The sequence below is a fragment of the Capnocytophaga sp. oral taxon 864 genome (genome assembly GCF_002998835.1).
In the GTDB taxonomy this organism is placed as follows: Bacteria; Bacteroidota; Bacteroidia; order Flavobacteriales; family Flavobacteriaceae; genus Capnocytophaga; species Capnocytophaga ochracea.
This window is the reverse complement of sequence record NZ_CP027232.1, coordinates 2555858-2613528: the sequence shown is the minus strand read 5'-3', so window position 1 is coordinate 2613528 and position 57671 is coordinate 2555858. Positions and strand designations below refer to the sequence as shown.

47 protein-coding genes and 2 pseudogenes (2 of these 49 running past the window's edge) are annotated in these 57671 nt (G+C 40.8%); 22 read left to right on the top strand and 27 right to left on the bottom strand.

Going from position 1 to position 57671, the window contains the following annotated elements:
- The 3 genes in view from C3V44_RS11690 to C3V44_RS11680 are tightly spaced (at most 37 nt apart) and all read right to left on the bottom strand, a layout consistent with a single transcriptional unit that may run on beyond the window.
- On the bottom strand, positions 1-295 hold the 5' end (the start) of the coding sequence (locus tag C3V44_RS11690; RefSeq protein WP_106096580.1) for a DUF4960 domain-containing protein. 1085 nt of this gene lie to the left of the window's left edge; the window shows 295 of its 1380 coding nt (coding positions 1-295); its start codon is at positions 293-295; its stop codon lies off the left edge, out of view.
- Positions 282-1952: a RagB/SusD family nutrient uptake outer membrane protein gene (locus C3V44_RS11685; protein ID WP_009422056.1), complete on the bottom strand. Its 1671-nt coding sequence runs from the start codon at positions 1950-1952 to the stop codon at positions 282-284. The genes C3V44_RS11690 and C3V44_RS11685 overlap by 14 nt, the downstream gene beginning before the upstream one ends.
- A 37-nt stretch (positions 1953-1989) precedes the next feature.
- Positions 1990-5133, bottom strand: coding sequence for a TonB-dependent receptor (locus tag C3V44_RS11680; protein WP_106096579.1), 3144 nt, complete (start codon positions 5131-5133; stop codon positions 1990-1992).
- Between the two features lie 392 nt (positions 5134-5525).
- Here C3V44_RS11680 and C3V44_RS12090 point away from each other — a divergent pair, with 392 nt between their 5' ends.
- The 11 genes from C3V44_RS12090 to C3V44_RS11630 all read left to right on the top strand — a co-directional run bounded on the left by C3V44_RS12090 (position 5526) and on the right by C3V44_RS11630 (position 20906).
- Positions 5526-5759, top strand: coding sequence for a dihydrolipoyllysine-residue succinyltransferase (locus C3V44_RS12090; protein ID WP_164996590.1), 234 nt, complete (start codon positions 5526-5528; stop codon positions 5757-5759).
- A gap of 329 nt (positions 5760-6088) precedes the next feature.
- Positions 6089-7177, top strand: coding sequence for a bifunctional 3-deoxy-7-phosphoheptulonate synthase/chorismate mutase type II (locus C3V44_RS11675; RefSeq protein WP_106096578.1), 1089 nt, complete (start codon positions 6089-6091; stop codon positions 7175-7177).
- 88 nt (positions 7178-7265) lie between these two features.
- Complete coding sequence (locus C3V44_RS11670; protein WP_106096577.1) at positions 7266-9578, top strand: TonB-dependent receptor domain-containing protein; 2313 nt, start codon at positions 7266-7268, stop codon at positions 9576-9578.
- Between the two features lie 2 nt (positions 9579-9580).
- Positions 9581-12934, top strand: a complete 3354-nt coding sequence (locus C3V44_RS11665) for a SusC/RagA family TonB-linked outer membrane protein (protein WP_106096576.1) — start codon at positions 9581-9583, stop codon at positions 12932-12934.
- Between the two features lie 43 nt (positions 12935-12977).
- Complete coding sequence (locus C3V44_RS11660; protein WP_106096575.1) at positions 12978-14411, top strand: RagB/SusD family nutrient uptake outer membrane protein; 1434 nt, start codon at positions 12978-12980, stop codon at positions 14409-14411.
- Positions 14412-14561: 150 nt separating this feature from the next.
- Entirely contained in the window at positions 14562-15641 is a 1080-nt protein-coding gene (locus C3V44_RS11655) for a putative zinc-binding metallopeptidase (RefSeq protein ID WP_106096574.1), read from the top strand.
- Positions 15642-15674: 33 nt separating this feature from the next.
- On the top strand, positions 15675-16655 hold the full coding sequence (locus tag C3V44_RS11650; protein WP_106096573.1) for a DUF4302 domain-containing protein: 981 nt from the start codon (positions 15675-15677) through the stop codon (positions 16653-16655).
- Positions 16656-16853: 198 nt separating this feature from the next.
- Positions 16854-17396 (top strand): hypothetical protein, encoded by a 543-nt coding sequence (locus C3V44_RS11645; protein WP_106096572.1) that lies wholly within the window; start codon positions 16854-16856, stop codon positions 17394-17396.
- A 127-nt stretch (positions 17397-17523) separates the two neighbouring features.
- Complete coding sequence (locus C3V44_RS11640; protein ID WP_174683118.1) at positions 17524-18633, top strand: DUF4856 domain-containing protein; 1110 nt, start codon at positions 17524-17526, stop codon at positions 18631-18633.
- Positions 18630-19538, top strand: a complete 909-nt coding sequence (locus tag C3V44_RS11635) for a hypothetical protein (RefSeq protein WP_106096570.1) — start codon at positions 18630-18632, stop codon at positions 19536-19538. The genes C3V44_RS11640 and C3V44_RS11635 overlap by 4 nt, the downstream gene beginning before the upstream one ends.
- Before the next feature lie 48 nt (positions 19539-19586).
- Positions 19587-20906, top strand: coding sequence for a leucine-rich repeat protein (locus tag C3V44_RS11630; protein ID WP_106096569.1), 1320 nt, complete (start codon positions 19587-19589; stop codon positions 20904-20906).
- Between the two features lie 105 nt (positions 20907-21011).
- Here the strand turns inward: C3V44_RS11630 and C3V44_RS11625 are convergent, their stop codons facing one another.
- Positions 21012-21326: a hypothetical protein gene (locus C3V44_RS11625; RefSeq protein ID WP_009410871.1), complete on the bottom strand. Its 315-nt coding sequence runs from the start codon at positions 21324-21326 to the stop codon at positions 21012-21014.
- 147 nt (positions 21327-21473) lie between these two features.
- Between C3V44_RS11625 and C3V44_RS11620 the strand changes: the two genes are divergently transcribed.
- A complete protein-coding gene (locus C3V44_RS11620; RefSeq protein ID WP_106096671.1) occupies positions 21474-22832 on the top strand; it encodes a suppressor of fused domain protein in 1359 nt (452 codons plus the stop codon).
- A 35-nt stretch (positions 22833-22867) separates the two neighbouring features.
- Here C3V44_RS11620 and C3V44_RS11615 read toward each other — a convergent pair whose 3' ends face one another.
- From C3V44_RS11615 to C3V44_RS11575, 9 genes and pseudogenes are all read right to left on the bottom strand, one after another.
- A complete protein-coding gene (locus C3V44_RS11615; RefSeq protein WP_002673201.1) occupies positions 22868-23419 on the bottom strand; it encodes an RNA polymerase sigma factor in 552 nt (183 codons plus the stop codon).
- Entirely contained in the window at positions 23419-23610 is a 192-nt protein-coding gene (locus tag C3V44_RS11610; RefSeq protein ID WP_002673203.1) for a hypothetical protein, read from the bottom strand. The genes C3V44_RS11615 and C3V44_RS11610 overlap by 1 nt, the downstream gene beginning before the upstream one ends.
- Before the next feature lie 7 nt (positions 23611-23617).
- Positions 23618-24334: a bacillithiol biosynthesis deacetylase BshB1 gene (bshB1, locus tag C3V44_RS11605; protein ID WP_106096568.1), complete on the bottom strand. Its 717-nt coding sequence runs from the start codon at positions 24332-24334 to the stop codon at positions 23618-23620.
- Positions 24335-24338: 4 nt separating this feature from the next.
- Positions 24339-25259, bottom strand: a complete 921-nt coding sequence (locus C3V44_RS11600; protein ID WP_106096567.1) for a DUF535 family protein — start codon at positions 25257-25259, stop codon at positions 24339-24341.
- Positions 25259-26026, bottom strand: a pseudogene (locus C3V44_RS11595) (polysaccharide deacetylase family protein). The gene C3V44_RS11600 and the pseudogene C3V44_RS11595 overlap by 1 nt, the downstream one beginning before the upstream one ends.
- An 11-nt stretch (positions 26027-26037) precedes the next feature.
- A complete protein-coding gene (gene uraH / locus C3V44_RS11590) occupies positions 26038-26442 on the bottom strand; it encodes a hydroxyisourate hydrolase (protein ID WP_009410877.1) in 405 nt (134 codons plus the stop codon).
- Positions 26443-26458: 16 nt separating this feature from the next.
- Positions 26459-27385: a glycosyltransferase family 2 protein gene (locus tag C3V44_RS11585; RefSeq protein WP_106096566.1), complete on the bottom strand. Its 927-nt coding sequence runs from the start codon at positions 27383-27385 to the stop codon at positions 26459-26461.
- Positions 27386-27404: 19 nt separating this feature from the next.
- Positions 27405-28541, bottom strand: coding sequence for a glycosyltransferase family 87 protein (locus C3V44_RS11580; protein ID WP_106096565.1), 1137 nt, complete (start codon positions 28539-28541; stop codon positions 27405-27407).
- A gap of 11 nt (positions 28542-28552) precedes the next feature.
- Positions 28553-29107, bottom strand: a complete 555-nt coding sequence (locus tag C3V44_RS11575) for a glutathione peroxidase (RefSeq protein ID WP_106096564.1) — start codon at positions 29105-29107, stop codon at positions 28553-28555.
- Positions 29108-29192: 85 nt separating this feature from the next.
- On the opposite strand from C3V44_RS11575, the gene C3V44_RS11570 reads away from it, so the two are divergent.
- Positions 29193-29798 (top strand): DUF4254 domain-containing protein, encoded by a 606-nt coding sequence (locus C3V44_RS11570; protein WP_106096670.1) that lies wholly within the window; start codon positions 29193-29195, stop codon positions 29796-29798.
- A 68-nt stretch (positions 29799-29866) separates the two neighbouring features.
- Here the strand turns inward: C3V44_RS11570 and C3V44_RS11565 are convergent, their stop codons facing one another.
- From C3V44_RS11565 to C3V44_RS11540, 6 genes are all read right to left on the bottom strand, one after another.
- Positions 29867-30619 (bottom strand): succinate dehydrogenase/fumarate reductase iron-sulfur subunit, encoded by a 753-nt coding sequence (locus tag C3V44_RS11565; RefSeq protein WP_002677206.1) that lies wholly within the window; start codon positions 30617-30619, stop codon positions 29867-29869.
- A gap of 6 nt (positions 30620-30625) precedes the next feature.
- Positions 30626-32653, bottom strand: a complete 2028-nt coding sequence (locus C3V44_RS11560) for a fumarate reductase/succinate dehydrogenase flavoprotein subunit (RefSeq protein ID WP_106096563.1) — start codon at positions 32651-32653, stop codon at positions 30626-30628.
- Between the two features lie 4 nt (positions 32654-32657).
- A complete protein-coding gene (locus C3V44_RS11555; protein ID WP_016479113.1) occupies positions 32658-33332 on the bottom strand; it encodes a succinate dehydrogenase cytochrome b subunit in 675 nt (224 codons plus the stop codon).
- Between the two features lie 192 nt (positions 33333-33524).
- Complete coding sequence (locus C3V44_RS11550; RefSeq protein WP_106096562.1) at positions 33525-35918, bottom strand: heavy metal translocating P-type ATPase; 2394 nt, start codon at positions 35916-35918, stop codon at positions 33525-33527.
- A 12-nt stretch (positions 35919-35930) separates the two neighbouring features.
- The gene (locus C3V44_RS11545; RefSeq protein WP_106096561.1) at positions 35931-36713 is read right to left on the bottom strand and encodes a porin family protein; all 783 of its coding nucleotides are present in this window, start codon (positions 36711-36713) and stop codon (positions 35931-35933) included.
- Positions 36706-37779 carry a PCMD domain-containing protein gene (locus C3V44_RS11540; protein WP_106096560.1) on the bottom strand — a complete coding sequence of 358 codons (1074 nt, stop codon included), beginning with the start codon at positions 37777-37779 and terminating at the stop codon, positions 36706-36708. The genes C3V44_RS11545 and C3V44_RS11540 overlap by 8 nt, the downstream gene beginning before the upstream one ends.
- A gap of 656 nt (positions 37780-38435) precedes the next feature.
- Here C3V44_RS11540 and C3V44_RS11530 point away from each other — a divergent pair.
- The 7 genes from C3V44_RS11530 (at position 38436) to C3V44_RS11495 (ending at position 47245) form a co-directional block, all read left to right on the top strand.
- Positions 38436-38933 (top strand): Fur family transcriptional regulator, encoded by a 498-nt coding sequence (locus C3V44_RS11530; RefSeq protein ID WP_106096559.1) that lies wholly within the window; start codon positions 38436-38438, stop codon positions 38931-38933.
- 11 nt (positions 38934-38944) lie between these two features.
- Positions 38945-40216: an adenylosuccinate synthase gene (locus C3V44_RS11525; protein WP_106096558.1), complete on the top strand. Its 1272-nt coding sequence runs from the start codon at positions 38945-38947 to the stop codon at positions 40214-40216.
- 271 nt (positions 40217-40487) lie between these two features.
- Positions 40488-41414 (top strand): Dyp-type peroxidase, encoded by a 927-nt coding sequence (locus tag C3V44_RS11515; RefSeq protein ID WP_106096557.1) that lies wholly within the window; start codon positions 40488-40490, stop codon positions 41412-41414.
- A gap of 46 nt (positions 41415-41460) precedes the next feature.
- Entirely contained in the window at positions 41461-41676 is a 216-nt protein-coding gene (locus C3V44_RS11510) for a hypothetical protein (protein WP_016479107.1), read from the top strand.
- Positions 41664-41975, top strand: coding sequence for a type II toxin-antitoxin system RelE/ParE family toxin (locus tag C3V44_RS11505; protein ID WP_009418832.1), 312 nt, complete (start codon positions 41664-41666; stop codon positions 41973-41975). Before C3V44_RS11510 ends, C3V44_RS11505 begins: the two co-directional genes overlap by 13 nt.
- Positions 41972-44050, top strand: coding sequence for a TonB-dependent siderophore receptor (locus C3V44_RS11500; protein ID WP_106096556.1), 2079 nt, complete (start codon positions 41972-41974; stop codon positions 44048-44050). Before C3V44_RS11505 ends, C3V44_RS11500 begins: the two co-directional genes overlap by 4 nt.
- 15 nt (positions 44051-44065) lie before the next feature.
- Positions 44066-47245: an exodeoxyribonuclease V subunit beta gene (locus C3V44_RS11495; protein ID WP_106096555.1), complete on the top strand. Its 3180-nt coding sequence runs from the start codon at positions 44066-44068 to the stop codon at positions 47243-47245.
- Positions 47246-47323: 78 nt separating this feature from the next.
- Here C3V44_RS11495 and C3V44_RS11490 read toward each other — a convergent pair whose 3' ends face one another.
- From C3V44_RS11490 to C3V44_RS11465, 6 genes are all read right to left on the bottom strand, one after another.
- A complete protein-coding gene (locus C3V44_RS11490) occupies positions 47324-47755 on the bottom strand; it encodes a hypothetical protein (protein ID WP_254425439.1) in 432 nt (143 codons plus the stop codon).
- Between the two features lie 137 nt (positions 47756-47892).
- Complete coding sequence (gene drt3b / locus C3V44_RS11485) at positions 47893-50067, bottom strand: antiviral reverse transcriptase Drt3b (RefSeq protein ID WP_217351578.1); 2175 nt, start codon at positions 50065-50067, stop codon at positions 47893-47895.
- Entirely contained in the window at positions 50064-51452 is a 1389-nt protein-coding gene (drt3a, locus tag C3V44_RS11480; protein ID WP_217351577.1) for an antiviral reverse transcriptase Drt3a, read from the bottom strand. The genes drt3b and drt3a overlap by 4 nt, the downstream gene beginning before the upstream one ends.
- 167 nt (positions 51453-51619) lie before the next feature.
- Entirely contained in the window at positions 51620-52402 is a 783-nt protein-coding gene (locus C3V44_RS11475) for a hypothetical protein (protein ID WP_106096552.1), read from the bottom strand.
- On the bottom strand, positions 52392-52907 hold the full coding sequence (locus C3V44_RS11470; RefSeq protein ID WP_106096551.1) for a hypothetical protein: 516 nt from the start codon (positions 52905-52907) through the stop codon (positions 52392-52394). The genes C3V44_RS11475 and C3V44_RS11470 overlap by 11 nt, the downstream gene beginning before the upstream one ends.
- A 106-nt stretch (positions 52908-53013) precedes the next feature.
- Positions 53014-53925, bottom strand: a complete 912-nt coding sequence (locus tag C3V44_RS11465; protein WP_106096550.1) for a YafY family protein — start codon at positions 53923-53925, stop codon at positions 53014-53016.
- A 173-nt stretch (positions 53926-54098) separates the two neighbouring features.
- Between C3V44_RS11465 and C3V44_RS11460 the strand changes: the two genes are divergently transcribed.
- Positions 54099-55145 (top strand): hypothetical protein, encoded by a 1047-nt coding sequence (locus C3V44_RS11460; RefSeq protein WP_106096549.1) that lies wholly within the window; start codon positions 54099-54101, stop codon positions 55143-55145.
- Positions 55142-55810, top strand: coding sequence for a hypothetical protein (locus C3V44_RS11455; protein WP_106096548.1), 669 nt, complete (start codon positions 55142-55144; stop codon positions 55808-55810). Before C3V44_RS11460 ends, C3V44_RS11455 begins: the two co-directional genes overlap by 4 nt.
- A 6-nt stretch (positions 55811-55816) precedes the next feature.
- On the opposite strand, the gene C3V44_RS11450 is transcribed toward C3V44_RS11455, so the two are convergent.
- Both C3V44_RS11450 and C3V44_RS11445 read right to left on the bottom strand, forming a co-directional pair.
- A complete protein-coding gene (locus tag C3V44_RS11450) occupies positions 55817-56902 on the bottom strand; it encodes an AAA family ATPase (protein ID WP_106096547.1) in 1086 nt (361 codons plus the stop codon).
- 114 nt (positions 56903-57016) lie between these two features.
- Positions 57017-57671, bottom strand: a pseudogene (locus C3V44_RS11445) (Gfo/Idh/MocA family protein) (it continues 769 nt past the right edge of the window).

The window sequence follows — 57671 nt, the reverse complement described above, 5'->3', positions numbered from 1 at the left end:
CTTTGCTCAAATCGACATTCGTTCCCGCAGTAGGCACTGAGGTAGCTCCCTCGGGCAATGAGAGAGAGGTGGTCATTTTGGTAAGATCGGTATTCCAAGGAGCGTACACCGTGATAGTTTGTTTCTCCTCGTCTATAATCCCATCGATACCATCGGCTTGAAAGGCATTAATTTTTGCCTCTTTGTCGTTAATAAGTTCGCCTTCGTGCTTTTCGTCACAGCTGAGTAAGCCAAGCAAAGCTACTACACTGAGGGCGAGTTTGTGTACTATTGTTTTCATATTAGAATCCTGCATTTTGTTTGTAAATACCTTTTACATACCCTATTTGGTTTTGTGGAATAGGGATATACTCATTTTTATTTTTAGTGAAATAAGCACTGCTGAATATCGCTGGACGACGTGTTTTCTCTTTAGTGAAATAGTCGTTGAGTACTTGGTCGGCGATACCCCAGCGTACAAGGTCGAAGAAACGAGAGCCTTCCATAGCAAACTCTAAACGGCGTTCCCAACGGAGTGCTTTGCGAGCAAATTCTTGATTCCAAGTACAGTTTACACCATTTTGATATACAGCTATATCAGTATTGGTAGCGTAAGGAATCATAGAAGTACTTTGTTTAGCGCGTTGGCGCACTTGGTTAATAAGTGACAAGGCTTCATTGCTACGGTTGAGTTCGATAAGAGCTTCGGCACGCATTAGGAGTACATCGGCGTAACGGATAAGAATACGATTCTTAGAGTTACCGCGGAAAGGGTTGATATTGCGGAAGCAAGAGCAAGAAGGGTCTACGTTCTCTTTGAGTGATGCATAGAAACCGTACACATTGCTATTGCGATTCCAATCATTCTTATAAATCAACTCGGCATTGTACTTATAAGGCAAACCAGGTAAGGCAACAGTGTGGAACAAACGAGGGTCGGCTTTATCACTAGTAGCGTTGTAATCGTTGTTGTTGAAGTTATCGAAATCGGGCAAGCCATTCACTGTTTTGAAGGCATTTACCAAATTCTGACTTGGTTTATGGAAATCACAGCAACCTAACTTTTGTGGAGCAGAGAGTTGATCACCCCAGTTGAGGCGTCCGTACTGAGTACCATCGTCCACTGAGTATTGTACCGCAAACATAGATTCTTTACCATTTTCATAGCCACCGGGGAGGAAGTTAAACGCAAAGTCATCTTCCAAACCATAAGAAGAACCTAATGCAAAACTTGTATAAGTAAGTACCTCTTGCAAATCTTGGCTATTGATACCTGTTACACTATTGTTTTCTGATTGGCGATACGCTTTGTACAAATAGGCTTTAGCTAAATAAGCTGCTGCTGCATATTTATCAGCTCTACCTTTTTGAGGTTGGGTATTAGGCAATAAATCGTAAGCTTTTTTGAAATCGGCTACTATTTTTTGCCATTGTTCATCATTAGGCAAAGTGTTAGGGGTGGTTTCGTAAGCACTATCAGGTGTATTCTCATCTACAAAAGGAATATGCCCAAAGATAGTTTTCAACACGAAATAGAAATGACCTCGCAAGAAATACATTTCGCCCATACGCGATTGACGATTTGCTACTTCAGCATCGGAAGCCTGTTGCAAGGCTTTCAGAGCGGTATTGGTACGCGAAATAGCCATATAACACATAAACCAAAAGCGGTCAGCTTCACCAAAAGTAGGGTCGATATTCTGAGCGATTTCATAGAAATGGAAATGCTGGATATCGCTCACGTCTTGTCCGCCTTTATAAGCGTCATCGGCACGTACGTTACCGTAAATCCAAAGACTAAAAGGTACATCGTAGTGGTCGTTACCCAAAGACGAATAAGCGGTAGTTACCAACTCATCGGCTTTAGAGATAGCTTCTTTCTCGGTCATAATCCCTTGTGGATTATCGTCTAAGAAGTTGCAACCTGTAAGTAGAGTTGCAAATATTGTGGTGGTATATATTATCTTTTTCATTTTATTATTATTTATCAGACGTCAGACTATTGATAATTTAAAAGCTAGCATTCAATCCCATAGTGAATGTTATTGGGATAGGATAGCCATAATTAGGGTTTTCAGGGTCTTTACCTGTAAACGATTTGCTCTTGATAGTAAAGAGATTCTGACCGCTTACATACAAGCGCAACTTGCTGAGCTTAATTCTTTCGGATACTTCTTTAGGTAAAGTATAGCCTAACTGTACGTTACGAAGTTTTAGGTAAGAGCCATTCTCTACATAGTAAGTAGACATACGCCCTTCGTTATTATCATCGGTGTAAGCTACACTTGGAATATCGGAATCAGGATTGGTAACGGGGTCGAAAGCATCGAGCAAACGGCGACCTTTATTGGAGTAGGTATCCACCACACTCCAAAAGTCAGTATGTTTTTTCACATCGTTGATAATATCGACATTCTGTACGCCTTGCAAGAAGAGGGTAAAATCGAAGTTTTTGTACTCTAAGTTGAGATTGAGACCGTAGATAAAATCAGGGTAAGGAGACCCAATCCAAGTGCGGTCGTCTTCGTTTACTACTCCATCGTTATTCAAATCGCGGTAGCGGATACGACCAATATCTTTACCGTTTTGTATAGGGTGCTGATCGAGTTCTTCTTGGGTTTTGAAGATACCATCAGCTACATAACCGTAATAAGATTGATAAGGACGACCTAAGATATTATCCCATTTACCATTTCCGCCGTAAGCATTGACTACAGATTCTGGTAATTCAGTAACTTTATTTTTATTGGTTGAAACGTTGGCATTGATATCGTATTTGAGTCCGCCTTTGGTCTCGTTACGATAACCTACTGATACTTCCCAACCTTTATTTTCCATACCAGCACCATTTACCCATTGGGTAGCACCTTCACCCTTGATACCTGCATAAGGAGGTTCTACCAAGATGTCTTTGGTCTTTTTGATATAGTATTCTACTGAACCGTAGAGATTGTTATTAAAGAAACCGAAGTCTAACCCGAAGTTGGTTTGTGTGGTAGTTTCCCATTTGAGATTTTTGTTACCGAGACGACTGCGACGGAAACCAGAAGCTAACTGACCAGAGCCTTTTCCTTCGATATCGTAAGAGGTATTCCAAATACCTGTTCCAGACCAAATATAGTCGCCTGTTACCCCATAGTAAGGATCGTAAATATCGTAAATAGAGTAGTTGCCGATTTCTTGGTTACCGTTTTGCCCCCAACCGAAGCGCAATTTGATTTCAGAAACGGTATTGCGAATATTCTCCATAAAGGCTTCTTGAGAAAGACGCCAACCCAAGTTGAAAGCAGGGAAAGTACCCCAGCGGTTATCTTTGGCAAAGCGAGAAGAACCATCGTGACGAAGGGTAGCTGAAGCAAGGTATTTGTTATCAAAAGCATAGTTGATTTTTCCGAAGAAAGAAAGCAACTTATAACCGGTAGCTCCACCACCTCCTGTAATACCTCCTGTAGCGAGATTAGGCCACATATATTCAGGAGTTTCTAAGGCAAGAGTAGTTCCTTTTACAGAGAAGTTTATATCATCTTGTGAGAACATTTCCATACCTGCTAAGGTTTCAAATCGACTCTTGCCAAGCTCGAAGTCGTAGGTAGCTGTATTTGCCCAGTTCCATTTTGTCCAGTGAGATTGTTCGAGTTGAGAGAAGGTTTTTTCTTTGCCTTCTTCCATAAAACCGGAAATATACGAATGGTTGAGTGTACGTTTATAGAAATTACCGTAATCTACCCCAAAGTTAGAACGGATATTGAGCTTATCAATAGGTTTAATGTTTACAAAAGCATTCCCGAACATACGCCAGTAGTTATAACGATTATTCTTATTGTCGTTTACTAAGCGAGCAGGGTTCTGACGGTCGGGTAAACCATTTACAGGACCTCCCCAGTGCTTACCGTCTTGAGTACGTACCGGAATGAAAGGTACGGCTATCATTGCTGCTTCGGTAATTTGGTAAGGTTGCTCTACCTCGCTGGTACGGTTTACAGTGAAGTTTTCACCTATGGTTACTACATCGCCAAAGAGTTTGTAATCGGTATTGATACGAGCAGAGAGGCGAGAGAAATCGGTATTCTTTACCAAACCATCGTTGTTATAATAGCCTAACGAAAGGAAGTAGTTACCTTTATCAGTACCATTGGTAACCGAAAGGTTATAAGATTCAGTTACCCCCATACGAGTGATTTCCTTGAACCAATCGGTATTAGAAGGGAGCATAGGGCTTCCTGTTTTATCAAAATACTGACGTGGATAGTACAAATTATTAAGGGTGCTGTGACCATTGGCATCGGTAGTATAATCGTAGTGAATACCTAAAGCGTTTTGGTTAGGGTCGTTACCACGGTTTACAGCTGCTTTCCAAAGCACTTGTGCATACTCATTAGCATTGAGCATCTTCATACGAGAGTGAAACATCGAAACGGTAGTATAATGGTCGAAATCTACCTTTAACACTCCGTTTCTACCTTTTTTGGTAGTAATAACGATAACCCCATTGGCAGCACGTGACCCATAGATACTTGCTGCCGAAGCGTCACGCAACACTTGTATACTCTCGATATCGTTAGAGTTCAGCTCGTGCATACCGCCCTGAGTAGGTACTCCATCGATGATATAAAGAGGGTCGTTGTTATTAAGTGTACCGATACCGCGAATGCGAATGGTAGCTTTACCAGCGGGACCACCGTTATCGGTTACTTGCATACCAGCTACACGACCTTGGAGGGCTTTCATAGGGTTGTTTTCGGCAGTAGACATCATCTCGTTTACCTTTACTACTGATACTGCACCGGTAAGGTCGGTTTTACGTTCGGTACGATACCCTACAGAAACGGTAACTCCTTCGAGAGTCGTCACCTCTTCTTCTAAACTTACGTTTATTTCCTTGCGTCCTTTCACGGCTACGGTTTGGGATTTGTAGCCTATATAAGAAAAGACCAAACTATCGGTGGCTGCAACGGGTTGAAGGGTATATTTCCCGTCGAAATCAGTAGAAGCACCTACTGTTTTGTGCTTTACCACCACACTTACACCCATCATAGGGCTGTTGTCGGATTTTGCTTTCACCACCCCTTTTACTTGTTGGGCGAAAAGAGCGCCCGAACAATTGCAGAGCAAAAGCGATAGTAAAATGCGCTTGTTTATCTTTCTACTCATCATATTGGTATTTGTTTTTTAACAATTGGTTTAATTTTCTTCGCATTGATGAAAATGCGATGTTTTTTCGGAGGCAAAGGTAAGGCAAAAGAAAGCATAGTACTATCAAAAATCGGTCAAACACTATCAAAATTGTGGCTAATTTTTGATAATGAAGAAAAATATATAAAAGTTAATTGCTTAACTATTATATATTTAAATATTTTTGATAGCAGATGAGTAAAAAGTGATAGGAGGAAATTTCTATTATTTTCGTTTGTGTATTTAAAAATTATAGTAATCTTAAAGAAAATGATTAATGAACAAAGGGAACCTACCCTCCTTATCACCTCTCGCTGAGGAGAAACTACAACGACGGTAATACGAACAAAGGGTGGCTCTACAGTGGCTCTACAGTGGCTCTACAGTGGCTCTACAGTGGCTCTACAGTGGCTCTACAGTGGCTCTACAGTGGCTCTACAGAGGCTCTACAGTGGCTCTACAGTGGCTCTACAATGAACAAAAGACGAAGAATGAACGAAGGAATAACGAACCTAAGTAGAAGGAAAGTTGAAGCTAAGGTAGAGATAAAAAGAAGGTTATTAGTGGATTTCAACTTTGCCAAAGGTGCGAGCCACACGGGCAGATAGTGCGAGCCGCACGGGCAGATGGTGTGAGCCACACGGGCAGATGGTGTGAGCCACACAGACAAATGAAAAAATTAGCAAATTAGCGAATTTGGGAATTAGTAAATGAGAGTGCGAGTGGCACGGGCAAATCAAGAATGAACGAAGGTAAGAAAAAACTAAGGTAAAGGTAAGTGATTATAAAGATAATTGTTAAAGATTTGAAAATGGGTATGTTTTACTTTTTCGCTGATTTATCAGTTGATAATGTAGAGTTTTTTGGTTTTTCATTACTTATTCTTTAGTTTTTTGTATCTTTGCCCTTTGACAACTAAAAGAATAAGACCCATAGAATGGAAATAACCAAAGAAAATAGACAGTGGCTCGATGATTTACACCTTAACCACCCCGTAGTAATTGCTGGACCTTGCAGTGCTGAGACTGAAGAACAAGTGCTGAAAATAGCACATAGCCTAAAAGATACTGATGTATCTTTCTTCCGTGCAGGTATTTGGAAACCTCGTACCCGCCCAGGTATGTTTGAAGGTGTAGGAGCGTTAGGGCTCAAATGGCTACAACGGGTAAAAGAAGAAACGGGACTCAAAACGGCTACCGAAGTAGCCAATAAAGACCACGTGAAGCTTGCCTTGGAGCACGATATTGATATGTTGTGGATAGGAGCGCGCTCTACTGTGAGTCCGTTTATTATTCAAGAAATAGCCGATGAGCTAGAAGGCACTGATAAGATTATCTTGGTAAAAAATCCTGTAAATCCCGATCTTCCGTTATGGATAGGAGCTTTGGAACGATTACAACGCGCAGGCATCAAAAACTTGGGGGTGATACATCGCGGATTTTCTACTTACGAAAAGACCAAATACCGCAATATTCCTGAATGGCAATTGGTAATTGAACTGCAAAACAAGTTCCCTGACTTGCCACTTATTTGCGACCCTTCGCATATCACCGGCAAACGCGATATGATTTTTGATGTATCGCAAACGGCTCTCGACTTGAACTTCGATGGCTTAATGATTGAAACGCACTGTACCCCTGATGCTGCGTGGAGTGATGCAGCACAACAGATTACCCCTGAACGCCTCATACAAATAATGAGAGATTTGCGCATTCGCGAGGCTTCGGTAGCTGAGGAAGACTATGTGAGTCAGTTAAGTAATTTACGTTCGCGCATTGATATACTGGACAACAAATTATTGGATTTACTCAAAAGACGTATGGAGGTAGCCGATGAGATAGGAATGCTGAAAAAAGCGAATAATGTAGCGATTTTGCAAAACCAACGTTGGCACGAAATTCTTGGCAAAATGATATCAGAAGGCGAACAACGCAACCTAAGTGAGGATTTAGTGATTCAGGTATTTAAGGCAATTCACCAAGAATCTATCAACCGCCAGGAGAGAGTGGTAAAGAGTGAAAAGTGAAGATGATTCCAAAAAGTAAATTATCTATCTTTTTTATTTGGTTTGTTTATAAATAATATATACCTTTGCACCGATTTTTTGATACCTTATGAAAAAAATAAGTATTTTTATACTTTTACTCTTATTCTTTACCTCCTTTGCTGTAGCACAACAAGGAACCCAAGAAAAAGATTCTGTACACTACTTAGAAGAGGTTACCGTATCGGCGCAGCAAATATTGGGTAGCAAGTTTCAGGCACGCAACCGCACGGGCTCGGCGTATTACATCTCTCCTCAAGAAATTCAGAAAATGGGCTATACTGATGTCAACCGTATGCTCAAAGCAGTCCCTGGTGTGAATGTGTACGAAGAAGATGGCTATGGCTTGCGTCCTAATATCAGCTTGCGAGGCACTAAGGCAGAACGAAGTGAGAAAATCACCCTAATGGAGGATGGTATTTTGGCTGCCCCTGCTCCCTATGCTGCCCCTGCGGCTTACTATTTTCCTAATGCCGCGCGTATGCAAGCAGTAGAGGTGGTGAAAGGCAGTAGCCAAGTGCAATACGGTCCGTTTACTACCGGTGGGGCTATCAATATGGTGTCTACGGCTATCCCAACTAAATTTTCTGCAAAACTAAACGCTACTTGCGGCACGAATAATACCCTTAAAACGCATATCAACGCTGGTGACAGCAAAAAACACTTCGGCTATATGGTGGAATACCTCCGCTACCAGTCCGATGGTTTTAAACATTTTGAAAACAAACAAAATGCAGGCTTCAAACGCAACGATTGGGTCGCTAAATTCAAAGTGAATACGGCTAAAACCGAAGGGGCTAACCACTCTTTTGAGCTGAAAGCGGGCTATGCCGATGAGGATTCTAATGAAACTTATGTAGGTCTTACGCAATCCGATTTTGCCCGAACGCCTTTCCTGCGCTATGTAGGTTCTCAAAAAGACCACCTCACAACTCGCCACACTCAGTGGGTGGGCACTTACTTACTTCAGTTTTCTAACCGACTAAAATTTACTACTCACTTCTATTACAATACCTTCTTCCGCAATTGGTACAAACTTGAATCGGTGAAATACGGCACTTCAGCCAACGAAAAACGCACCATTGGGCAAATTCTGTCCGACCCCGAAACTAATGCTCCTTATTTTGATATACTTTCAGGTAAAACCGATAGCCGCGTGTTCTACAACGACTACGAGCGCCTTAAAAACAACCCTGGACTCTTTGTGCGCGCCAACTACCGTAACTATTTCTCTCGTGGTGTGCAAACCAAAGCTGAATACAAAGCGATATGGGGCAATTGTTATTTAGACAACGAGTGGGGGCTGCGTTACCACACCGATGAGGAAGACCGCAACCAGTGGGACGATATCTATGCAATGAAAAACCAGCAAATGCAATTGCTCTGGAAAGGGCTGCAGGGCAGTCAGGCGAATAAAATTACTCGTGCCAATGCCTTAGCGGCTTATTGGCTTTCTAAACTGACTTACAAACGGCTTACCGTAACTGTGGGCTTGCGTTTTGAGCATATAGAATTGTTAGAAAAAGATTACACTACTGCTGATACCCGCCGTACAGGGCAAAAACGCATAGAAACCACCAATGTAGCCAATGCCGTGATACCCAGTTTGGGGTTGCACTACAATCTTTCCGATGGGTTGTCTGCTTTTGCTGGTGTACACAAGGGTTTTTCACCCCCAGGGGTAAGTAAAGAAAAGCGTGTGATGGACAGAAATGGCAATATTACCCTACTCACCGAAAACCAAAAACCCGAAAGCAGTATCAACTTTGAGGCGGGCTTGCGTGTGAATTACAAACAACTAAAAACTGAATTGATAGGTTTTTACAATAACTACAGCAATATGTTGGGCAGTGACCTTGCGGCTATGGGCGGTACAGGTACCCTCGAACAATTCAATGTGGGGGAAGCTGTCGTGAAAGGAGCTGAGTTTATCGCACAATATCAGCCATTCCCTGAGGAATCTCCTATAAAAACCCCCTTACAACTCTCCTACACTTTTACCGATACCGAGATGAAAAACTCTTTCGAGAGCAACTCTTGGGGGCGAGTGATTGCAGGCGACGAAATCCCTTATATCAATCGCCATAGTCTCAACTTGAGTATAGGAGCTGAGTACAAAAAATACGAACTGAATATAGGTATTCGTTATAATGGCGCTGTGCGCACTGAACCAGGGCAAGGACTTATCGCCGAACGCCATAAAATTCCTGCCTATACCATTATCGATGTTGCTGCTAAAGCGCATTTTGCACGCCATTTTACCCTCACCCTAAATGCTATCAACCTTACCAATCGCACTTATTTGGTATCCCGTCACCCTTCAGGATTGCGCCCAGGGCATCCTTTAGGTATTTTTGGCGGTATCATTTACAAAGTAAATTAACGATGAACAAACTGTCATACATATTCCTTTTTCTCCTCGTAAGCCTATCTGCTAGCGCTCAAACCTTTACCCTCAAAGGAACGGTAAAAGAAACCAATGGCACTCCGCTGTTGGGCGCGACGATAGTGGTGAAAGAATCACATATAGGCACCAGTACCGATATGGAGGGGCATTTTAGCATCAAAGCGCAGATAGGGCAAACTCTTGAAGTGAGTTATGTGGGAATGAAAACCCAACGCTTCAAAATCAAAGGAGAGAGCCTGCAAATCGTACTCCAAGAAGAAGCCCAAGCCTTAGAGGGAGTAGTACTTACGGGCTACCAGAAAATACAAAACCGCGTATTTACAGGGGCAGCTGCTTCGGTGAAGATGGACAATATCAAAATGGAAGGTGTTGCCGATATATCGCGTATGCTTGAAGGGCGTGTAGCAGGGCTTTCTATCCAAAATGTAACGGGGTCTTTTGGCTCAGCACCGCGCATCAATATTCGCGGGGGGGCTTCTATCATAGGTAATGTACAACCGCTTTGGGTAATCGATGGGGCGATTTATGAAGATTTGGTGTCCCTCAGTCTTGACCAGTTGATTTCTGGTGATGCGATTACCTTAGTGAGCTCGGCTATTGCCGGACTCAACGCTACCGATATAGAGGATATACAAGTGCTGAAAGATGCATCGGCTACTTCTATGTATGGAGCGCGCGCCCTCAATGGGGTGATTGTTATTACAACCAAATCAGGCAAACGCGATACGCCTAACCACATTACGTATAGCTACGAACAGAGCTTCCGCACCATTCCGTCATATAAAGATTTTGACTTGCTGAACTCGCAAGAAACGATGTCGCTCTTGCAAGAGATGAACAGCAAAGGCTATTTCAATTTGCAAAACACCCTTTACGGCAGGCGCAGCGGCATTTACTACCAGTGGTATAAGGACGTGAGTACCATCAACCCTAATACCGGCAATTACTACTACCCCAATACGCCAGCAGCTCAGGCTGCCTTTATGAAAGAACGCGAATACGCCAATACCGATTGGTTCAAACATCTTTTTTCTATCAACCCTATACGCAGCCACACTATTACTTTCAGCGGTGGCGGCAAGAATAGTACGAGTTATGCTTCGTTAGGTTATTATCACGACAGTGGCTGGACGATTACTGATAATGTGAAACGCATCACTGCCAACCTCAAAAATACTTTTTATATCAACGACCAACTGAAAGCTACCTTTACTGCCGTGGGGAATTTACGCAGTCAGAAAGCCCCTGGCACTTTTGCACAGCGTAAAAACACAGCTGTAGGTGCTTTCGAGCGTGATTTTGATATCAATCCTTTTTCGTATGCTTTAGGTACGTCGCGCACCTTGCGACCTAAAGATGCGCAGGGTAATTTAGAGTACTATCGCAACAATTGGGCGCCTTTCAATATTTTGGAGGAATATCGCAACAACTATATGAAAATCGATGTGCTCGACTTCAAAATACAAGCTGAAGCCTCTTACAAGGTCAATCCACATTTAGAAGTTACTGCCTTAGTATCAGCGCGCCAAGCGCAAACACAATCATCGCATTACATCACCGAAAATTCTAATGTTATCAAGGCGTTTCGTGCTAATGAAACCCCTCAGGTAGCCAATGATAATATCTATTTGCTCAAAAATAAGGACAATCCTTTAGCGCCTCCGCAAATAGCGCTCACCAATGGCGGTATTTTCAATAAAACCGAAACTTCTCTCAAAAGCTATATGGGGCGCTTGGCGGTTGATTACCACCGCACCTTGCACGAAGACCACGATCTTAAAGCCTTTGGTTTTGCCGAAATTCGCTATGCCGACCGCACTGTTACGCCTTTCCAAGGTTACGGCATTCAGTATGATCGCGGTAATCAGGTATTTACCAATCCGCTTATCTTTCAAAAGCTCCTCAACGAGGGCAACAACTATTTCGCACTTACCGAGAAGTACGACCGTGGCATCACCTTTTCTGCCAGTGGTACGTATGGCTATAAAGGCAAGTATATTGCCAATGCCGTGCTGAACTACGAAGGTTCTAACACTGCTGGTCGCGGTACGCGCTCTCGCTGGTTGCCTACGTGGAATGTGGGTGCGAAGTGGAATATAGACCGTGAACCTTTTTTCAACAGCAAAAATATTAGTACCCTTGCCCTGAGAGCCAGTTATGGGCTTACTGCTAAAATGAACGAGCAAGCGATAAATTCTTATAGTGTATTCCAAAACTATGTGCAAAACCGCTACCGCTTTAGCGATAGAGAGAACGCTTTGCGCTTGCTGCACTTAGAGAACCGCGACCTCACTTGGGAGAAGATGTATGAGCTGAACCTCGGTGTCGATGCAGGATTTTTTGATAATCGCATCAGTATGTCGGTAGATATTTATCAGCGTAATTCATTCGACCTCATCGACCTGATTCGCACCTCGGGCATAGGCGGTGAATACTATAAGTATGCCAATTTTGGCGATATGCGCACCCGCGGCATAGAGTTATCTCTGAATACCAAAAACATACAGCAGAAAGATTTCCAATGGGCAACTACTATCTCGTTCAGCTATATGAACCAAAAGATTACCCGTTTGCTCAACACCCCTAACACTTTTGATATGGTATCGGGTACAGGGCGCGGCAATATAGTGGGCTACCCTAAAGGCTCATTGTTTTCGTTTAACTATCAAGGAGTGAACCACCAAGGCTTACCTACTTTCGATTTCGGATTGTATCCGCTCAACAACCGCCCGAATGCTAATGTAGTAGGTGCTGATTTTCTTGATACAAAGTACTCAAAATCCTACCTTATCTATCACGGATCGGTAGAACCCAATGTGATTGCAGGGCTCTCTAATACTTTTACCTATAAAAATTGGGAAGCCTCTTTCTTTATCTCGGCTCAAGCGGGGAATAAAATCCGTTTGAACCCTACTTTCGATCCCGCTTTCGGCGATTTAAATGTCTTTTCTAAGGAATATTACAACCGCTGGTTGCATCCTTACGACGAGCTCCGTACCAAGGTACCCTCATTGCCTTCACAGAGTCTTATTGATCTCATTGGCAAGGAGAATATAGAGCGCGCTTATAATACATACAACTATTCTCAAAACCGTGTTGCCGATGGTAGCTTTGTGCGTATGAAAAGTATATCATTGGGCTACCGCGTACCTAAAAAGGCTTTGGAACGCTATGGTATGAGCAGCCTTACTGTGCGAGCACAAGCTACTAATCCATTCCTTATTTATTCCGATAGCAAACTCAACGGTCAAGACCCTGAGTATTACAAGTCTGGCGGTGTGTCATTACCTACCCCTAAACAATATACCTTGTCATTCCAAATAGGATTTTAATTAATTAACAATTAACAATTGACAATTAATAGTTTAAAACTGAATGAGATATTTAATTTACATATTTTCTTTGTTATTGCTAAGTTGCAACTATTTAGACAAAGACCCTGATGCCTCTCTAAATGTTCCCCTCGATTCGGAAGAGAAAATAGCTGAACTCCTTACTGGCGCTTACCCCGATGCGAGCTATTTCCCTTTCCTCGAAACGCGTACCGACAATGTAGCCGAACGCGAAAATGGCGTACATACCCGTTTGAACGAAGCAATGTACCGCTGGGAAGATGAAGACCAAGAAGACCTTGATGCACCTTTGTTTTATTGGAATAGTTGCTACCGAGGCATCGCACAAGCTAATAAAGCCTTAGAACTTTTAGCCCGCTACCCCAAAACCGAACGTGTAAAAGCGCTTTATGGCGAGGCTTTCTTGCTCAGAGCTTACCTGCACTTTATGCTCGTGAATATTTGGGCAGAGCCCTACAAAGGCGAAGCCTCTAAAAACGATATGGGGATTCCTTATCTCACTACACCCGAGAAAAACGCTTTGGTGGAGTACAATAGAGGCACTGTGTATGAGGTCTATCAGAAGATAGAAACAGATCTCAAGTTGGGTATTTCTTTAGTGAGTGATGCCTATTACGCCAAACCTAAGTTTCATTTCAACAAGCGTGCTGCTTATGCTTTTGCCTCTCGTTTCTATCTGTTTAAAGGCGAATGGCAAACCGTGATAGATTATGCTAACTATGTACTTACGCAACCTAAAACGCAGTTGCGCCACTGGAAAAAGGACTATTACGATGTGTATGGTTTTAACAACCGTCCGTATCTCTACCAGCGTTATACCCAGCCAGAGGAAGAAGCTAACCTACTCATCACCACTGTGCAATCGCGTTGGGCAAGAGAGCTCCCTACGGCTAAGTACGGCTTTACCACCCAACTGATGAACAATAACGCTGCCTACTACACGCCAGCGACCTCACCCACTCCCGTGTACAATGGGATGTATATCGCCAAGTTTGATGAGTTGTCGCTCTTTGGCAGTACTGGTAGCAAACCTACTGATTTGTACGTATCGAATGTACTACTTACTACCGATGAGGTGATACTCAACCGTATGGAAGCATACGCAATGCTTAAAAACTACAACCAACTGCTCTTAGAATATCGCGAATTTCAGAAAATAAAGTTCGATAATCCTCGCAATATCACCGTGGAAGACCTTATTGCCTCTACCGATGATGATTATCGCAACTACTCGCCTTTCTATGGGCTTAGCATTCGTCAGTTAGGGGCTATCAAGAATATCGCTTTTTTGCGCCAATGGGAATTTATGCACGAGGGAATGCGTTGGTTAGACATCAGGCGTTTTTACACCCCCGTAAATCGCACCAGTGAACCCCTACAAAAAGAGGATTTGCGCAAAGTGATACAACTCCCCATAGAAGCCATCAACCGCGGTTTGCCTGCAAACCCGAGGTAAGTTAAAAGTGAATAGTTAAAAGTGAATAGTTAAAAGTGAATAGTGAATAGTGCTACATTGTTTTTAGAGTATGTTGTGTAGGGGCGTTTTGCAAACGCCCTCTCAAGAAAAACTTTTGGGACAGCCTCATACGAAAAATACCCCCTTTATATGAAAAGCCTTTTAAAAATAACACTCATTACGGTATTAATCCTCACAGTGAGCTGTCAGCGTGAAAAACTTTCTACACAGAGCGTTGTAGATACCGAAACCGCTCAGCGAGCCTATACCGATTTAGACAAGTGGATAGAAACCAATATCACCTTGCCTTATGGCATTGCTGTGGAATACCGTTGGGACAAAAATACTGCCCCTAAAGGTACCTATACCTATCCACCCGAAGTAAGCAAAGTAAAACCAGTACTCGAGACGATTAAATACCTATGGCTCGAACTTTATAGTGAGCCCTCTTTAGGGGGGGCTAATTTCTGGAAAGGGAAAGCTCCTTTAAAAATATACCTCTACGGTGGTAAAAATATCGATGGCAACGGACAAGAGCTCATCAATAGCAGTGCGGTAGGGCGTGAATTTCATTTGTATAACATCAATAATTTCGACCCCCGCGACAAGAATAAAGTATATGTGCTAATGCGCATTGTACATCACCAATTCGCCCGCTTATTAGGCGATGAGCTATACCCTTACGACCGTCAGGCGTTTTTGAATATCAGTCAGAAGGATTATCGCGCTAGCTCTAACAAACAGCTATACGGCTTTCCTAATGATGATACTGCCCTTTATGCCTTGCAGTATTACCCCAAAAAGCGCGATAGGAATATCTGTACCAGTGCCTTACCTTTTCAGTATTTTGCATCGCTTACCCAATGCCAAAATGCACACAGCCAAGCAGGTATAGATGAGGAATGCTACTATTGTAATTTTACCCAAAGCACGCCCAATCACAACGGATTTATCACCTTTCAAGCAATGCTTTCAGCCGAAAATGACTTTGCCGAGATGATAAGCGTTCCCCTCACCAATCTCAACACCCAGATAGAGATAGCCAAAAATATTGCTAAGACCCCTACCGATAGCAGTGATGAAGAAGCACAACGCGCAGTACTATCATATAACAACCTACTGAAAAAAGAAGCCTTCATCGCCGATTATTTCAATAAAAAAGTAGGGTTCAGCTTGAAGCGTTTACAACTCTTAAGCCTTCAACGCCTCAATCGTTTTAATAATAGGTAAAAGTGAAGAGTTTATAAAATAAATGAATCATATATGAAATATCTTTTAACAACAGCATTTATTGCGCTTCTTTTGGCATCTTGCCAAAAAGACTACAATATTTTTGAGCAATCGCCCTCAGAGCGAATGCTTCAGCAGCGCATTGCCTTGCAAAAAGAACTTACCGAAGCGCCCTACGGCTGGAAAGTGCTCTACTTCCCCCGCACCGATTCATTGCTGTTTGCTACCCCCACTAAAGCAGAAAAACGAAGTGATTCGCGCTATGTAGAAAAACTCTTAAACCAAGGTTTTGGTGGCTTCTATTTCCTGATGACTTTTCACAAAGACAATACAGTAGCTATACAAGTCGATACCCATAGCGAAACGCTGCAAACCGTCAAAACAAGTGAATACACCCTTAGCCAAGAAGCGCAGTTACAGCTCTCGTTCACTACCTATAACTACGTTCACCAATTGGTAAACAACCGTTTTCGCGCGGCTGCCGATTGGCTCTATGTAGGCAAAGACACCTTGCAGAATATGGTCTTCAAAACAGCCTCGTATGCCGACCCTGCCCGCGAGTACATTGTGTTTGAAAAACTCAAAACAGCCAGCGATAAACAACAGTTCTTGCAAAAAGCCTATGACAACCGACTCTTTTTCGAGCAGATGCAAAACCCTCAAATAGTCATTAAGCGAGGTAGCAAAATCTACTACCAAAGTGATGTATACTTAAAAGGCAATAGCTTTGGACTCAACACACCTTTCTTAGAGGGATTTGTTGCCAATAGGTATTACGTGTTTGAGTACCGCACCAATCCGCAGGAAGACCCCTCCACAGGCAGGTATAAAAGTCAGTTTATAGGCTCGGGCTATGTAGGCACTGAAAGCGGACTCACCTTTAGAGCAGGCTTGCGCTACAACAAGTCGATTATATTCTACGACTTTGTAAGAGAAGGCAACCGCTTTGTAGCTCATCATCGTGATAGCAAAGGAATTACCACTGGCTACACTGCTGAAATATTTGAAAATTAAAAAATTAGCAGATTAGTAAATTAGCTAATGAGTGTAGATTGTCCTCTTTCAGGAAAGTCTGCGACAGCAGAGTATGCTTGTATCTAATCGCCAAATTAGAACCATTTTTGAGGATTGTCCCCCTTCGGGGGTTCGGGGGCAAATTAGCAAATAAAAGCTCGTGCGGCTCGCACCAAATTGACAAATTAATTAATTGGAATGAAACATATAAACAGTATCATTGCGCTTTTGCTGCTCATAGCCTGCAATAGCAAAGAAGAAGATCCTACTCCAGAGGATTACCAAAAGTTATTTCCTTTCAAAGGAATTGAAAAACCTACCATCAACTACGAAGACCTCGTGCATAAACAATGCGATATCGCTCATTATGTGTACCCAGGGGTTGATGCCTCCCAAGAAGCACGTGAGTATACTGTAACCCTCACTTATCAATGCCAGCGAGGAGAAGGCAATGTTCGTGACCCACGTTATTATGTGTGTTATGTAAATGCCAATAAAGAGCGTGTGGTACTCAGTGCCACCACTACGGCACAAACGCTTACCTTTACCCTCCCTTCAGGTTATCCGCTGTATCTCGGCGTGTATGGAGGAGGAGAAAGAGAATCGCGCGTGAGTGCCCAGCTCACTGCGGTAGATACCCAAGGAGTGGTGAATATCCCCACCTTGCAGTACATCGCAGCCCAAAACACCGATGGTACCGATAATATAACCCCTTATTGCGAATATATAGTATTGCCTTAAAGTGTGATAAAGAAATATTAAATTACTTATTATAATGACTTTTGTATCATAAAAAGTTACTTTTTGCGGATTGTCCCCCTTCGGGGGAACGGGGGCTATCTTACAATTGCCTATTTAATCTATTAAAATGAAACACATACTATCATATTTTTCACTGCTGTTGATTGCCATAGCTTGCCAAAAAGGCGAAGGCGAGACTGTGGAGACTGCTAATATCTTGCGTCCGCAAGCTGATATCCCCTACACTTTCAGCCGCAATGGGCAGTCGAGTGTTGATGAACATAGCGTGAGCTTGTTGCGCGAACCTTTGGATATTATCGAAAGGCGTTTGCTCAACGGTGCTATTTCTAATTTCACTTACGACGAAATTTTGCGTTATTACAATGAGGGGACTTCATACGTAAAACCCGCTGATGAAGTAGCCTCCTCACCTTTGGCAGCTACTGCTCAAGTGAGAGAAGATGTAAAAAATCTCTTTCTCGTAGCCAAAAATATTCCGCTACGCGAAGCCCAACAAGGCGTTTCTGGTGATGCAGGTCGTAGAATAGGCGATGCCGATCGTGTGTATGTAGATGAAAAGGGCATTGCCCCTGCACAAGTGTTCATATACACTATAAACGGAGCTCTCTATTTAGATAAAATCCTCTTGTACCATTTAGACGAGCGTTTTTTCTCCGATGCTACCCTGCGCCGTGAACACCAAAACGTAGTCTTGCCTGCCGGTGAGAACTACACCCAACTTGAACACCATTGGGATTTGGCTTATGGCTACTTCCTGCATCTGCAATCACTCACCCAATCCGATGGAGTAGCTGCTTTGGCAGGTGCCCAACGCAAAATTCGCAATGCTTTTGTACAGGGGCGCATAGAGTTAGGGCGCTATCGCTATGAAGCCTTATATGAGCAAATGTATATCATTCGCAAAGAACTCTCCAAAGTGATGGCTATTCGCACCATTCACACCCTTACGGGGGCAAATACCCTTGCCAATTACAGCGAATCGCCCAAGCAGGCTTTCAAATACTTGTCGCAAGGTTATGGATTTCTATACGCGTTGCAATTCACTCGCAAACCCGATGGCAGTCTTTATTTTACTTACGACGAAGTAAAAGCCCTCCAAAATCAACTTGTAGCAGGCACCGGACTTTGGAATAAATCCCGATTGTTAGCGCCTGCCGAAATTGTAGGTTCACTTAAAAACATCACACAACAAATCGCTGAACGTTACCAATTATGACAAAAAATATACTTTTATGTCTCTTTGCCATAGTGCTATGTGCCTGTGAAGACAAAACAGATACCACCGAGCCTATCAAAATAGGCACCGAGAGCAGCTCGCTCACTCAGCTCACACTCTACCCTCAGAGTCAGCACGATATATTGCTTTCAGGGGGTAATCACAAGTACACAGTGAATGTTGCTAACAGTCGTTTGGCAAGTGCTTCTATCAGTCAGGATACCCTGAAGATAAAGAGTTTTCAAGAACAAGGAACTACTTACGCAATCATTCATTCACACAACCAAACTGCACGTTTGGAGATTAGCGTCCGCCCTAACGAACTCAGTTTTTCAGCTGATGAAGTAACCCTTGCCCCTACTGATATCAATAAAACTATACGCTTAGGCGGCGGTGATATTGTGAGTCTCACCACTACCGACCCCGATGAGGTGATGAAAGTTACTTGGAACGGCAGTAGTGGGATTGTAGAGATAAGAGGCAAAGCCGAAGGAGTAGCCACCCTCACCACTACCTCGGCAGGACTCGCCCCTAAAGAGCTGAAAGTAAAAGTACGTTGTATAGACGAAAAAGGCTTTCTCAATCAGTTAGGCGTATACCAGAATACCAGCCGTTCGCTTAGTCAAGCTATTAACCCTGCGCGTATTATAAGTGAACGCACTACAGGCACTTTCTTTTCGGGGCGTGCTAACGTCAATGCGCTTAACAATTGGTATTACAAAATCCCACCTATTGAGAATCCAGTAGCGGGTACTCATATCAATTTGCTCATCGAATACAAGAAGTTAGGAGGAGTAGCTACTCGCGAAAATCTTAAATTTTACGTAGAAGAAGTGCGCACCGCTACCCAACAAGTGGTTTTGCGCGGTAAAACCCTAAAAATAGTAGTGCCCTATTACAATTGACAAAAAACTAACCCATAGAGTCTAATTTTAATTTTATATATATTTTTTATGAAAAACCTCAGATTTTTAACCTTAGGGCTTGCCCTAGTAGCCCTTCTTTTTACAGCTTGTAAAAAAGATGACAACAACGGTGGCGAACAAGCCCCTCAGCGACTTACTTTAGAGAAATCGGCAGTAACCGTAAAGCAAACTGAAAGCGCTATCGTGCGTATCACAGCGGGCAATGGCGGTTATAAAGTAGAGAGTGCCGATAAAAACATTGCTACAGCAGCAATCGAGCAAAACAACGTGAAAATCACAGCAATAGCCGAAGGACAAACCACTCTCACAGTATCCGATGCTAAAGGACAAAAAGCTGCTATAGCTGTAACTGTTGAAAGCAATATTGACCCTAGCGAAAGACTTTCGGTAGAAAAACAAACACTCACCCTTGTAAACGGAGAAGATGATGTGAACAGAATCCTCAACGCTGAACACAATGGAGCATACAATCTTTCTTTCACAATCAGTCCTGCGGGAAGCGTGAGTATCACTGTAGAAGACCGTATTGTAAATGGTAACCCCGACGGTAAAAACCTACGTGTAAAAGCCCTCAATGTAGGGACTGCTCAAGTAGTGGTAAAAGATAATACTAACAATCAAACTACCTCTTTCAAAGTAACTGTTACTGCCGCTGAGCTTACTATTGCTAAAACTACTGCTGAGGTAGAAACCGAAGCTACTACCGAAGTCCGTATCAACACTGGTAACCCTAGTTATACCATTACTTCCTCAGCTGATAATATTGCAACTGCTGAAGTAAAAGAGAAAACTGAAAAAGTAGCTGGTAAAAAGGATACTCACCACTATGTGATTATCAAAGGAGTAGCTGCAGGTACTGCCACTATCACCCTTAAAGACAACCAAAACAAAACAGTAGCCATCACTGTAATTGTAAAAGCTAAAGATGATATTTTTGAAGTAAGTAATGACGGTGTAGTAACCCTCAAAGCAGGAGCTACTGCTAAAGGAGCTATCAAAATACCCGATGCAGGAACAAGTATAGGAGCAGGAGCTTTTAGAAATGCAAGTGAAATTACTTCAATAGATTTTAATAATGTAACTAAAATAGAAGGCAGTGCTTTTTGGGGAGCTTCCAAATTAGCTGCTGTTACAATGCGTAAGGTTACTAACATAGCAGGAACAGCTTTTGCTAATTGTACAGCATTGAAAACAATTACTTTGGAAACAGCAACACCTCCTACTATTGCTAACTCTACTTTCTTTAAAGTTACAGATGTTACTGTGTACGTTCCCAAAAATGCTAAAAGTGCTTATGAAGCCATTCCTAATTGGAAGAAATTAGGAACTATCAAAGAGCTTAATTAATTTTAAATCAGTAAATTATTATTGTTTTTGAATCCCCTTCTGAAGATTTAAAGAGGCTGTTAGGATCTTTCCTAACAGCCTCTTTTGTACTTTTAAATACCTTACTTATTTGATAAAGCTAATATTTTCAAAAGATTTACCAATAAGAGGAAGTGGCTTTTGCTCTTCTTTTACAGCATTGATTACCCCAATGATAAACAATACGAAAAGAACGATACCAAGAAGAGAAAAAATTCCAGCAATAGTAGGCGAAACACTAAATAAAATTTGGAGTACAATACCGAAGAGGAATCCTACAACGAATAACCCAAATCCTTGTTTTAAATGATAGATAGATTTCTCATCTTTCTTACCGAAAAAAAAGGCAATAAGCCAAAGTAAGCCAAAATAGCTCAAAACTGATGTAACTTTACTGTCCATACGTCTTTTGTTTTATTAAAATTTGGCGCAAAGATATGCAATATTTTAATATTTAAAAAGAAAAAACGGAAAAATATAAAATGATATTTGTTTTTTTAATAGAAAAGTCGTACATTTGTTGCGAAAAACTAATTGTATAAAATGACTATGGAAAAAACTGTCAAACGTTTTTTAGATGTAATACTTGAACAAGCAACTCCTCTTATTGCAAGTCTCAACAAAGGTGTTTCGGATACCCAAATAGCGGTATTTGAGGCGGAAATGGGTATTACTTTGCCTTCTGAGGTGAGAAAACTATACCAGACTTTCAACGGACAAAAAGAAGGCGAAAACGATATATTCTTCTTAAATGGTTTGCGCTTTATCCCCTTAGAAGAAATCAAACGCACCCAAGAACACTGGCTTGAGCAATTGGAGAGTGTGCCTAATTGGCAGTCACTCCGCTTTGATGAAGAAGAGGCGATTGATATGTGCTGGGATAAGGTAGTGAAAAACCAATTTTATAATCCTAAATGGATTCCGTTCCTCTCCAATGGGGCGCGCTTTATGTTCATAGACCTCGATCCCGATGAAGAAGGCGTGATAGGTCAGATAGGAGAAATAGATTTGGTGTTGGATTCTATAGAAGCCTCTTTTATGGATTTGCACCACGACTCTATGGAAGATTGGCTAGAATTCCTTACTGATGATATTGAAAAGGGAATTGTGTACTACGACAACGAGACACACTCGCTCATTGATGCCGTTTCTTATGACGAAGAAAACGATTTGCCTAATATCTTCGCTCCTACCCCCGATTATGTATCGGAAGGAGGCTCTAACGTCTATAACTATTCCGAAAAAGACAGAAGCGATTTTGTATTGCCCGACCGTACTTGTGTGTATATGGACGAAATTTGCGACCATTTTGAAAAATATATCGGCAAAATAGACAGCGTTTTCCACGAAATCCTCTCAGAATACGTGCATATAGATGTACATTGGATCAAACCTACTTCAGAAACGCCTTACCACGTGCTCTTTACTACCGGTATGAGCGACTACCCGATGTATTTGCCCGAAGGCTTGGATGACCCGAACGACTACAGCCACGCTGAGCTAATGGTCTACCTCCCCGCCAATTGGCCTATCAGCGATGAGGCTTTTAAAGACGACGATAACTATTGGCCTATCTACTTTCTTAAAATGATAGCGCGTTTTCCTCATCAGTACAAAACGTGGATGGCTGAAGGGCACACTATCCCCAATGGTCCCGATGCCGAGCCTATTGCTAATACCGATTTCGGTTGTATACTGCTAATGCCCCCTTACTTATCGGCACCACAGGACTTCTTAAAGTTACACACCAAAGACGGTACGATTATCAATTTCTATTGTATTTTGCCTATTTATCCAGAAGAAATGGATTTAAAATTAGAAGAAGGTGTAGATGAGCTTCTCAGTCTTTTTGATGAATACCAAATCTCCGAAGTCATAGATATCCACCGCAAGAACGTAGCTTTATAAAACAAGCATAAAAAAACAGATGAAACATAAAGGTTTCATCTGTTTTTCTTTAATATCTCTGCCAGCATTTTCTTAGCTCTTAGCAGAGTAATCTTCACACTGCTCATCGGTGATTGCATCTCTTCGGCAATCTCTTTATAACTTTTTTCGTGCAGATAGCGCAGTTGTATTGCCGTTCGGTAAGGCTCTTTTAGTTGTTTTATGCTCTTTAACAAGTAGTCGAACTGCTGTTCCATAATGAGGCTATCCTCTATGATGGGGGTCTCATCTATCAGCGTTTTAGATTGCTTTTCCTCTCGATCTAAGTGCAATAGCGACTCATTTTGCTTTCTCAGGTTATCTATGTGAATATTTTTAGAAATAGCAATTAACCAAGTGCGGAAAGAGTATCGCTCGTCGTAAGTATGAAGCTTATCGAATGCTTTAGCAAATGTTTGTATGCTAATATCCTCTGCTTCAACTTCATCATTCACACGCTTGAGCTGAAAGTTGTACACATCAGTCCAAAACTCGTCCAACAACCAACTAAAAGCTCGTTGTTTACCTGCTTTTGCAGCGACTATATTTTCAGCAAGTGCTTCTGCCATTATTTATTTCTGCACTCTTGTTCGTCGGGTAAGCGACCGCAGAAACTGCAAGGTTCCCCTTCAGGGTTTAAATGTGGATTTTGGCTCGCACAAGTACCAGCAAATTTACCGCCTTTTTTACCCCAAATCTTAATTGCCATACCTGCTACACATAGCAGTAATATACCAATAGTTAATAATATTAATTTCATTTTTCAGTTATTTAAGATTAAAAAGAGATTCCACGGCAGGGACTCTCTCACACGTAAAACCTTCCGCAAAATCTGTACCAATTAGCCTACCCAAATCGCGTGCTCTGTAAGTAACGCTATCTAAAAAGTTCTTGTCAGAAATTGGAGTAGTGGGCTCATTGCTATTACTGTCGTAAAACTGAGAGCTGTACGCCAACACAGCATTCACTTTGGCTTCCATAAATCCTGTGATATCTACCACAAAATCAGGGACTATATTCTTCCACTGAATGTAGTGATACACTACTTTAGGACGCCAAGCCGCTTGTGCTACACCGTCGAGAGTAGTTTCGATGCGTCGCAAACCGCTGAGAAAACAAGCATCACTCACGAGTTTGCTACCTTTGCCGTGGTCGATATGACGGTCGTCTACAGCATTGCAAAGTACTATCTCGGGCTGATATTGACGTATTTTTTTAATAATCTCCATTTGGTGAGCTTCGTTATTTATGAAAAAACCATCACGGAACTTCAAATTCTCGCGTATAGTTACCCCTAATAGCTCTTTGGCTTTGGTTGCCTCTTGATGGCGTATTTTAGCACTGCCACGTGTACCCAATTCGCCTTGTGTCAGGTCGATAATGCCTACACTTCTGCCTAAGCTAATCTCTTTGGCAATGGTGCCTGCTGCCCCTAATTCTACATCATCGGGGTGTGCCCCAAAAGCTAATATATCTAATTTCATCTTGTTATTTGTTAATTGTCTCTTTTATTTCTGTTGCAATTTTGTCTAACATCTCATACCTATAGCGGTAGAGTGATCTCTTGCTCGATTTGATTTCTTCCATTGGTTTGCGGTTCATTTCAATAGGGAGCTTGAACCACCCATCTTTATCGGGAGTGCCATCGGCTTCTTTCCACAATGTGTCATAACTAAAACTGAGTTTGTGCAACCATTCTATATGAATAAAGTGTTTTTTGTTATGTGCCTGAATTTTACTGCCTACTCCATACAAAGCGGTACAACCTAATTGCTTGCTAAGTTCCTGAATGATAAATATCATCAGGGCTTTAGGACGAAGAGCATACATTTGTTTTTGTAATTCCTTGATAGCATTTTCAGTTTCGGCACTTTTGTTACCTTGCACACAGCCTATACGACATACCCATCCCTCATTTTCTTTATCAATCACAAAAGAAGCTTCACAGATAGCCTCCTGATAACTATCACAATGCAACGAGACCACTAATTCCCCTTCTTTGCGGAAACGTTCATTGTATCCGAGGTATATTTGTCCCTTTTCGCCGTTGTATTTCATTGTGAACTCAGCCAATTTGATAGGCTTTTCTTCTTGGATAACACGCGTCAAAAAAGGCTGTTGCTTGATAAAAGCATAACAACTCAGCAAGGCTTTAGTTCGTTCTTTCTTGCCCCATTTGGTAGACATATACACCCTAAAAGGCTTAAAATAAATACGAGGACGGTGTGAAAGCACCCATTTATACTCTTCTGATTGTATCAAACTGAACCATTTTTTAGCAAATGGGATGTTTAACAAGGTGTGGAAGAGTATCTTGTTCTTTTGTTTTTTGATGTATTTAGGATTTTCGTTGGCAAAACTATGTTCTGTCAAAGCTAAAGCATCGTGTAGTAGTTCTCTTGTCGTCATTAATTCTCGATTGTTAATTGTTTATAGAGGCTCGTTTTCCAGCCTTTTTTATCAATATATTGCAACAATTGGTCAAAACGCTCTATCATCTGCTCACCACTGTTACGCATTACATACGCTGGAAAATTGAATTCTTTTTGGTGTAAATTGGTGAACTCCCAAGGGTGAAAGTACAAAGTAGCATAGCCCATAGAGGCTACACATCTGTTCAGCAAAAACTTATAAATCCACAAAGGAAAATTGTGAAAAGATAACCAGAAGAGCGGAATTCTAAACCAACTTACCGCTGTAGGGATTTGCCATAAGCCATTTTCGTTGAAAAATCGTTTTGGCACGTGCAATTTGTTGTATCTCCCTGGTAAAAATGTAGGATTTACCGATGAATTGTATTGATAACCGGCCTTTTTTACCTCCTCAGCACTTACTTCAAGCATTCTGGACATACGCAATCCCTCAATAGTTACCTCAAATTGTTGTTCTAAAGCTTCTTTAGAGCGTTTGAGGTGCGCATTTTCAAATTCGGAATGGTAATATAAGTGTGTGAGGCTAATTCGTGTCCCTCACGGAGGAGTCGCTCTATAAGGTCAGGGACTTGCTCGGCAAAGACTACCGTCGAAAAGAAAGTAGCCTTGGCGTTGTGTTTTTTGAGTAGGTCTAATAGCGGTAAGCCCCTCGCGTGATATAGCTATTTGTCGCTCGAAAGCAATGTCGTAGCCGTATTCTTTGGGCATATCAAACTCTTCTATGTCGAAACTTAAATAAATCATTTTTATAATTATCAATTTCCTCTGTAAGTAGAATAACCATACGGAGATAATGTAATCGGAATATGATAATGCTGATTATCTTTTATCTCAAAAACTACTTCTATAAAAGGATAAAAAGTTTTTTGTTTCAATCTTTCAAAATAAGGAGTGATATAAAAAGTGAGTTTATAGACTCCGTTATTATTTTTATCAGATTCTTCTTTCAAAAAATCTTTAATTCTCCCATTGGTATCCGTATATTTTTCATCTATCAATATCCAATTTTGACTTTTATCTTGCTTAAATAGAGCTATTTTTACATTTGGAGCAGGTTTACCTTGTGAAATATCTAAAATATGACTTGACAATTGATATTTTTCTTGTGCCTGAATAAATGAACTAAAAAATATTAGCAATATTAGAATTGTATTTCTCATTTTTATATGTTTTTATTTATAATTTTTCTTCTTGAATAATATAACAAGGTCGGTCTTTAGTTTGTTTAAAGATTTTTCCTATGTAAATACCTATGATACCTAAAATGATGAGTTGTAACCCGCCAAAGAAAACAATCGTCATAATCAATGAAGCCCAGCCCGATATTTCAGTGCCACTTGCAAAGGTATATATCACGTAAGGAATGTACAATAGTGATAGAGCAGAGAATGCAAAGCCTAAAAATACAGCGAAATATAAGGATTTGATGCTGAAAGCAGTAACACCTGTAATCGCTAGTTGTAGCATCTTCTTAACAGTGTATTTACTTTCACCTGCAAAACGAGAAGCTGCAGTGTAAGGGATATAAGTTTGGCGGAATCCCACCCAAGGTACCATACCCCGCAAGAAAGGTTCATTTTCTCTCATCGAGCGAATTACCTCTACTACCGATTGATCTAAGAGTCTAAAATCAGTTGAACCCTCCTTGATTTCTATATCTGGAAGCAGATTGAGAAGTTTGTAAAACTGTTGAGAGCCTTTTTGTTTCTTTTTAGGGGTGTCGGCGGGATAGGTGCGCAAAGTAGCCACTACTTGATAGCCTTCTTCCCATTTAGCAATGAGTTCGGGTAAAAGAGTAGGGGGATGTTGCAAATCGCAATCCATAGAGATAACAGCATCAGCAAACGAGTGGTCTAATCCTGCTTTTAGTGCTAATTGGTGACCAAAGTTACGCGAAAACGATAGATATTTCACACGAACATCACTTTCAACCAAAGATTTGAGTACCTCAAGAGAATTATCGCTGCTGCCATCGTTTACAAAAAGTAAAGTATAGCTATAATCAGAGAGTTTTTCAGCAAAAACACTCTGTATAGCTTCATATAACGGACGTATATTTTCACTTTCGTTATAACATGGTACTATTATTTCTATTGTTTTCATCTTCTAATTTCTTAGTCTACTAAATGTCTGATAACTGACAACTGAGTTGTTCGTATATAATCGCAAGCCAAATCAGCATTACGGGAACAGCTCTTAGTGAATACCGAATGATATAGGGCTCTTTCAGTGGTTTGAATAAATCAGTAGGGGAGAGTGAGCCTAACATAGCCAATACCAATAGAGTGATTTTGAGTTTAGGATGGAGCTCGCTTACCATAAACCATATCCCAATTCCCACATAAGCTACTACATAAGTGCTATTTTCAGTACCTGTACTAAACAAACAGAGGAAAATACTCACTGAAAATAGAAGCAATCTAAAATTGAGATTTTTATACTGCTGAATGCGCAAGTGAGGTAGCGCAAATAGCCCTAACCCGATGAGAATGACTATACTGTTGTTGTTATAAATGCCTGTGCGTTGCAAAAAGCCTAAAAGTGATAGGTTTTGTAAGTTGTAAGTGGTGGTATTTAGGTTGGATACATTCTTTTCAGCCAAAGAAGCATACCAATCAAAATACTGTGAAACTACATAATCGGGTGAAGAGTAGAGCATTGGCAAACAAAATAAAGCGATGAGCCAAAATAACCCTGACCAAATAAATCGCCATTTGTCCTTAGCAAAGAAGAAAAATGCTAGACCTACAATGCCGTAGAGTTTAGTGAGTGTGCCTATTACAATGAGCAAGGTTGCCCAATGACTCTGCCTGCGTTCTATAAACACAAAAGCACCTACTAATAGTGCTATCACGCTGATATTGAACTGTTGCATAGCAGCAGCGGTATACATATCGTGAGCAGCAATAAGCAGTACCGCAATAATTGCCTTTTTAGAGAGAGGCAATTGCCTAATTGCCCAATATAAGAAAGCTGCATTTGCCATTATCCACAAAGTACAACCTATCCACTTGGGTAACAAGGCAAACGGAGCGATAATTGCACTGAATAAGATACCGTAATGGTTTGTATCAAAATACTCGTCAGGATAGGGGAGGTATAAGGGCAATTGCTTGAGAGTATGCCAAAATACCCCGTCAAAAATTAGGTAGTTGTTGAACTTGCCAGCTATCCAAACGTTCTGTACCACAGTTGCCAGCGCAAGAGCAAACCATAGTATTGTGATAAAGCGGTAATTTTCAAATAGTTTTTTTAGCATTGTTATCAGTGTTATTTTTCAATCCATTGTGTTACTTCATCGCTAGAAGGTAAGGTTTTAGGGTCGATTACCTTTTCTAACTTGCCATCTCTACCAATGAGATATTTTTGAAAATTCCATTTTACTTTAGAATCTTCTACACCGTTTTTCGCTTTCTGGGTAAGAAACTGATATAGAGGGTGCATATTCTTTCCTTTTACCGATATTTTGCTCATCATCGGGAATGTTACTCCATAGTTGATACTGCAAAATGAAGCGATTTGTTCGTTGCTACCAGGCTCTTGTCCTAAGAAATTATTAGCGGGGAATCCTATAATGATAAAATCCTTTTTCTTATACTGCTGATAAAGCGTTTCGAGTTCTTTATATTGAGGGGTGAGACCACATTTTGAGGCAGTATTAACAATCATTACTTTCTTGCCTTTGAGGTCGGCAAGAGCAAAGGGTTTGCCATTGATATCTTCTACAGTAAACTGATAAATAGTTTGATTATCAGCGTTGTTTTGTGCTTGTAGGTTTTCCATAGTAAGGGTCAATAAAGTGATAATAAAAATGAAGTATTTCATAGAAAAATTAAAATTTGTGGCAAAGTTACGTAAAAGGTTTGATTTATTAAAGAAAAACTTTATATTTGCCCAAAAATTAATGACTATGTTTTCAGAAAAAGCTTTTAAAATATTTGAAGAAAGTATTGCGCAATACCACATTGCCGACGATGTATATCAGCCTTTTGTAAACCCTTATCCGTCAACCGACTTGCTCAATCACTTGCTTTATCGCAAGAATTGGATTGACACCGTGCAATGGCATTACGAGGATATTATTCGCGACCCACATATCGACCCAGTGGCTGCCCTCGACCTCAAACGCAAAATTGATGCTTCTAACCAAGATCGCACTGATATGGTAGAGTATATAGATAGTTATTTTTTAGACTTTTACAAAGAAGTAAAACCGTTACCTGAAGCTACTATCAATACTGAAAGTCCTGCTTGGGCAGTGGATAGGCTTTCGATTTTAGCACTGAAAATTTACCATATGGAGGAAGAAGTAAACCGCCCCGATGCCACTTCTGAACATCGCGCTAAATGCCAAGAAAAACTGAATGTTCTCCTCGAACAGAAAAAAGACCTCTCTACCGCTCTCAACCAGCTTTTAGACGATATAGCCGCTGGTCGCAAGTATATGAAAGTCTATAAACAAATGAAGATGTACAATGATGATGAGTTGAACCCAGTACTGAGAGGAAGTAAATAAGAGATAATAAAAACTGCCTCAAAAATTTTGAGGCAGTTTTTTATTTGCTAATTTTCAAAATTTGCTAATTAACGAATACTAGCTTTGAGGTATTCTCTATTGAGACGTGCGATATTTTCAAGTGAAATACCTTTAGGGCATTCTACTTCGCAGGCTCCTGTGTTGGTACAGTTACCAAAACCTTCGTGTTCCATTTGGTTTACCATATTGAGTACGCGCTCGGTAGCCTCTACACGACCTTGAGGAAGGAGGGCAAATTGCGATACTTTGGCAGCTACAAACAGCATAGCTGAAGAGTTTTTACAAGTAGCCACACAAGCTCCACAACCTATACAAGCCGCAGCGTCCATAGAGCGGTCAGCATCGCGTTTAGGGATAGGAATAGCGTTAGCATCTTGCGTATTACCAGAAGTGTTCACAGAGATATATCCCCCTGCTTGTTGAATGCGTTCAAAAGCGGTTCTATCTACTATCAAGTCTTTGATAACGGGGAAAGCAGTAGCGCGCCAAGGTTCAATAGTGATGGTATCACCATCTTTGAACATACGCATATGCAACTGACAAGTAGTTACCCCACGGTCGGGTCCGTGAGCTTCCCCATTGATGAAGAGTGAGCACATACCGCAAATACCTTCACGGCAATCGTGGTCGAATGCTACAGGTTCTTCTCCTTTTTCAATGAGTTGTTCGTTGAGTACATCCAACATTTCCAAAAAAGACATATGGTCTGAAATGTTGGTTACTTTATAATCTACCATACGACCTTTCTCTTGCGAGTTTTTTTGTCGCCACACTTTGAGTGTTAGGTTCATCGTTGCCATATCTTTCTATTTATAACTACGTTGTTTAAGTTCAATATCTTTAAATACAAGAGGTTCTTTATGCATTACCTCTTCACTAGGGTTGTAGGTATTCACTACTTCTTTAGGATTACCAGTGTATTGCCAAGCGGCTACATAAGCATAGTTTTTGTCGTCGCGGAGGGCCTCACCATCAGGAGTTTGATACTCTTCGCGGAAGTGACCACCACAAGACTCATTACGCTCTAAAGCGTCTTTAGCAAATAACTCACCAAGTTCAAGGAAGTCGGCTACACGACCCGCTTTTTCAAGCTCTACGTTCATACCAGTGAGTTCACCAGGTACTTTTACGTTTTTCCAGAAATCTTCGCGTATTTCGCGTATTTCTTTGATAGCTTCTTTCAAGCCTTCAGCATTACGCGCCATACCTACTTTATCCCACATCACTTTACCAAGTTTTTTGTGGAAGTAATCTACAGAGTGGGTGCCTTTATTGTTGATGAAGTAAGCCAAACGCTCTTTTACGATGCGTTCTGCTTCGTCAAACTCAGGAGTATCAGTAGGGATTTTACCGGTACGGATATCAGCGGCTAAGTAATCGCCAATAGTGTAAGGTAATACAAAGTAACCATCGGCTAAACCTTGCATCAAGGCAGAAGCTCCTAAGCGGTTAGCTCCGTGGTCGGAGAAGTTAGCCTCACCAATAGCATAACAACCAGGAATAGTGGTCATCAAGTTGTAATCTACCCAAATACCACCCATAGTGTAGTGAGTAGCAGGATAAATCATCATTGGTGTTTTGTAAGGGTTTTCGGCTACAATCTTTTCGTACATTTGGAAAAGGTTACCGTATTTGGCTTCTACGATTTTTTCACCGCGTTTAGTAACTTCTTCTTTAGTAGGTTCTACACCGTGGATTTTACATTGTTCTTTACCGTAACGTTCGATAGCAGAGGAGAAATCCAAATAAACAGCTTCACCTGTTTCGTTTACACCATAGCCTGCATCGCAACGCTCTTTAGCAGCACGTGAAGCCACGTCACGAGGCACGAGGTTACCGAAAGCGGGGTAACGGCGTTCCAAGTAGTAATCGCGGTCTTCTTCGGGAATTTCAGTAGGTTTTTTGCGTTTTTCGCGTATCGCTACTGCATCTTCCATTTTCTTAGGTACCCAAATACGTCCGTCGTTACGCAATGATTCGGACATCAAAGTTAATTTAGACTGATAGTCACCTGAACGAGGAATGCAAGTAGGGTGAATTTGAGTGAAGCAAGGGTTAGCAAAGTAAGCACCTTTTTTGTGGATTTTCCAAGCTGCAGTAGCGTTAGAGCCCATCGCGTTGGTTGAAAGGAAGTATACGTTACCATAACCACCAGAGGCAATAACCACAGCGTGAGCAGAGTGGCGTTCAATTTCGCCGGTAACAAGGTTACGAGCGATGATACCGCGAGCTTTGCCGTCTACGATTACCACATCGAGCATTTCGTGGCGGTTGTACATATCAATTTTACCACGAGCGATTTGGCGGTTCATTGCGGCATAGCAACCGAGCAAGAGCTGTTGCCCTGTTTGACCTTTGGCATAGAAAGTACGAGAAACCAATACCCCACCGAAAGAACGGTTGTCTAAGAGTCCGCCATAATCACGAGCGAAAGGTACGCCTTGCGCCACACATTGGTCGATGATGTTGCCAGATACTTCAGCAAGACGGTATACGTTTGCCTCACGAGCGCGGTAGTCACCCCCTTTTACAGTATCGTAGAACAAGCGATAGATAGAGTCGCCATCGCCCATATAGTTTTTAGCGGCATTGATACCCCCTTGAGCGGCGATAGAGTGCGCACGACGAGGAGAATCTTGGTAAGCAAATGCTTTCACGTTGTAGCCTAATTCAGCGAGGGTAGCTGCAGCCGAACCTCCTGCCAAGCCAGTACCTACCACAATCACATCGATATTACGCTTGTTAGCAGGGTTTACGAGGTTGATATGGTCTTTATATTTCGTCCATTTGTCCGCTATAGGACCTTCAGGAATTTTAGAATCTAATGTACTCATAAGATTAAGCTGTTAAAAATTTAATGTAATGGAAGAGGGCGATGAAGATAAAGCCTCCACAGATAATGTAAGAATACCAATTGCCAACGCAGCTGATAAACTTTTTGCGCTCATCGTCTTTCCAGCCCATAGATTGGAAAGATGATTGAAAGCCGTGTAGCAAGTGCAAAGCCAAAGCAATAAAGGCTAACACATAAATACCCACACGCACAGGGTTGTGGAATTTCTCTACTAATTCTCCGTAGTAGCGGTCGGGGTTTGGAGGTAATTGCTCGATGTACTTGTAGTTCATTTCGCCTACCCAAAAATCATAGAGATGCAACCCTAAGAAGAGAAGAATCACCACTCCTGTGATAATCATATTACGAGACATCCAAGTGGAGTTAGCACCCCCATTATAGCTGTAATATGCCTCACTACCACGAGCTTTTTTGTTTTGGATTTCCAAGACAAATCCCATAATGAAGTGGAACAACACCCCAGCGAGCAATACAGGTTGCAAAGCAAACTGAATAAGAGGATTGGTGCCCATAAAATGAGATAGCTCGTTGAAAGTACTCTCGCTAATCACAGAGGTGATGTTTACCGCAAAGTGAATGATTAGAAAGAGAATGAGAAAGAGTGCCGAGAGAGCCATCGCCACCTTTCTTGCAACAGATGTTTTAAATAATCCTGCCATTCGTTTTATAGTTTTTTTTATATATTTACGTTAAATAATTTCGCTACAAAAGTAAGGCATTTTTATTACCTATACAACAAAAATTACACAAAAACCTTAATTTATATTCGGTTTAAAGAAGAAGAAAAGAGTTAGTAGCCGAAATTGATTTATTAAGAGGAGATTAACATTTTGTATTGCTTTTTTTGTTCTTTATAATTTTGTTCTTCTCAATCTTAAAGCATTACTTATAACACTTACAGAACTAAAGCTCATTGCTAAGGCACCCAACATAGGAGAAAGCAAGATACCAAAGATAGGGTATAGCACCCCTGCTGCTACAGGTATACCTACGCTGTTATACACTAACGCAAAGAAAAGGTTTTCGCGTATGTTTTTCACCACCGCTTTGCTGAGTTTTTTGGCTTTTACAATTCCGCACAAGTCGCCTTTTACCAGGGTGATTTTAGCACTTTCTATGGCAATATCAGTGCCATTACCCATTGCAATACCCACATTGGCTTGTGCCAAAGCAGGTGCATCGTTGATACCATCGCCTGCCATTGCTACGATTTTACCTTCCGCTTGCAAATGCGCTACTTCCTCTTGCTTGTTTTGAGGAAGCATTCCCGCTTTGTATTGAGTGATACCTATTTCTTTGGCTACTGCCTCAGCTGTAAGCGGATTATCGCCGGTGAGCATCACGATTTCTACCCCTAAGTCTTGCAACTCTTGTATCGCTTCAGCAGTAGAAGTTTTTACTTTATCGGTTATGGCGACTGCCCCTATTACTTGATTTCCTACGACTACGAGCGAAACGGTCTTCCCTTGCGCTTGCTCCGCTTTTACAGCAGTGCTTACTTCTTCGGGCAAAGCAATATTGAGTTCTTCTATTAGGCGTTCGTTGCCAAAGAAATAATCTTTTCCTTCAAAAGTAGCTTTTACTCCTCTGCCCGCTAAGGCTTCAAAGTGGGTGAAAGGTAAGGAAGTAATGCCTTGTGCTTGAGCATATGTATTGGTAGCTTTGGCAAGCGGGTGTTCGCTATGCTTGTTAAGACTGTAAAGCGTTTGTAGCAAGTCTTTTTCGGTAGTATTGCCAAAAGTGAGCACACGACTCACACTAGGTTTACCTTCGGTGAGGGTACCCGTTTTATCTACAACCAAAGTATTAACACGGTTCATCACTTCTAAGGCTTCGGCATTGCGTATCAAGATACCGTTTTGAGCTCCTTTGCCTACGCCTACCATTACCGACATAGGGGTGGCTAAACCGAGTGCACAAGGGCAAGCGATAATCAATACTGCTACGGCATTGAGCAGGGCGTATACGTAAGCATTTTCACCTCCAAAAACCGACCATACCACAAAGGTAAGCACTGAAATACCTATCACAATAGGTACAAAGTAAGAGGCTATCTTGTCGGCTAAATTTTGAATAGGAGCACGGCTACTGCTGGCTTGTTGTACCAACTGTACGATTTGAAAGAGCAGGGTATCGCTACCTACCTTTTTGGTTTGCATCACAAAGGACTGCATACCGTTGAGCGTACCTGCTGACACCTTATTGCCCACTTCTTTTTCCACAGGAATAGGTTCGCCCGTAATCATACTCTCGTCTATGCTCGCACTGCCTTCGGTAATTACTCCATCTACGGGAATTTTCTCCCCAGGTTTTACCCGAAGCAAATCGCCTTTTTTCACTTCTTCTACAGAGACGGTTACTTCTTTGCCGTGAATAATTTTAGTAGCTTCATTAGGCGCTAAGTTCAATAGTTTTTTGATAGCGCTTTGGGTACGACTGTGGGCATCGGCTTCGAGGACTTGCCCTAAGAGTACCAAAGTGAGAATCACGGTAGCAGCTTCGAAATACAAGTGTACTGTACCGTGTTCTTTGAATTGTTCAGGAAACACATCAGGGACTAACAGTCCTACTACACTGAAAAGCCAAGCTACACCAGCACCTATCCCTATGAGAGTAAACATATTGAAGCGCAAAGTCTTGATACTGCGCCAAGCTCTTTCGAAGAATATCCAGCAGAAATAAAACACTACGGGTAGTGATAATGCAAACTGCACCCAGTTCCAAGCACTTACGGGCATTAACTCATACAGCGGATTGTCGTGCCACATTCCGCTCATTGCAATGATAAAGATAGGGAGTGTAAAAGCTACGGCACCCCAAAAGTGACGGCGTAACTTTTTGCGCTTTTGCTCTTCCGCACTTTCACCTTCAGGAGCCTCTGTGCTTACTTGCTCTACTAAATCCATACCACATACGGGACAATCCCCAGGGTGGTCGTAAGTTTTATCGCCCTCGCAGTGCATAGGGCAATAGAAAACACCATTGCCTTTAACTTTTTTGGGAGACTCTTCGTGGTGATGGTGCTCTGGTACGCTTTGAGAAAGAGTATTTTCGTGAATGCTATAATGAGTACCTTCTAAGGCTTTTTCAAGAGCTTCAAAAGGGATTTCTCTATCGGTTTCTACAATAGCTTTTTTAGTAGCGAAATCTACGGTAACGGCTGTTACGCCTGCTACTTCAGAGAGTTTTTTTTGTACGGTATTGGCACAACCTGTGCACCCCATACCTTTTATATTGTATTCCATAAGGTAGAAAGTTTAAAAACGATACCCAAAACCTATATTCATATAGATAGGATACATATCAAAAGTAATTGTTTTAAAGTCCTTTTTGAAAATATTGTTTGTTGTATAGGATAATTCAACATTGATATTGAAATGCTTGAACGCTTGCCAAGAGCCTCCTATCAGTGTGCCCCAATGCCAATGGCGGAGATGATTGCTAAAATCATAAGAGGCTATCTGTCCGTTAGTGAAACTTACTTTCTCACCGATAGGACTACCTTCTCGTAAATAACCTTCGGTAACATAGCCTGAGAAATTGCCGTCCATACGATAAGAAACGAATGTACCTAAGCGCAGTTTCCAACGATTAGCAAGGCGATAGTTCAGTGATATGGGCAGGGTAACAAATGAACTTTTGTAGGTAGTATGTACATCACCCGTCCAATAGCCCGCTACGTGGTTACCTTGTTCTATAATCTCCATTCCGTAGTTCTTTACATTTGCATCGGTTTCCATACCCTTTTCTTCGAATCGTAAGCTAGCTGAGATACCCCATTTAGGAGTAAGCCATTTGGTTACAGTCCCTTCAAATGAGCCATTAAACTTTGGGCTATATCCCTTTATCTTCCTTATTTCTTTAGGGAGTGGTATTGGGCTTGCACCTCCTATATTTACGCCAGCTTTTAGTTCGTATTCCCAACCTTTAGCTTCTGATTGTACAAGCGTTTCAGTACGTTCGTTTTGCGCGTATGAAAAACAGCTCAATAGCATTAAGCATACAATAACGATATTCTTTTTCATAACTTCATTATTCATAAGACAATTGCATTTCATCTACATAAAGAGTACTACCTACGGCTGCTGTAAAATCAGCGCCTTTTTCACTGGAACTAAGCACTATAGCGAGACTATACTTTCCTTCTTTTAGTTTTTTAGCATCGATAGAGCGACCTTTTATTGTTTTAAAAGGAATAGAGAACTGTACCCAATTATCGGTTTCTCTCTTGTCGGTTAGTTGTGCCATTAACACTATATTATTGTGCGTTTTGATGTTAGTGCCATCTAAATGAGGTACTTGAGAAGTTACCTCATAGAACACTGCATAAATATCACATTTGTCTTTTTGGTTAGGTATTACATTGCCATTTTTATCGGTAAGTTTTTCACCAGCTTTGTATTTGTAATATCCTGAGAGATGAGTAGGTTTTCTTTTGAAAGGAATCCCGAAATGGGTAGATTTTGCAGGGGTGAACAAATCTATTTCAAAACTTCCTGTGAAGAGATTACCAGCTGCAATAGGAGCACCAAAAGTTTTTCCTAAAACCCCTGTGCTTTGTGTTACGAGTTTCACGCATTTCCCTCTGTATCCACTCTCACTCTGACTTGTAGGAAACTCATCGGGTTTAGCATTACTGTTGGTAAATTTAAAACCTGCATTTCCGCTACTCCAAGCGATTTCTTGTCCGCTTACTGAGGTATCGTAAAAAGTGTAGTAGCCATCAGTAATACGAGCGTTTTCGAAGTGATAGTGAGCGATAATTTCATTAGTAAGACAACTCACTTTATAAGTTTTCTGCCAATTACCGTCCTCAGAGGTTACCACATAAGTTTGAGGGGTAGAAAAATTGCGTGCTGTACCACTGGTAGGACTGATAGTTGCCCCTTGTGTAAGGGTGAAGCGAGGGGCGAGATTTTTTACTTTATCTAAATCGGTTACGTAGAGTTTTACCTCAGTGTTTTGGATTATGGGCTCACGAATGAGCAGATTGCCGTCGACCTCACAGGTTAGGATATCGGCTTCGGTATTTGGGGCTTCGCTTTTGATACAGCTTTGCAATGTGAATAGCGAGGCTATGGTAATGATGATGTTTTGAAGTTTCATATATGCTGTTCAGTGAATTTAGACTGCAAAGGTAGGAAATATTTTTTTAATATCAATAATGCCAGAAATTAGAAAATGAGGAAATTAGTAAATGAGAAAATGAGGAAATGAGAAAATGAGGAAATGAGTAGTGATAAAAATCGTTTATTGATAGGTGAGACTTGTCGGGCAAATCGGATAGGTTAGAGAGAGCGAAAGAAAACGGAGGAGTTCGGAAGAGAGTTGAGAGAGATTTTGGTGAAAAAAGACTATGAGGAGGGTGGGGTTAGCTTATAGAGAGCTTATAGGAAGCTTATACGAATCTTGGACGATTGGTATAGAAAGGGTATATAAATTATTGATTCATAATATAATACAACAAGGTTAAAAATGTTAAAAACAGGGTTTCGAGGCGAAAGAAAAGAGAATCCTCACCCCGTCCCTCTCCCAAGGAGAGGGGGAATTGTAGGGACGGAAAAGGGAAGAAATGGCAAATGACGGGGGACGAATGACGAGGGTAATGTGGTAAAGATATCTTCAAAGGAGGAGTTGAAGCAATGCTAAGAGGGCGAATGTAGCGAGGCTGAGGTGTGTTTGCTTTGAAAAATAATAGTAGTGTTTTGTTTTCTGAAAAATAAATAGTACTTTTGCCCTTTATTGAAAAACATATTTAATATATGAAAAATATAGCTGAGAAAGATAAAAAAAACACCTCCGAAGAGAACTTGGAGATTGTAAAAAAGGTGCTTACCAAATATTTGGAAGACAATGGACACCGTAAGACCCCTGAGCGCTATGCGATTGTGAAGGAGATTTACGAATACAACGACCATTTTGACATAGAGACCCTCTATGAAAATATGAAAAAGAAAAAATATCGGGTGAGTAGAGCGACCCTCTACAACACGATTGAGCTCTTGCTGGAATGTGGTTTGGTGCGCAAACATCAGTTTGGACAAAACCAAGCGTATTACGAGAAATCGTATTTTGACCGTCAGCACGACCACGTAATCCTCACCGATACGGGTGAGATTGTGGAGTTTTGCGACCCTCGTATTCAAGCAATACAGAAAACCATAGAAGAAGTTTTTAACATTAATATTAGCAATCACTCTCTTTATTTTTACGGTACACGCAAAGCAGATGCCCCAAAAGAAGAGAAAGCAACTAAATAAAAGAAACAAAAATGGCAGTAGATTTATTATTAGGTCTTCAGTGGGGAGACGAAGGAAAAGGGAAAATAGTAGATGTCCTTACGCAAAACTACGACATTATCGCACGCTTTCAAGGAGGTCCTAACGCAGGTCATACTCTTGAATTTAACGGTATTAAACACGTGTTACACACTATTCCGTCGGGAATCTTCCACAAAGGTGCTGTAAATATTATCGGTAATGGGGTGGTGATAGACCCTATCATTTTCAAAAAAGAAATAGAGGCACTCGCTCCTTACGAGGTAAACCTGAAACAGAATTTGCTCGTCTCTCGCAAAGCACACCTTATCTTGCCTACCCACCGCCTCTTAGATGCTGCTTCGGAAGCTTCCAAAGGTAAAGCTAAAATAGGTTCTACTCTTAAAGGTATAGGACCTACCTATATGGATAAGACAGGTCGTAACGGCTTGCGCGTGGGCGATATAGAGCTCAGTGACTTTAACGAGCGTTACCGTAACCTCACCGATAAACACGAAGAAATGCTCGCTAACTACAAAGTGGATATTCAGTATAACCTACAAGAGTTGGAAACCGAGTTTTTTGAAGCGATAAAAGTGCTGAAAGAGTTTCAGCTTATCGACAGTGAAGAATACCTATACCAAGCCCTCAAAAAAGGTAAAAAAATACTTGCCGAAGGAGCACAAGGTTCTATGTTGGACATTGATTTTGGTACCTATCCGTTTGTAACCTCGTCGAACACAACGGCTGCTGGAGCTTGTACGGGCTTAGGTGTAGCTCCTCGCAGTATTGGTGAGGTAATAGGTATCTTTAAGGCTTATACTACCCGTGTGGGCAGTGGGCCTTTCCCTACCGAACTGTTCGACGAAGTGGGCGAAACAATGACCCAAGTAGGTCGCGAATTTGGAGCCACTACCGGTAGGCGTCGCCGTTGTGGTTGGCTTGATTTGGTAGCCCTTAAATACGCTGTACAGGTAAACGGAGTTACCGAACTTACAATGATGAAAGCCGATGTGCTCAGCGGTTTTGAGACTTTAAAAGTATGTACATCATATCTTTATAAAGGAAAAGAAATCAAGCACTTGCCTTACAATATAGAAGAACAGAACGTAACGCCCATATATACGGAACTCAAAGGCTGGCAACAAGACCTTACCAAACTCACCAATTACCAGCAACTCCCCAAAGAACTTTTGGATTATATCAGTTTCTTAGAGAAAGAACTCGAAGTGCCCATCAAAGTAGTATCGGTGGGGCCTGATAGAACTCAAACGATTATTCGGTAGAACATCAGTGAATTTAGGAAGTTATAAAATGAATGAACTATGAACATCATAGTACACAACCTTTACATACCGAAGAGCAATTATTAGTAGAAGAATGGTGCAAGGAAAAACAGATTTCTTTTGACAGAAGAAAAACTTATTTCACAAAAGGGTAATTAGCTTCCACAGAAAGAGGTATTGAGCAAGCTAATAACGGATTGTTGAGACCTTATACTGAAGTTAAGAAAAGAGCACGTGAAATATCCCTAAAAAATTAAAAATACTTAATATAATGAATTATCAGAATGTAACAGACTTGCCTAATAACAATACCATATTTTTGGTATGGGCATTTAAAAAAGATATAGACAAGACATTGCTTAATAATACTTTTGCAAAAGTATGTGGTTTGGTAGGGAACCTCAACAACTCGGTAGCCGACCGCTTTCCTGAAGGTCGTGCCAGTGTAACCATAGGCATTAGCCATAGAGCGTGGCTTACTTTAGGGTTACCTAAACCGCTCCCCAAAGAACTCAAAGATTTTGAGCCCATCAGAGGTAGTAAACACACTGCTGTATCCACCGAAGGCGACTTACACTTTCATATCCGCGCACACAACCCCAGCTTGGCTTACGATATGGCAGCTGCCATTAGCGAGGTAATGCAACCCATCGCCAATGGTATTGTAAACGTACAAGGTTTTAGATATTGGGACGGGCGCGCTATCATCGGTTTTGTAGACGGTACCGAAAACCCGCGTGGCGCAGAACGCGAACAGTTTGCCGTAGTGGGTGAAGAAGACCCCGATTACCAAGGAGGAAGCTACCTATTCGTACAAAAATACGTGCACGATATGAACGCTTGGCGTGCGCTCCCCGTTAGCGAACAAGAAAAAGTAATAGGGCGTAGCAAAGAAATGGACATAGAAATGGACGAGGATACCAAGCCATCGAACGCGCACTCGGCACTTGCCAATGTAGGTGATGATTTGAAAGTAGTGAGAGACAATATGCCTTTCCACGACCCCGTAAGTCACCAAATGGGCACTTACTTCATCTGCTATGCCAATACGTTTAGCACGGTAGAAAAGATGCTTACTAATATGTTTATAGGCAATCCCGCTGGCAATTACGACCGTCTATTAGATTTCAGCACTGCCGAAACAGGGACACTTTTCTTTGTACCATCTTTGGATATGTTAGACGAGTTTGCAGGATAAAAGGAACTATACAACTAATTATCCTTAACAATATACCTAAAAAACTATGAATATATTAGTACAACCTTTAAACACAGAAGAGCAACTTTTAGTAGAAGAATGGCTCAAGGAACAACAAATCTCTTTTGAAAGGAGTGAAACACATTTCACTGAAGCACAATTAACTTCCATAGAAAGAGGTATTGAACAAGCTAATAATGGATTGTTAAAACCTTATACTGAAGTTAGAAAAAAAGCACGTGAAATAGTATGTGGGAATTAGAATGGACACTAGAAGCAGAAATGCAGTATTATGATATTTTGTCTTATTGGACAAACCATAATAAATCAAACTCTTATTCTATAAAAATTATGAATGAAGTGGAGAAAAGTGAGGATTTGCTTATATATAATCCCTTTATTGGACAAGAGCATTATTTGAGCACTCCATATTTCAAGATAAGGAGTCTATTAGTTCTTAAAAACTTCTCTATTATTTACCGCATAACCGACAGAATTGAAATACTTTCTTTTTGGGATAATAGAAATGACCCTACAAAATTAGAAAGATTAACACTATGAAGCACCTTTTAACCAGCTTACTATTAGTTTATTTTATGACCACTACAGCGCAAGAAGTAGTGCCTGAAACACCTTTGGATACGATTGTGCTCAATGAGGTAATTGTAAAAGCACAGCGCAAAACACAATATACCGATAAGGCGAGCTTTACCTTTGAAAAGAAAGCTGTGGAACAAGCACGCTATGCCAAAGACCTCTTGCGCAGTTTGCCTAACCTGCACCTCAATCCTGTAACCAACCAGATTGCTACCCTTAAAAGGGGTACGCTCTTGGTATTGGTAAACGGTGTAGAGGCAACCGACCTACAAATACGCGGTATCGCTCCTCAAAACGTAGCACGCATAGACTATTACGATATTCCGCCTGCGCGATGGAGCAATAGGGCTGACACAGTGGTGGACATCATCACACGTTCGGCTGAAGAGGGGTATTCGGTAGGGGTGGATGGGCTTTCGGCACTTACTACGGGTTTTGTAGATGCTTCGGCTTATGGTAACTACACCAAAGGCAAGCATACGTTGGGAGTGGAATACAAATTGGAGTTTCGCAATTACAACGACAGACATTATGAAGAACATTCCGATTATGAACTATCGGGTGTCCGTTATGCAAACGACCAACTGTCAAAATCAGGGTTTAGCTATAATGCGCACAACGCCTCAGTGCGTTATAGCGCAGTAGTACCACAAAACTATAGTTTCCAAGCTAAAGCCGAAATGGAACTTTTGAATCGCTCTGCACATAGCAATGGCATAAACCTATTTACACAAGGCACAACGGTTAGCCATCACACATTATCAGGTAAAAGTCACGACCACTGGTTGCGCCCCAAAGTAGACCTATACTTCTCTAAAAAATTAGGCAAACGCGATGAATTGAGCGTGAACGTCGTAGGGAGTTATTACAACACTACCAAAGAAAACCTCTCAAAGGAATGGGAGACCGCAACCCAGCAGAATGTGTACGACGATGATATGGATTTGAAAGTAAAACAACGCGGTTGGGTAGGTGAAGTAGCTCATACTCATCAGTTTACTATAGGCAAACTCAATTCGGGCTACCGCATTAGCAGTACTTTTATCGACAACGACTTACGTAACTTGACAGGTACTTCGGCTTACGATGTTACCTATACCAATCAGTATTTGTACACCGAGTTTGTAGGCAAAAAGGCTAATTTTATGTACAAAGCCAGTGCTGGGCTTACCCACACCCACAACCGTAGTGCCGAAAACACTTTTACCGAATGGGTGTTTACGCCGAAGGTAGTGTTGGGTTATGAACTCGCTAATAACCAGAGTTTGCGCCTCACAAGTTACTATGTACCCCGCAGTCCGCGTAGTGCAGAACTCAGTAGCAATATAGCACAACAAGCGCCGAACATCTTGGAGACAGGAAATCCTTACCTAAAATCACAACATATATTTTGGACTGGACTCTCTTATACTTTCAACAATGAGTACACCGATTTTAACCTTCAACCCTTCTACAAAAATACCCAACGTGTGATTACTGATATTTATATCAAAGACCCCGTACGCAATGGACTACTCAGCACTTATGAAAACAGTAAATATCACGAGGAGTTTGGCTTTTCATTAGATGGTACTTTTAAACCATTAAGGAATGATTTATTTGTATTTTCAGCTAATATAGCCCCTACACGTGAGACTTTGGTTACTGATGTTGGACTACGCGCTCGCAATGATTATATCGACAACAACCTATCACTTACTTTTACCTATAAAGATTTGAGGGTAGATTACAGTTTCAACTTTCCTATTTATTACATAGACGGCAACACTATGAGCACTTATGAAAATAACAATGATATTTTTATAGAATACCAGTTAGGTAGTTGGACACTTAAAGGTGGTGTGTTTTGGTTAGGAATGCCTTCGGAATACAAGATGAAGAGCAGTTACGAAGGTTTGGTAAACCAGCATAGTTATACCTACATAGAGAACAACCGCAATATGTTTGTATTAGGGATTAGCTACGATTTCTCCAAAGGAAAGAACAATTCGGTAGACAAGAAGCTCAACAACGATACCGCTCCTGCAGCGCAGTTTTAAGGTAAGAGGTAAAAAATGAATACACCTTCAGCAAATTATACTATATACAACGCTTCGGCAGGGTCTGGAAAGACCTACAGTCTGGTGAAAGCCTATCTGAGAATTATTCTCGGCAGTAAGCAACCCGATTTGTTTAGGCAGTTACTCGCTATTACCTTTACCAATAAGGCGGTTTTTGAAATGAAGAATCGCATCATAGAGTTATTGGGGGTATTCAGTGAGGACAGAATGCTCACCCAACCTCACGCTATGTTTAGTGAATTAGCAAAGGAATTGAATCTCCCCGACGAAGAATTGAGAACGCGTTCGACTAAGGCTTTGGAGCATATACTGCACAACTACGCGGCTTTTAATATCAGTACTATCGATGGGTTCAATCACCAACTGATACGCCACTTTTCACAGGATTTGCATCTCAATCCTTTCTTTGAAGTACAGTTGGACAGCAAGGCTTTACTAGAGCGAGCGGTTGATAATTTGATGAATCAGGCAGGAAACGACCCCGAGCTTACCCAATTGCTCATCGATTTCGCCAATGAAAAGATAGAAGACGACAAGAGTTGGGATACTACTAAAGAATTATTAGGCGTAGCCGAAATGCTCACCAATGAGAACCATTACGAGCAATTACAATCGCTGAAAGACAAGGAAATACCTGATTTTCTAATTCTTAAAAATACCTTACTCAAACAACGCAACAATGCCCTGAAAAGCATTAAAACTTCTGCCCAAGACTTTATGCAACTGATGTGCGAGCACGGTTTGGATAAAGGCGCTTTTAATGGAGGACATTTATACAAATTCTTCGATAACCTCACTGCCGACAACTCTAAGGAGCCTTCGTGGGGCAGTGGTTGGCAAAACAATCTATTAGAAGGCGAACCTCTTTATTCTGGTTCAGCAGGTAAGAAATACGATACTGCCCTTATCGACAGTTTGCAAGAGACAATTGCCAACTTGTTTTTGGCTATCAAAGAGGCTTTTGGTGCCCTTGCCTTTGCGAACAACGCGCTGAGATACGTTGTACCTTTGGCTTTGCTCAACCGCATACAAAAAGAAATAGAGACCATTAAAGAAGAAGAAAACATCTTGCCTATATGGGAGTTCAACGGAGTGATTTCCTCAGAGCTCAGCAACCAGCCTGCACCTTTTATCTACGAACGTATAGGTGAGAAATTCCGCCACTATTTTATCGATGAGTTTCAAGACACCTCAGTACTGCAATGGCAAAACTTTATACCGCTTATCCTCAATGCAGTGCAAAGTGAGGTGAACAATAAGTGCGGGTCGGTATTACTTGTAGGCGATGCCAAACAATCGATTTACCGTTGGAGAGGAGGAAAAGCGGAACAGTTTATGAGTTTGTATAACAATGAAGTAAACCCTTTCCGCATCAAAGGAGAAGTAAAAGACCTCAATGAAAGCTTTCGCAGTTTAGAAGCCATTATCAATTTTAACAACCATTTTTTTAAGTTTGCAGCAGACCTTTTCCAAAGTGAGACCTACAAAGAACTTTACAAAAACTCTACACAGGAATATCCCAAAAACAAAAAAGACCAATCCTTACCCGAGGGCTATTTCAATCTTTCCTTTATAGAAGTTGGAGAAGAAGAAGTGCCTACAGAAGAAGACAATAGCAATGTTGTAGCACTTTCACCGCGCGAACGGAGTTATTGTGAAGCGATTTTAGAGAAAATAGAACACGCTAACCGAGCAGGGGCAGCCGATAAGGATATTACTATATTGGTGCGCACCAACCGCGAAGGAGCAGCCGTTGCCTCTTTCCTTTCAGAACAGCAAAGAAATGTGATTTCACCTGATTCACTATTGCTGAAAAACGTCGCATCGGTACAGTTTCTCGTCACCCTATTACGTCTGCTTTATCACCCTGAAAGTGAAGAACTCAAACTGCAATTGCTCTTTGATTATCTTCGTTTTAAAGAAACTAAAGACCCTCACCTATTCCTCAGCAAATATGTAGAGGAACCCGTAAATACTTTCCTTGCCGATTTTCACTTCTCTATAGAGCTGTTCAACCAATATTCTTTATACGAAGGAGTAGCTTTGGCGGTGAATTGTTTTGACCTCGCTCGCTCTTCCGATGCTTATCTCACTCACTTTATGGATATTGTATTCGATTTTAAGAATGCGCGCAAAGGAGGCTTATCCGATTTTCTGGAGTTTTGGGACGACCAGCAAGAAAAACTGAGTATCAGTTCGCCCGAAGGGTTAAACGCTATTACCGTGATGACGGTACACAAGAGCAAAGGGCTTTCTGCCCCCGTGATTATCTACGCTTTCGCCGATAGCAAACTCATCGATACACATACTGAAAAACTTTGGTTTCCCGTAGACCACGAGCAGTTTAACGGTTTTGACTATCTGCTGGTAAACAGCAATAAAAGCTTAGTGAATTACGACGCACAAGCCGAAGAGCTTATGATGCAACTACACGAACAAAACCTCCTCGACCAGCTAAATGTATTATATGTAGCGATGACGCGTCCCGAATCATTTCTTTATGTAATCACCTCACTCTCCAAAAGCAGTGCCGAGACTTATGGCACACTCTTTAAAGAGTTTTTAGAAGAAAACGGACAGTGGAATAGCGATATAGTGGAATATACCTTTGGAAGTGCTGTATTTCCTAAGAAGAAAGAGAAAGAAACTACAGAAGAATCACCTATTCCTTTCCAAAAAGGTTGGCAGTATCCGAACTACAAGATTGCGACAGGGGCTTCCCTGCTATGGGACACTCACCAACAAGAAGCCTTGGAGCGCGGCAACCTCATTCACGAGTTGTTCTCGAAAATCACTTACGCCACCGACCTCGACGCTGTGCTCAACGATGCACTACAAGAGGGCACACTCACTGCCGAACAATACGAGTTATTGCAACCTCAAATGGCACGATTGCTTAGCGACAGCACTTTAGCACCTTTCTTTAGCAAGGACTACGAATATTTTACCGAACGTGAATTTATAGACGCTAACGGCAACTATTTCCGCCCCGATAGACTCGCCTACAACCCAAGCAGTCGCGAAGTCTATATCATAGATTACAAAACCGGACAACCCAACGACCAATACCGCACCCAACTACAGCATTACCAACAAAACCTAACAGCCATAGGCTGGCAAGTAAAAGGAAAATATTTAGTGTATTTGGATTTAGGAGAAGTGGTAAAGATTTAGAAATATTAGTAATTAAATAGTTAGAAAAACAAAAAAAACTTTGTCAAAGTCCTTAAATTTTACGCTATCTGTTACTTGTTACCTGTTATCTGATAAAATTCTCCTCATCTCTTCTTTACCACTACGTCCCTCATATTGTGTAATAGAACGATTCCACCACGCACTATTGGGATGAGGTACACTCTTGGCTTTGCTAAGTAAGGCTGTAGCCCTTTCTGCTTGTGCCACCCGCACAAACGATTCGTAGGCTTTTTTACTCACGAAAACAATAAGGGCAGGCTGTAGCCGTTTTTCTAAGGCTACCAACTGTTGAAAGCTACGCACTTCTTCCTCCCAGCCGTTTATGACAATACTCTCTCCACACACCTCAGCCGGACGCAAAAAGTAATTACCAAAAGCTATGTACTCCAACGCTTGTGGATAATCTCCTTTGGCAAACACCTCGCCATAGACCTTGCCTATATTGCGGTAGATATTATAAAAGAAGACAAATGAAGAAGCTAGATACATCGGTTTGAAAAAAGCAAGATTTCACATTCAATATTAATCCTAACCAACCATTTCGGAAATCGCAACTTCGTGCGTCATTTCTGCTAGCTGAAGGTTATGTGTGTGAAAGTGTAGTCGGACCAACAACTATACAAAAGCTACGAATATACCTCCTGTGAAATCTTTGCTTGTAATTCTTTATTCAAATTAAACTTTGTCCAGCGAGTGAAAATATATTTTTGTTTTTTAGCAAAGCGTATTATCATCTGCTGGTCTTTTGTCTCAGTAATGCCCATCAATTTAAGAAGGCTTTGCTTGTATGTATCATCCACAAAGGGACAAGTCATCATATCCGCCGTGAGGATCGTAAGCTCCGCATTGCGTTTTCGTTCCGACTCCGCAACAAAACGATACTTTTTCGAAATCTCTTTTTTCAATAAGGACTTTTGTTCATCATAACACTTGTGGTTCGCATAGTAATACATTAGTATAATGCATGCGAATAGGTTATACTGCAATTCACTCTTCTCGATGAATGATTTGATAACTTTAGGTGCAAATAGATATGCAGATCCTAATTCTTTCGACAGAATAAACAAGTAGAGACTTTCATGCAATGTGTTTCGATGTGGATCTGTTGTAATCAGCACCAAGGCAATTTCATCCTGGATCTTCTTAAAGATAATATCCTTGCTTATCGTTTGGAATCTAATTTCTGGATTAGATTTGAAATCCCCACGCCGTTTTGCATAGATAACGATGGAATTCATTATCTTCTGCAATTTCAATGTAGTGTTTACCTGCCTGTTGCTATTGAATACGAAGAACGCCACATCAATTAGAGATACAAGATAGCTTGTAAGCTTCCTTTGTGCTCGTTGTGCCAGAAGCTCAACTTGCTCCTTATTAGTATCTTCTTTTGACATCAAGCGTTCATACTTCTTGAATCCCATTTCGTACCGATTGAGAAAACTATCAAGACGTTGACTCATTTTCTCAAGTAGATAGTTTGCTATATCACGATATTCGATTCCGCATTCCCTTACTATTGCTTTTATTTGAACATTTACACTATTTGCAGATAGATATATATTGAATTTTTTATTTAGTATTTCCCTATCTTTATCCCAATTCTCATTTTCGGCATCCTCATCTTTCTCTGTTCCCAAATTTGACTCTACTTCTTCCCAAAGTGGAATTGAAAATATATCATTAAGCAAATCTTCTATTCGCTGTTTGGCTATAGTCACCTTTGTTATGAAAGGTCTTTCAAACTCTTCTGTTTTAGAAGGACTAATTTGTAATTTGAATTCTTTCAACCATTTTGTTAGAGTTTCTATGAAGAGATCCCTATCTTTTTCGTCATTATAGAAGAGAAAATAGTCGTCAACGTACCTATAGCACTCATAGGTAGATTTCTGACAAAGATTTTTTTTAAATAATTCCTGTTCAACTTTCTGATCTATATACTGAAGTATTATCTCTGCAAAGATTCTAGAAAATTCTGGACCTATTACGATACCATTCGTTTCACGAGCATTAACGGACTGCATTAGATGATCAAACGCATCACCAACCCATGAACCATGATAGTTAGGCAAAACCTTCACCTTATCTACCCCCCCAGCAGTTGCCCAACTTATAGTGTGGGTGTAAATACTATCAAAACAGCTCTGAAGATCAAACTTCATAAGATGTTTGAACTTCTTTTCAGCTCGCTGATATCTATAGCCCTCGTAGAACTTATATATATTTGAATACTTCTCGTAACTGAAGTAAGTCTTCAAGTTCTCATATTCTTTGAAAAACAATTCAACTTTATCATTTTCATGACCAGACAACTTATGGTGAAGTCGGTCTCTATAGTAAAAGTATTGCGCTATTTTGTGTGGTTTGCGAAGAGAGTATTTACTCTGATTGCAAAGATAGAGTATAGAATACTTATATCGTTCATAAAACTCTACTACCTGCCATTGGTTATAAGGATGTATAATTGACAACGTTCTGTTCTTATTCGGCTTGTGGGCGATATTAAATTGATAGGGATAGAATAGAGCGTTATTCTTGTGTTTTAAATCACCTATTGGTTTATTATGATCATAACAACCAAAAAGTAATGCTACAAAAGCATTCACATCCTTTTCATCAGTTCGCTTCTTTTGTTTTAATAGTGTTTCTTTATTACCTCCTTTTTCACGAACCCATAGATATTTTGTGAGAAATCTGTATAAATACCTATTTGAAAAAATAATTGGACACTCGTAAGGCAAGACATCAGAAAAGAGGACTCGCTCTTTACTATAACTTAATTTTACCTTTTTTCTCTTTCTCATATCCACGATTGTTTAATCATTTGCAGTCTATTTTTCTTTATCTTATATCGTTTATGAGGTTTTTCAAAACCTTTGATAAAAGACACTTGCTTAAGCTGTTTCTTTAGGATTAGTTCAATCTGTGGCTGTTTAGTCCGAGCAACAGCTGCCTTACCATATAAAGATATTTGATTACATTTATGTTCAAGATACTTATCTAAGCCCTCCAAGCCTTCCTTATTATCTAACAATTGGTTAGAGTAAAATATACCAACTTTCACTCCCCGTTTGGCATTATACAGATTGATATTGCATGTCAATACATGTAATGCATCAAACAAATAATTAGCCGCAACATCGTAAGACATAGTATGCAATAAATTATCAAATTTCTCAAATGTCTTTGTTATACGATTTTGCATCCTATCCATTTTGCTCTTAGACAAAGAGAAAAAGCCTTGCATTTCTTTTTTTCCTTTGATAGACCGTATAGTATATCCTAAAAGATCAAATTTTAGACTCTTTTTATCATCAGAATCATATATATAGCATTTATCTGTTCCGTCCGCAGGCGTGTGAATTGTTAAACCATATTCAATATATGTATTTGTTAAAACATCGATATATTTATCCAATGACCACTGATGTTCATCATCTAAATCAGGATGTATGACAATAATAATATCATCTACATATCTTGCCATAAACACTATTCCTGGCAATTTATACCTAATCTTCTCATCTATCTTAGATAAATAGAACTCAGACAGTAGCGAGCTGATAGCACAACCTCTTGGAATACCCGTTTGTGGAGTTGTTATAACTGGGCGCCGGTTCTTGTCTTCAAACTCCTTTTGGATGAGTCCACGTAAGAGTTTCTTACTCTTTACATCAAGCAGATTGTTGCCCTCCAAATACTCAAACAACTTATTATGGGGTATTGACTCAAAACAATTACAAACATCAGTTCTAATGATATAGTATCTGCTTTTATCCTCTTTCAACAACATCTTTAACTGAGAAAGTATCTCATCACGACTTGACATAGAGATTTTAAATAATTTCTTCACATTTCTGCAAAGGGCTTGCATTGCAAAAAATTCTTCAGGTGTATCTCCTATAGAGTAAACAGGTTTTTGTGGATTTTCTGACGCATCTGGAGTGAGGGTGAAACGAAAACTACTTGATAAAATCTTTGAAGATACTTCGTTAAGATGCATTTGTAATAAGTCTTTCTGCTTCTGAGCATTATCCTTCATCAATTGCTTCAACTGATCAACCTGATTTGTTTCTTCCTCTGTACGCTCTGTCTTTTTTTTTCTCAATATCTCATTTAGTTTCTTTCTCATCTCACGATACTCTTGAGCAGCATCTAAATATTGAGAAGAAAGATATCTTTTCTGCATCTTTCCTTTCCTATTTACTGCATTAAACGCATCATTCAGCGAATCGTAATTATATGAGAAACTATATTGAGACATCTCTTTTGAGTTTATTTATTCATCTATTATTCAATTACTCTGATACCCTCTTTCGTTTTTTGGGTAGTTGTAGTACTCAGAAATTAAGTAAATTAACGAATAATAAATTGTGTATGCTTAATTCCTGGTTTATCTTTGCAACAGTCTTTATAGAATAGAGCTGAACCACATGGGCAAAATTCATCATCATTATATACTCTTTGTTTGGGTTGATAAGATTTTGTAACCTCATAATCCCAATCCTGAAAAGGTGTTAGCCACAATTTCATCAACTCTTGTAACCCACTATAGTCATAATTATCAATATGTTCCCCTTTCCCATTTGTCATGAAAAGTACAGTATATTTATGCTCAGGGTTTGGCACTATATCAATGCCTTTTAGTTCAAAATCTGTAACCTCCTTGCAACATATTTCTCCTTTATAAACTTTTCCTATCTTGTGTCCACAATTATATCTTGGTGATAGCTTTTGACCACAAATATTGCATTTTGCACTTTTGACCACCATCACTATGCTTGTAAATAGTCTATATGGGTATAGCTGCTGTAGCTTTTGAATGCGTTCCCTTATATTTTCCACAAGATTTTTGTCTTCAGGAAAATTTTTTATAAGAAAGTTAATTGCAATCTCTGCTTGTTCTGCCTGACACCAGGCTTTGAAATACTCACCCTTATGGAGTAGTTGAAATATTTCCTTATATTCAGCAAATATGAAAATACGGCTCTGAATTCTCCATAACATATTGGAAACTTGACAATTTCCTTGTAGTTGTTGTATATTCTTTTCATTTTCTACAACAGATAGTTCTTGCTTATAATCAATAGTATTAGAAGTCAAAAAAGCAAGATCATATTTATTCAGTTCAATGTCCATCCCAGATTTTTTTTATTTCTTTTGTTGCTTTAGTGAGTTCCTTAGCCTCTCCTTCAAATTTGAATGTCATTGACTTCCGTTGCTGGAGTGAATCTATGACTTCTATCTCAAATTCCACCTTAGTTGGAGATACAGATTCAACTACTCTATCTGTATCTAAATCATTACACGTTTTTTCATAAATGTACGCTCCGAGAACGCTGATAAAAAGAGGTAAGGCTAAATCCTTGACGATGATTTTACCTAGTCGCATTACATGTGAATTGAGTACTATTTCTTCATACTTATCATCGTCAACCAAAATCTCAATTTTCAACTTATTGTCCTTACAGAAGCGGAACAACTCATCTATATGCTGTGGAAAGACGTTTGGAGCATCGTTATATCCAAAAGGTACTATCAACACATCAGCAGAGACTGCTGATTCAGATATTGAATCACTAAGACCAATATCTGATATCAGTTTACTAATATCTGTACATCTATCTATTTGAGTCAGTTTCATATTCGATTATATTTATTCTCTAACTATTTTTATTATAATAATAGGGCAAAAATAACACTATTTATATAAATACCAAATTTTTCTTAAAATTTTAACTTATCTTTTTTCATTCGTAATTATCCAACGCTTGCTTGAGTCGCATTATAATATGCTCTCGATACCACTGTGGTTCAATCACTTGTACACGGTTACCCAACGATAATAACTTTTGGTCGAAATCGTAGGAGGGGGTAAGATGTAGGCGTATCACGAGCTCTTCAGCGTTGTCAGTAAGGATTTCTTGGGAGGGGTGCAAAGGGCGTACTTTGGCATAATTGCCTTGATGACGATCGAAACGGAGAATAATATCCTCAGGTGCATCGGGCAGAGCGATGATACCAAAGGCATTGCAAAAGTGTTCCTCTACATTAAAAGGTGTGGGGGTGAATGTTTTCTTGAGGATATCGAGTTCAGCAATGCGGTCAAGGGCAAAAACGCTTATAGCGGTTTCTTCGGCATTATTAACCATATCGCGCGCCAACAAATACCAATGATAATCGAATTCTTTTAGGGCATAGGGCTGCACTGTATGCGGTGTATGAGTGTTTTCACGAAACTTATGATAACTGAAGCTAATACGATGGTGGTTCTCAATAGCGTAGATAAGTCCATAGAGCCAGTTGAGTCCGCGTGTGGGGCGTTTTTCAAAGTGTATAAAATGCTTTTGATACGGGCTCTGGCGGAGGGCTTCTTGTAGCCAATCGTTTTCCATTTGAAGGTTTTGTTCTTCGCTCAGTTCACTCCAATCGATAGTATAGACATTGTTGGTGCGGTCGTACACCAATAATATATCGCGTTCACTAAGGAGGTCGCATTTGTCGCGTTCGAAGGTGCGTTCTTTGTAGTCGAAAGGAATATCTCTACTATCAAAACGGTGTTCTACATAATTTTTGATGTCGGCGAAAGAGGCTCCTTTTTCGCCTTTGTTTTTAAGGAGCTCCAATAAAAATTGGAAACGGAGGTATTTGTAGTTTGCCATAATGCTAACTTATTGATTTGTCAATTTGTCAATTTACCAATGAGCAAATTAGGTTTCACAGTGCAAAAATAGGGCGTTACTGTGACAAATCGTGTCAGTGTTGAGAAAAAATATATCCTTTCTTTGTTATTTGAACCAAAAACATTATCTTTGCCTTTGTTTATCACTGAGATATGAAACATATTGCTATTATTTTTATATTGCTTTGCCTTGGGGCGTGTAAGCACTCTAATCCTTATAAGGACACTACTATTGAATTGATGGAGGTAAAGTCTTTTCCGTTGGAGAAGATAAGCGTGCGAGCAATGGTGCTCTTAGATAAAAACGTGGCTTTTGCAGGCTCCGATGCTACCTTTGGTTTTATCAACACGCAAAACCAAACCATTGCGACTTCTAACTTGAAGAATCGCGGGGTGATTTCGGATTTCCGCGCGGTGGCAGCAACGACTCAGAACTTTTTTATGCTCTCTATCGGCAACCCTGCATTGCTCTACAAAGCAGAACAAAGTGGTATGGAAGAAGTGTATCGCGAGGAACACCCCGATATATTCTACGATGTATTGCGCTTTACGGACGACCAATTTGGCATCGCTATTGGCGACCCTATCGACAATCGCCTATCGGTAGTAACAACGCACAATGGCGGACAACAATGGACGAAACTCACGTGGTCACAATCACCCAAACTCGAAGAGGGTGAAAGTGTATTTGCCGCTAGCAACTCGGCTTTGGCGCACTATGGCAACAAACTATGGGTAGTAACAGGTGGCAGTAAGAGCAGAGTGTTGTTCTCGGACAACAAGGGCTATAAATGGCAAGACCTCGCTACCCTACCTCTCGCCCAAGGTTCGGCTACTCAAGGGGCTTTCACCATAGCTTTCTACAACGACCAGCAGGGTATTGTTCTCGGCGGCGATTACGAACAACCTACAGAGCGCAAAGGCTCTGGCGCACTCACTTTTGATGGGGGTAAAACTTGGCAGCCTATCGCGACCGACAAGGCTATTGGCTATGCCAGTTGTGTGCAATACATTCCTAATAGTGAGGGAAATGCTCTGGTGGCAACTTCGCCTAATGGTCTTTTCTTCTCTAACGACCAAGGTAGGAGTTGGCAACAACTTTCAGATAAAGTCTATCACGCGCTACTTTTTGTAGATGAGCAAACTATGGTTGCTTCGGGCAATGAGAAAATCACCCTTTTTAGAGTTGTAAAGAAATGATGATAAGTGAGGTAACGGCTTTGCGCAAAGCAGGTGACTTAGAAGAGGCGTTGCGCATCGCTCTTGAGGAATTTAAGGAAAACGATAGCAGTATCAACAAATATTCGTTGGGCTGGGTGTATTACGATTTTTGCAAGAGGGCAGTAGTCGAAAACGACTTAGACACTTTTCTGCAATATGTGCAAGCACTCAAAGACCTGCGTTTTAGCATTGAAGAAGTGCTCATCACTGACCAACTGCTTTGGCAATACGTGAAGTTCTTCGCACAGTTGCGCAAAACGGGAAAAATAGCGCTTATTGATGTGCTGTACGAGAATTTGAAAGGTATGTATTTCACGATGCCTTCAAAAGCGTTTTCTGCCTTAGCAGAGCAGTTGCACAAAGCGTATAAAGATCGTGAGGAATATTTGGAAGTAATTACTGACGTGATGCCGTTTCTGCGCGCTGAGGATTTTGCACCTAAGTCATACCAAGGTATACTTATAATGCCTTTGGCAGAGCAAATCTATATCGCTTATAGCAAACGTATATTAGAAAGTGGCGACAAAGAGATTATCGCCACCTTTATACCTATCTTGCATCAGTGGATTCAAGCGCACCCTGAATACAATTCGCTTATTTATTACTATGTGGAAATGTGCAATTTTGCCAATTTGCCAATGTGATAATTATCAATTGTTCATTGTTGAACATTGGTTGTAGAGTTCACGCCACGATGCTCCGCGTTTCTTCATTACATTTTCAAGGTATTCCTTCCACACCATTTTATCTTTATCTTCATCTTTTACTACAGCTCCTTGCAATCCTGATGCTAAATCTTCATCGGTAACAGTGCCGTTACCAAAACTGCCTGCTAATGCCATACTATTGGTGATAAGCGAAATAGCTTCTGCTGTAGAAATAACTCCGCTAGGAGATTTGAGTTTCTGTTTTTCGTCTAAAGTAGCTCCTTTGCGCAATTCGCGGAAAATAGTTACAATCTTCTCTATAGCTTCATTGCTTGGCAAGGCAGCTTTCAGTTTGTAGTTGTTAGAAATCTCGGCTACGCGCTTGGTTACGATAGATACTTCGGTTTCTAAAGTAGCAGGAGCTGGTAGCACGATGATGTTGAAACGTCTTTTAAGTGCCGAAGACATCTCGTTTACACCACGATCGCGGGTATTAGCTGTAGCAATAATAGAGAAACCGCGCTGAGCAGGTAATTCTTCACTGAGTTCTGGAATGGCAATATTCTTCTCCGATAGAATAGAAATCAGTGCGTCTTGTACTTCGGAGGCACAACGTGAAATCTCCTCAAAACGAGCGACAGTTCCTGTTTCCATCGCGCGATAAATAGGTGATTTAAGTAAGGCTTCGTGCGATGGCCCGTTAGCCAAGAGCATTGCGTAGTTCCACGAATAGCGAATGTGTTCTTCGCTGGTGCCCGCAGTACCTTGAATCACTTTGCCAGAATCACCACAAATGGCTGCTGTAAGGTTCTCGGAAAGCCACGATTTGGCGGTTCCTGGCTCGCCTATAAGCAGTAGAGAGCGGTCGGTAAGGAGTGTAGCAATAGCGATTTCCACCAAGCGGTTATGACCGATGTACTTAGGGGTAATCTCTACCCCGCTGGCAGTACCTCCAGTTACAAATTTCAGCACAGCTTTAGGCGACAATTGCCAGCCTATGGGCTTTTCTTGTTTTTTATCCTCTTCTTTTAAAGCCTCTAATTCTTTTGCATATAGTTGTTCCGCAGGAAGACGTAATACGTTTGACATAAGTTATATAATCCTCTCTCGCCCCCTCCCAAGGAAGAAAGAATGCAATATAAATAGTTAGAAAAATATATTATCCTACCCCCTCCCCTTGGGGGAGGGAAAGGGGTGGGGATTCTAATTAGCAAACGCGTGTTTGTAACCTTTTTGTTTATTCCAAGCTCCGCGAGTAAAATCAGGTATTTCTACAGGAGCACTGCCGTTTTCTAATGATAGTTTAGAAAGAGGAGCTAAGCAACACCATTCAGCAAGGTCATACACGTCCATATCCAAAGGCAAACCATTGCGCAAACAGTAGATGAGGCGATAGTCCATAATGAAATCCATACCTCCGTGACCACCCACTTCTTTGGCTTTAGTTTCCAATTCTCTAAGAATACGTGGTTTGTATTTTTCCATCATTGCTTTTTTAGCCTCTTCGGGCATAAAGCTGTGTGCCGAAAGATTTTCGTGGTTAGGCACTTCGTCTTTTGCTATACTTTCTGGTTGAATAAGATAACCTTCTATTGGATATTTATTCGCAAATCCATTCGTTCCAGTAAGTTGATACATACGTGAATATGGGCGTGGTGTTACCACATCGTGTTGTATTTGTATGGTTTTCCCTTTTTCAGTTTTAATCATTGTAATAGTAAGGTCGCCGTTTTGGAAGTTAGGATCTTCTTTGCCCATTACGCGTTTGTACACTTCTTTACCTCTAAAAGCGTGCGTATCAAATGAAACCAAATAGTTCATCTTGTCTCCTCGGTGAATATTAAGTGCTTGACATACA

Coding starts and splice junctions, on each gene's coding strand:
- C3V44_RS11570 (WP_106096670.1), top strand. CDS start 29,193: ATGTTTTCAGAAAAAGCTTTTAAAATATTTGAAGAAAGTATTGCGCAA.
- C3V44_RS11500 (WP_106096556.1), top strand. CDS start 41,972: ATGAAGCACCTTTTAACCAGCTTACTATTAGTTTATTTTATGACCACT.
- C3V44_RS11660 (WP_106096575.1), top strand. CDS start 12,978: ATGAGATATTTAATTTACATATTTTCTTTGTTATTGCTAAGTTGCAAC.
- C3V44_RS11460 (WP_106096549.1), top strand. CDS start 54,099: ATGAAACATATTGCTATTATTTTTATATTGCTTTGCCTTGGGGCGTGT.
- C3V44_RS11475 (WP_106096552.1), bottom strand. CDS start 52,402: ATGGACATTGAACTGAATAAATATGATCTTGCTTTTTTGACTTCTAAT.
- C3V44_RS11450 (WP_106096547.1), bottom strand. CDS start 56,902: ATGTCAAACGTATTACGTCTTCCTGCGGAACAACTATATGCAAAAGAA.
- C3V44_RS11680 (WP_106096579.1), bottom strand. CDS start 5,133: ATGATGAGTAGAAAGATAAACAAGCGCATTTTACTATCGCTTTTGCTC.
- C3V44_RS11565 (WP_002677206.1), bottom strand. CDS start 30,619: ATGGCAACGATGAACCTAACACTCAAAGTGTGGCGACAAAAAAACTCG.
- C3V44_RS11585 (WP_106096566.1), bottom strand. CDS start 27,385: ATGAAAACAATAGAAATAATAGTACCATGTTATAACGAAAGTGAAAAT.
- C3V44_RS11580 (WP_106096565.1), bottom strand. CDS start 28,541: ATGCTAAAAAAACTATTTGAAAATTACCGCTTTATCACAATACTATGG.
- C3V44_RS11540 (WP_106096560.1), bottom strand. CDS start 37,779: ATGAAACTTCAAAACATCATCATTACCATAGCCTCGCTATTCACATTG.
- C3V44_RS11455 (WP_106096548.1), top strand. CDS start 55,142: ATGATGATAAGTGAGGTAACGGCTTTGCGCAAAGCAGGTGACTTAGAA.
- C3V44_RS11550 (WP_106096562.1), bottom strand. CDS start 35,918: ATGGAATACAATATAAAAGGTATGGGGTGCACAGGTTGTGCCAATACC.
- C3V44_RS11630 (WP_106096569.1), top strand. CDS start 19,587: ATGAAAAACCTCAGATTTTTAACCTTAGGGCTTGCCCTAGTAGCCCTT.
- C3V44_RS11670 (WP_106096577.1), top strand. CDS start 7,266: ATGAAAAAAATAAGTATTTTTATACTTTTACTCTTATTCTTTACCTCC.
- C3V44_RS11545 (WP_106096561.1), bottom strand. CDS start 36,713: ATGAATAATGAAGTTATGAAAAAGAATATCGTTATTGTATGCTTAATG.
- C3V44_RS11600 (WP_106096567.1), bottom strand. CDS start 25,259: ATGACGACAAGAGAACTACTACACGATGCTTTAGCTTTGACAGAACAT.
- C3V44_RS11625 (WP_009410871.1), bottom strand. CDS start 21,326: ATGGACAGTAAAGTTACATCAGTTTTGAGCTATTTTGGCTTACTTTGG.
- C3V44_RS11645 (WP_106096572.1), top strand. CDS start 16,854: ATGAAACATATAAACAGTATCATTGCGCTTTTGCTGCTCATAGCCTGC.
- C3V44_RS11465 (WP_106096550.1), bottom strand. CDS start 53,925: ATGGCAAACTACAAATACCTCCGTTTCCAATTTTTATTGGAGCTCCTT.
- C3V44_RS11560 (WP_106096563.1), bottom strand. CDS start 32,653: ATGAGTACATTAGATTCTAAAATTCCTGAAGGTCCTATAGCGGACAAA.
- C3V44_RS11530 (WP_106096559.1), top strand. CDS start 38,436: ATGAAAAATATAGCTGAGAAAGATAAAAAAAACACCTCCGAAGAGAAC.
- uraH (WP_009410877.1), bottom strand. CDS start 26,442: ATGAGAAATACAATTCTAATATTGCTAATATTTTTTAGTTCATTTATT.
- C3V44_RS11555 (WP_016479113.1), bottom strand. CDS start 33,332: ATGGCAGGATTATTTAAAACATCTGTTGCAAGAAAGGTGGCGATGGCT.
- C3V44_RS11470 (WP_106096551.1), bottom strand. CDS start 52,907: ATGAAACTGACTCAAATAGATAGATGTACAGATATTAGTAAACTGATA.
- C3V44_RS11635 (WP_106096570.1), top strand. CDS start 18,630: ATGACAAAAAATATACTTTTATGTCTCTTTGCCATAGTGCTATGTGCC.
- C3V44_RS11525 (WP_106096558.1), top strand. CDS start 38,945: ATGGCAGTAGATTTATTATTAGGTCTTCAGTGGGGAGACGAAGGAAAA.
- C3V44_RS11490 (WP_254425439.1), bottom strand. CDS start 47,755: ATGTATCTAGCTTCTTCATTTGTCTTCTTTTATAATATCTACCGCAAT.
- bshB1 (WP_106096568.1), bottom strand. CDS start 24,334: ATGAAATTAGATATATTAGCTTTTGGGGCACACCCCGATGATGTAGAA.
- C3V44_RS11640 (WP_174683118.1), top strand. CDS start 17,524: ATGAAACACATACTATCATATTTTTCACTGCTGTTGATTGCCATAGCT.
- C3V44_RS11575 (WP_106096564.1), bottom strand. CDS start 29,107: ATGAAATACTTCATTTTTATTATCACTTTATTGACCCTTACTATGGAA.
- C3V44_RS11650 (WP_106096573.1), top strand. CDS start 15,675: ATGAAATATCTTTTAACAACAGCATTTATTGCGCTTCTTTTGGCATCT.
- C3V44_RS11665 (WP_106096576.1), top strand. CDS start 9,581: ATGAACAAACTGTCATACATATTCCTTTTTCTCCTCGTAAGCCTATCT.
- C3V44_RS11675 (WP_106096578.1), top strand. CDS start 6,089: ATGGAAATAACCAAAGAAAATAGACAGTGGCTCGATGATTTACACCTT.
- C3V44_RS11615 (WP_002673201.1), bottom strand. CDS start 23,419: ATGGCAGAAGCACTTGCTGAAAATATAGTCGCTGCAAAAGCAGGTAAA.
- C3V44_RS11620 (WP_106096671.1), top strand. CDS start 21,474: ATGGAAAAAACTGTCAAACGTTTTTTAGATGTAATACTTGAACAAGCA.
- C3V44_RS11610 (WP_002673203.1), bottom strand. CDS start 23,610: ATGAAATTAATATTATTAACTATTGGTATATTACTGCTATGTGTAGCA.
- C3V44_RS11685 (WP_009422056.1), bottom strand. CDS start 1,952: ATGAAAAAGATAATATATACCACCACAATATTTGCAACTCTACTTACA.
- C3V44_RS11505 (WP_009418832.1), top strand. CDS start 41,664: ATGTGGGAATTAGAATGGACACTAGAAGCAGAAATGCAGTATTATGAT.
- drt3b (WP_217351578.1), bottom strand. CDS start 50,067: ATGAGAAAGAGAAAAAAGGTAAAATTAAGTTATAGTAAAGAGCGAGTC.
- C3V44_RS11655 (WP_106096574.1), top strand. CDS start 14,562: ATGAAAAGCCTTTTAAAAATAACACTCATTACGGTATTAATCCTCACA.
- C3V44_RS11515 (WP_106096557.1), top strand. CDS start 40,488: ATGAATTATCAGAATGTAACAGACTTGCCTAATAACAATACCATATTT.
- drt3a (WP_217351577.1), bottom strand. CDS start 51,452: ATGCAGAAAAGATATCTTTCTTCTCAATATTTAGATGCTGCTCAAGAG.
- C3V44_RS11495 (WP_106096555.1), top strand. CDS start 44,066: ATGAATACACCTTCAGCAAATTATACTATATACAACGCTTCGGCAGGG.
- C3V44_RS11510 (WP_016479107.1), top strand. CDS start 41,461: ATGAATATATTAGTACAACCTTTAAACACAGAAGAGCAACTTTTAGTA.